The sequence below is a fragment of the Trichococcus sp. genome (assembly GCF_055118575.1).
On sequence record NZ_JBSQPW010000007.1, the window covers coordinates 1 to 57,217 of the forward strand.

Consider the following 57,217-nt stretch of genomic DNA (forward strand, 5'->3'; position numbering starts at 1 on the left):
CGCATTTTTTTGACTTTCATCCAATGGATGAGCTCCCCTAGAATTGAACCTCTAATGAAGCCGTAAGCTAAAAATAGGGATTTATTCAGCAGGCATTATGTACCTATATGGACCGTCGAATGAGGAATTTGGTTGGCGTGGATATGCGCTCGATAAACTGTTGGTAAAGTATGGTTTTCTGAAAGGCTCACTGGTCCTCGGTTTTATATGGGGGATTTGGCACGTCCCGTGGCTCTTTTATTCTACCCAGTGGCAGAGCCAAGCTTTTGCGGTATCGCCGCTTTGGTTTGTTGCATTCATCCTGCAATGTATGGTGTCGAGCTTGGTTATTTCAATCGGACATATCCTTTCCGGACGCAATTATTTCACTGCGGCAACCTTGCATGGTATCGGCAATGCCTCGCTGGGATTGGTATACACCGTAGTCTCGTTATCCGGAAGCAACCTTGCTCAGCTGGTCATCATTTTGCTAGGCTCGCTGATCGTTATAGTGATACTCGGCGTTTTCGGTAAGCGATTTAATGCGAGGGTAAATCAAGAAATCCAGAAAATAATTTTAAACAAAGAAAAATTTGGCATGACCGAAGTGTACAGAGATCAGTAGAGTATTTTTGGAAATGACGCATGCAAGGGAACTTTTCTTCCATAATGAAGGTATCAAGCTCTGTGAACCAAAGTAAGAGTGTCATCAGTTGATAAATAAGTGAGGTGTGGGAATGGTCGGAAAAGCCAAATATATAGTCAGGATTCTCCTTATCGGAGTGAGCGCAACCTTTTCAAGGATTGTTGGACAGCTTTTGATTCCGCCGGGAGAACAATCTGTTTTGTCCCCAAGTATATTTGTTATGAATGGGACATTGCCTTTAGTTTTTTCAGTATATGGTGTATTGGCTTATTCAGTTATAACAGCATTGTTTTTGCTGGTATATAATCGGCTGACGGGGAATAAGTTAGTGCAAGGTCTCGAATACGGGATTGCCTGTAGTCTGATTTGGGTCGCATATCTGCTCGAGCCTTTGCCGCATGGCGTGCCTCTGGACAGAATCACCTACCCCCTTGCGGATGCTTTTTCGCTATTGGTTATGGGTGCTTTGGCAGGAATCATGCTTGGGAGAAAAGAAGCAAAAAATGACAGCAAAGAAGCGGTAAAGAGCAGCCTTCCGGCGATTGCTGCCATTACCGTGTTGTTCATTATCGGGCGGCTGATCCAGTATTACGTAGTGGGTATTTATTCGTCATTTGCAGAAAAACCAGTCGAAACTATCGCTTGGTGCGTGGTGGCGGGACTTGCCATTGCCTGTGTATTGGATTGGTTCAACAAACAGGTTCAGCAGAGCAGCAGGACCGCAAATGCGTTGATGGTCGGAGGGGTGTTGTTTGGCCTGAATCTTGTTCTGTTCAACTTCTTCGTGCCCCTCGTGCTTGATGTTGGCTTGCCTGATTTGTTGATAAGGACAGGTGTGGACATTGCTGCCGTTACGATTGGCTGCTTGTTTTTTGAGAAAAATTTGAGGTTGAGGACAAGTTAAGTTGGAAATAAGCGGGGGGCATTGACAAGCAGTCTCCGAAAAATTATAATCAAGTGATATTAACCAAATAGATAATCCTCTTTTTGCCACCGGGCAGAGAGTTCAAGGTGTTCAGAAACATTCCGTAGGTCTTTGAAGGAATGTTATCGGGGCACCTTTTTTATTGTGGAAGGAGACTGCAACATGGAAAAAACATTACTGAGGGACTTTTCAAAGTACGTCAGCCTGAATATCTTGGGGATGATTGGCGTGTCCTTCTATATTTTGGCTGACACGTTCTACATAGCGAAAGCATTGGGGGCCAATGGGATTGCCGCACTGAATTTTGCCATTCCGGCATTCAGTATCGTCCACGGCATCGGCTTGATGATCGGCATCGGCGGAGCGACCCGCTATAGCATATTGAACTCCCAGAATAAAAATGAAGAGGCGGAAGGCGTGTTTTCCGGATCGCTTAAGTTAGGCAGCATGATAGGACTGGTGTTTATCTTATTCGGTCTGTTTGGATCACGAACGCTGTCTTCGGCCTTGGGAGCTGATGCGGACACGTTGCCTTTGACACAAGCATACATGGCCACGATTTTGACTTTTGCGCCGTTTTTCATCCTGAATAACACGGTGCTTGCTTTCGTCCGCAACGACAACAATCCCCGACTTGCCATGACGGCGATGATGGTCGGCAGTTTTTCGAATGTGATCCTGGATTATATTTTTCTGTTCCCGCTTGGGATGGGTATGTTCGGAGCCGCCTTTGCGACAAGCCTTTCGCCGATCATCAGTTTGGGCATCCTCGCCACGCACTTCGTATCGAAAAGGCGGAGCCCGGTGTTCCTGAAGCACAAAATGACCCGTCCGGCGATTAGGGATATTTTCACTCTGGGATCTGCAACGTTCATCATGGAAGTGTCATCAGCGGTCGTGTTGACGACATTTAATCTGTTGATTGTTGGGCTCGAGGGGAACAGAGGCGTTGCCGCTTATGGCATTGTCGCGAACCTTGCCTTTGTGGCTGTTGCGATTTTTACCGGCCTGGGGCAAGGCGTACAACCGCTCATCAGCAAATACTACGGGATGAAGAAGTGGAAATTGGTAAAAAAAGTGAAAAGCTATGCTTTGATGACGGCTGTCCTGATAGCCGCACTGATTTATGTGGGCACCTTTGCGTATTCGGACATACTGATCAGCCTCTTCAACAATGAGAATGATCCTGCAATCGCGCAATTGGCGGGTGAAGGCATGAAAATCTATTTCCTGGGCTTTTTCTTTGTCGGCATAAACATCGTGACGGCAATGTTCCTGAGCGCTACCGAAAAGGCACGCGCTGCCTTCGTTATCTCGATCTTGAGGGGGCTGGCTGTCATCGTTCCGCTTGCAATCTTGTTCAGCAAGCTCTGGCAGATGACCGGCATCTGGTCGGCGTTTGTGCTTTCCGAGCTGATTGTCGCCGGATTTGCACTCTATTTAGCGACTGCAACCGAAAAGAGCACTCTTGCTTATGAGAAACGTGACTGATGGATGAAAGCACTTTTACAGAGATTATTCGAGAAAAAACTCCTTGAACAGTTTAGTTCGAGGAGTTTTTAGGTATTCAGAATAATTCGCAAAAGTAAGGGAATCAATAAGCTGGATGCAAGTCCGGAAGAAACGTTTGGTAGGCACTCGATGGAAAAGACGGAAATGTGCATTTGTTCTCGTTTGCATCAGGGAAATCCTGACAAAATAAATAGGTGTCAGGTGAAAACGCCGCCAGTTATATAACAAGTGATACAGAATGGGGGTGTAACTGAAACAGATAAAACCTGTTATGACGGCTTTTGCATCTTTTTTTCGAAAAAATTAGTATAACTGTTACAAATGCATTCGTGATAGTGTATAATGTGAATATAAAAACAAACTTCTATATTGGAGGAATTAACTTATGAGTAATGCATGGCGTGGCTTTAAAGGTTCTAAATGGCAAGAAGGTATTGATGTTCAAGAATTCATCAAAGATAACTACACAGAATATGTTGGCGATGACAGTTTCCTGGAAGGACCTACAGAAGCGACAAATGAGTTATGGCAAGAGATCATAGAACTTAAAAAACAAGAAATCGCTAATGGCGGGGTTTTGGATGCAGACACTTCTGTTGTCAGTACAATAACTTCTCATCCGGCTGGATATATCAACAAAGATCTGGAAAAAATCGTTGGTTTGCAAACAGAAAAACCATTGAAACGCGGCTTGAACGTTTACGGTGGTATCCGTATGGCAGAAACAGCATTAAAATCTTACGGTTACGAGCTTGATCCAGAATTGGATGAGTTTTATACAGAACACCGTAAAACACATAACCAAGGCGTTTTTGATGCTTACGATGACGACATTCGTATGGCCAGACGCAACAAGATCGTTACAGGATTGCCTGATGCTTACGGTCGCGGCCGTATCATTCCAGACTTCAGACGTATCGCATTGTACGGTGTTGATTACTTGAAGAAACAGAAACTGAACGACTGGAACGCATTGCAAGCAAAAACGTATACTGAAGAAGACATTCGTTTGCGTGAAGAAGTTTCAACGCAATATCGTGCATTAGGCAAACTGATTGAATTAGGCAAAATTTATGGCTTCGATATCAGCAGACCGGCAGAAACTGCACAAGAAGCAGTGCAATGGGTTTACCTGGGATTCTTGGCTATGGTTAAAGAAGACAATGGTGCTGCACAAGGTTTAGGACGTATTGCAGAATTCCTGGATATCTATATCGAGCGTGATCTCCAAGAAGGTACTTTGACTGAAAAAGAAGCGCAAGAATTGATTGACCACTTGGTAATGAAAGTGCGTATCGTTCGTCAACTAAGAACACCGGAATACGAAGCTTTATTTGCAGGAGATCCAACATGGGCAACATTGACATTTGCAGGTATGCTTGATGACAACAATTCATTAGTGACAAAAAATACATTCAGATTCTTGCAAACACTCTATAATATGGGTAACGCACCAGAACCTAACATGACTTTGATGTGGAATGAAAAACTTCCTAAAGGATTCAAGGATTTCTGTGCAAAAGTAAGTATTGATACAAGTGCTATCCAATATGAAAATGACGATGTTATGCGTCACTATTATGGAAGCAATGACGTTTCAATCGCTTGCTGCGTAAGTCCGACAGCAGGAGATACAGGTAGTTCTATCCAATTCTTCGGTGCCAGAGCATCCCTTCCTAAAATCCTGACTTATGCCGTTACAGGTGGTTACGATGAGAAAAACAGAAGTAAAGTTATCGATGGCCTAGAACCGATTACAGATGAATACTTGGACTATGACACACTGATGGAAAAAATCGATGCTGTTATGGATTGGGTAGCGACAACTTATGTTAGAGCATTGAATATCATCCACTACATGCACGATAAATATGCATACGAAGCTGTTCAATTTGGATTGCTGGATACAAAACTGCACAGAATGATGGCTACAGGTATTGCAGGTATCGGATTGGCAACTGACTCAATGAGTGCTGTTAAATATTCTAAAGTCCGTGTCGTTCGTGACGAAGAGGGCTTCCCGATCGACTATGTCGTTGAAGGAGAACAATTCCCAACATTCGGTAACAATGAAAAAGAAGCTGATGAAATTGCTGACATGCTGATCAAGAAATTTGTCGGCAAGTTGAAAGCTCAACCTACTTACCGTAATGCTGAAATTACAACTTCTATTTTGACGATTACTTCAAATATCGTTTACGGAAAAGCGACAGGCGCTCTATTCAGTGGACAAGATGCGAAGTACAAAGGCTATAGAGAAGCATTCACTCCATTGTCTCCAGGAGCTAACCCAAGTTACAGCAGCCCTTACAAAGGTGCCCTTGCTGCATTGAAATCAGTTAGTACGATTGATTTCGAAGACGTTAAAGATGGTTCTTCCTATACATGGGCAGTTCATCCTAAAGCATTAGGAAAAGAGCGTGACGTTCAAATAGAGAACTTATCGATGCTATTGGACGGATACTTTGGAAAAGATGGCGGACACCACTTGAACGTTAACGTATTCTCCAAAGAAGGACTGGAAGAAATGTTGCGAAATCCGGAGAACTATCCACAAGCTACCATCCGTGTATCTGGTTATGCGTTGGAGTTAGCAAAAGCAACGAAAGAACAAATTTCCGACTTGCTGGAACGCGTTATCCACGGTTCATTCTAAATTAAATAATAAACAGAGACTGTCTTTGCGGTAAGGTAATTAACTTTAGCAACCTGACATCTGTAAAAAAGCGAGGATGCATTCAATTATGCATTCTTGTTTTTTTTTGACTACAGGCTGGGCTAAATTGTTGAACATCTATCAGATATTAGACAATTGCGGTCCGACAAGATGTCAAATTCTAGAATGTTTTTCGACATTCGATAAACTCGCTTCAATCTGGTGTAAAATGATCGGATCTACTTCACTTATTCGACAATTATGGCCACCACACTCATCAGTTCTTCTGAATTTTGATCGCCACTTCCTCTGTGGACTGTCAAATCCAGAAAACCTTCACCACTAGGGATGCCGGCAACAATATGCTAAAATAATAGCAAATAAGTAAATTCATAATATGCAGAAAGAGACGATGTATATGAAAGAATTTAAAATAGAAAAAGAGTTCAAACTCACACTGGAACTTGTAAAAGAACTTTGGTCAAAAACCTATAATACCGATGGAAAGCCTGATTGGTCACACATCTTACCTTATTATGACGAAAACATTTATTTTAAAGATACAATACAGGAGATCAGAGGTATTGTTGAATTCAAGGAAATGACGGATAGACTGACAGAACGCTCAAAAGATTTGAATATGAAATTGGTTAAAGTTGTGCAACAGGGGAATGATATATTCATCGAATGGGAGATGACAATCAGCTACAAGAAATATCCTAGTTCCATCCTATATGGACTTTCAAGATTAACCATAAATGAACATGGTAAAATTATTGAGCAACGAGATTATTATGATCTGTGGGGAGATATATTTGATAACATTCCGTCATTTGGTAAAAGATACAGAAAATTCATGAAGAAAAAATTTGGGTGACAACATGGAAAATAAGGGGATAAAGTTCGGGAAATATTTTAAAGAGTATCGTTTGTCCAATGTGCTCGCAATGATAAAAAATAACTCTAAGAGCCCGTTGATCTGTTCGGATGATTGCAAGGGCAAGCTGGTTGTCATAACGGGCGCTACTTCTGGAATTGGCTATGCCGCTGCCAGAAAGTTTGCCTCAAAGGGTGCTGATTTGATTTGCATCAACAGAAACAAAGAGCGATCAGAAGCTTTGAAACATGAAATTGAGAGCGTGTACAAAGTAAGGTGTGATTATATTCTGGCTGATTTCAGCAGCATGGAGGATACACACCAAGCTGCTCATAGTTTGCTGGAAATTGAAAGACCCATTGATATCATCATTCATAATGCTGGCATTTATCTTACAAAGCGACAAATCACTTCAACTGGAATCGAGAAAGTCTTTATGGTCAACTACCTTTCATCTTTTATCATGAACTATATCTTAAAAGATAAACTGAAATCCCAGGGGAAATGTCGGATTATATTGGTAAACTCAGAAGGGCACCGCTTTGCGGCTTGGGGGATGCGCTTTGATGATCTGGATTGGTCAAAAAGACGTTATTCCGGTTTGAAAAGTTACGGTACGGCCAAACTCGCAGAACTCTTAGCGATGTTGAATTTTGACGAGTATTTCCGAGGATCGGGCGTAACCATTAACGCCATGCATCCTGGAGCTGTAAAAACAGCTACGGGGCAGGACAATGGTCCATTATACAAGTGGTTCAAAAAGAATGTATTGGACAAAACGTTAAACCCTGTTTCGGTTGCTACAGAAGCCATCTACTATTTAGGGGTTTCTGGAAATCTGGTAACATGCAGTGGTAAATTTTTCAATCTGACAACTCTTGAAGAACCTGCTCCACCAGCTCTGGATGTTGAAAATGCAAGGGTTCTTTGGGAAATAAGTTCGAAAATGGGGAATTTGAATGAATGATGCGGAAAAAAAAAGATATGATGCCATCATTGTAGGTGGAGGACTTGCCGGGCTTACATCTGCGGTATTTCTTTCTCAAGCAGGCAAGAAAATTTTGCTTATCGAAAAAAACGCCGAATTCGGTGGACTGGTAAATTCATTTGAAAGGGACGGTTTCGTTTTTGATGCTGGAGCCAGAGCCATATTAGGAGTCGTTTTAGCTATGCTGAAAGACCTGAATCTTGATATTGAGGTCGTCTCAAGCAAGGTTTCTCTTGGCGTAGAGGATAAAATCATCGGCATTGAAGGCTCGAATTCTGTTGGCGAATACAGAGATTTGTTGGTGAGCCTCTATCCTGATAGCGTAGGGGATATCGACAAATTCATAGAAGTCATGATCAGAATAATGAAACAGATCGATATCATCTATGGCATTGATAATCCATTATTTAAAGATATCAAGAGAGATAAGGAGTACGTAATAAAAGAACTTTTGCCATGGTTACCGAAGTTTATGTTTGCGATGAGCAGGATTGAAAGGCTTTCCAAACCTAGTGATGAATATCTCAAAGAACTTATTAAAGATCCGTCACTTATAGATATCATTTCACAACATTTTTTTAAAGGCACACCGACATTTTTTGCATTGAGCTATTTCACCTTGTACAGTAGCTATGTGTATCCGAAAGGTGGGACAGGCAAGCTTGCCGAAGCATTGGTGGAAAAAATCCAAGCATTGAATGGTGACATACTCCCGAATACGTTTGTAAAAAAAATCCATGCCGACCAACAGGTGATTGTCGATGAAAACAACAACGAATACTATTATGAAGACCTTGTTTGGGCTGCAGACCTAAAAACTTTTTACACTATCACTGATTTGGGTAACCAGGCTCCGAAAATAAGGGAAAAGTTTGAAACAACAAAAGCATTGATGGCAAAAGGCAGGCCCAGTGAATCTGTCTTCTCGCTCTATTTGGAAGTTGATTTGCCGGTGTCTTATTTTAAGGACTCCTTCAATGGGCATCTGTTTTACACACCATCCAGAAAAGGGTTGGGCAACATCAATAAGAGTGAGCTTAAGGGAATGCTGGGAAAATGGGGAGAGACGGATAAAGGAGAAGTTCTTTCCTGGCTGGATCGTTTCCTGGAATACAACACTTATGAAATAGCGATCCCGGCTATGAGAGATTCTGATTTGGCCCCGGAAGGCAAAACGGGTTTAATAATCAGCCTGCTTATGGAGGCGGAATTGTTCGATAAAGTCGAAGAATCGGGCTGGTATGAGGAGTTCAGAAGGGAAATTGAAAATAAAATAATCAGCGTGCTTTCTGAAAGTTTATGTCCCGAGTTAAAAGATAAAGTGGAGAAGCAATTTTCCTTTACACCTTTAAGTGTTGAAAAACGAGTCGGGAGTGCTGGTGGGGCAATCGTGGGCTGGTCTTTTGAAGCCCCGATCCCGGTTGTCTATAAAATGCAGCAAGTGAACAAATCAGTGCTTACGCCGATTCCGAATATTTATCAAGTAGGGCAATGGGCTTATAATCCAGCCGGAACACCTACATGCATTATCACAGGTAAATTAGCCGCAGACAGGATAATAAAAAAACACAAGTAATATACTGAGGGTCAGTCCCTGTATTCATTGTTGAAGGTGGAATGGATGATATGTCTTCAAAGGGTGTACACTAGTATCAAAGATTAAATCAAGTAGATTAAATTTACTGAATATGAGGTAAAGGGATCATGACTGATAAATTAACAAATTTAGGCTTCACGGACAGGTTCGCGCAGGAGGCGACCCTTTATCCGGACCTGCATCCGGCAAGAGTCATCGCGCAGTACAAGGAATTGTACCGTGTTGCGACTGCAGAATTGGAGCTGCTGGCCGAAATATCCGGAAAAATGCGCCATGCGGCAGTCGAAATGTCGGACTACCCGGCAGTCGGCGATTTTGTGATGATCGACCGGAATGAGGGCAGCCAGGACCATGCCATTATCCACCACACGTTGACCAGGAAAAGCGTCTTTATCCGAAAAGCAGCCGGAAAAGCGCATGACGTCCAGGTTATTGCGGCGAACATCGATATTGTCTTCATTTGCATGTCGCTCAACAATGATTTCAATCTGAGAAGGCTGGAACGCTACCTTGCAATCGCATGGGACAGCGGGGCGACGCCGGTGATTGTGCTGACGAAAGCCGATCTGTGCGGAGATATCCCGGAAAAACTGCGTGAAATCGAGACGATCGCCTTCGGGGTCGATGTGCTGGTCACGTCGAGCCTGAGCGAGGACGGATATATGGCCGTCCAGAAATACTTGACTCCGGGCCAGACCGTTGTTTTCATCGGCTCATCCGGTGTCGGCAAATCGACCTTGATCAACCGGATCCTTGGTGAGGATTTGAATGAGACGCGGGAAATCAGAAGGGACGATAAGGGACGGCATGCGACCACAAACCGGGAACTGTTCCTCATTCCGACTGGCGGGTGCATCATCGATACGCCGGGCATGCGCGAACTCGGTTTGGAGAGCGCGAACCTGGCGAAGACGTTTGCCGACATCGATGAATTGGCGTCACAGTGCAAATTCAAGGATTGCAAACACCAAAACGAGCCGGGCTGCATGGTCAGAAAGGCGATCGAGGAGGGCGCTCTGACCGAAGAGCGGTTGCAGAGCTACCTGAAACTCAAGAAGGAAGCCAAGTACGAGGGCCTGAATTCCAGACAAATCGAAAAAGAGAAGATCAACACGATGTTTTCCGATTTCGGCGGCATCAAGAATGCCCGAAATTATGCCAAATCAAAGAACAAAGACAAATAAGAAAATTGGAGGAATAACAATGAAATTAGGGATCATCATCGAAACAAAGGAATACGAAAAATCGTGGAACGCCATGCGGTTCGCAGTGACAGCGAAGAAGACCGGCCATGAAGTGAAAGTCTTCCTGATGGGCGAAGCCGTCGAAATCGAAAACATGACCCATGAAAAATATGACGTAGCCGCACAAGTGCAGGCTTTTGCCGAACTGGACGGCGAAATACTGGCTTGCGGCACGTGCCTGAAATCACGCAACATGGAAGGTTCGGACGTCTGCCCGATCAGCACCATGATAGATTGCGTCCAGATGGTCGAGTGGGCGGATAAAGTTGTTACTTTCTGAACAATCACTGAAATTAAAGAGCTTCTGCATATTTTGTAACCATAAATATGTAGAAGCTCTTTGCCTTCAATACAAATTCAACTTTATATTCTACCTGTTTCACTTCACTTCTACATAATTTCTACGTATAATTATGTAGAAGCATAAGCTTTTACGTAGAAAGGAAACCAATCATGCGAAAATTTGACTATTCAATAATCCCGGAAGAATTGATGAATCATGAAATTATGAATCTGATTTCTGCGCTTCACGAGTATAAAGGAAAACAAGAGTTATTTATCGAGGCAAAGTCGGATGTTTTAGTGTCTATGCTAGAAATAGCAAAAATCCAAAGCACCGGAGCATCCAATAGAATCGAGGGTATCTATACATCCGATGAGCGTTTGGATGCCTTGGTAAAGGAAAAAGTAGAGCCGCGTAACCGATCAGAGAGAGAAATTGCTGGTTATCGTGAAGTACTGGGGCTGATTCATGAAAGCTACGATTATATAGTTCCACGTTCTAACGTTATCCTACAGATGCACAGAGACCTTTACCATTATAGTCCAATGTCTCACGGTGGTAATTTCAAAGGGTCGGATAATGTTATTACTGAAACAGATGCTAGCGGACAAAAAAAGGTTCGCTTTCAGCCCATGTCAGCATTTGAAACTCCAGCTGGAATAGACCGACTCACGGATACGTTCATTAAAGCAATCAACACTGAAAAATATGATCCCTTGCTGCTGATTCCAATGTTCATCTTGGATTTTCTTTGCATTCACCCATTCAGCGATGGCAACGGCCGAATGAGCCGTCTATTGACATTGTTGCTCTTATACAGATCCGGATATATTGTGGGGAAGTATATCAGTATTGAGATGATAATCGAAAAAACAAAGGAAACGTACTATGAGGTTTTACAAGACAGCTCGACTGATTGGTATGAAGAAAAGAACAATTACTTCCCGTTCGTTAAGTATTACCTCGAGGTTACTTTAAGTGCGTCAAAAGAATTTTCGGCTCGTGTGGAGTTGATGCAAAATCGTAGCCTATCCAAACCGGAACGTATCCGTTCGTTGTTTGATAATACGCTGCAGAAGCTTTCAAAGCGTATGATTTTAGAAAAATGTCCCGATATCAGCAAATCGACTGTAGAAATAACCTTGGCTTCACTGCTGAAGGAAGGGTATATCATCAAGACGGGCGCTGGTAAAAACACTGCTTATATTCGTAATATAGAATATCAAAATAATGAAAAAGGATAGCAGCGTTTGAAGTGTTGGTCAAATCGATAAAATGAAAGGAAAAATAGGAATGGCGAACATTCGTGAATTTGATTATGACAGTGATGATGAGTTTTACTATATCGCAGGCTATACTCCCGGCGGAGCTCCTTACGGCATCACATGGGAACAAGCAGCGGAAGATGGACTTTTGGATTCTGAGGAAACGATTGAACCTGATCAGGACTTTCCTTTCTAAGACAGGGGTGAAAAACAACGGTGAATATCAACAATTTTCAAAATCTCATCAACCGAACCATTTTGGATAGAGGGTACAATTACTATATGGGCGGCAATGTGGATGAGGATTATGTTCGAAGGGGCAACACCTACCTTTTTCAGGTTGAAGGACGCGACAATTATGAGGTGACAGTAGAGATTGATGATATGGGAGAAATCATCTATTCAGAATGTGATTGTCCTTATGATTTTGGCCCTGTATGCAAGCACGAAGTGGCAGTATTTTTTCAGCTCGCCGAAATTATCAACACCGGAAGCGTCAAATGGGACACAAAGGAGGTCCCAACTAAGCAACCCGGAATCGAAGAGGTATTGAGCAGTCTTCCTAAAGAAGAGTTGATAAAAATAATAATGGCTATATCCTTTAAAGATGCAACATTAGAAAAAAGTTTGCTCATGACGTATTCGAAAGGGGATAGGGAAGAGGAACTAGCGAAATGTGCCAAGTTTATGCAAGCCGTCGTCAGAAAATACACCGGCAGAGGCGGATTTATTGAATACCCAAAAGTGGGTGCTTTTGCGGATGAGATAGGGAGTCTCCTGGAAAAGGCGAAAAAGACAGAAGACAGCCTATTAGCTTTGGATATCATTATCTTACTCCTTCATGAAGCAGTAGAAGCCTATCAATACGCAGATGATTCTTATGGCGATATAGGAGGGCTTGTCTCGGACTGCTTTGAGGTGATGGAAGATCTTGTCCTAGGCGAAAAACTTGCCGAAAGCTCCTCAAAGCAAAAATTATTCAACAGACTGTTGAAAGACAGTGATGATGCCGTCTATGATGATTGGCAGGAATACAAAATCGATATTCTCCGATTGTGCGCAGAAGTCGCGGAGACAGAAGAGTTGAGAATCCTGCTAAAGAACAGAATAATGGCATATTTCAACAACAGTACTACTGATGACTATCGAACCTATTATGCTGAAACGTTGCTGCACATCTTGCACAGAATGCTTGTTGTCTATGGGACAGATACCGAAGCGCTGCAATTCGAAGAGGATAACAGTGCATACGCATCCTTCCGGAAATTGCTGATCGAGAGGGCCCTCAAGGAAAATAATTTCGAAAAAGTCATCGTGTTGGCAATGGATGGGGAAAAGCAAGACAAGGAATATGCCGGCAGAACGTCAAAATGGAAGCGAATTCGCTATGATGCCTACAAAAAATTATCCCTAAAAGCTGAACAGGCGCGTTTAGCGAAGGAGCTGCTCTTTGATGGCAATTTTGAATATTATCAAGAACTCAAAGCTTTGAATATTGAAGATGAAACAACGTTTTACAGCAAGTTGAAAACGTCTTTGAAAAACGACCAGCGTTGGCAAGTAAAAAACATGTATGTAAAGCTCATTGAACAGGAACAAGATTCAGAAGAAATTATGGCATACGTCAAAGAGAACCCGGCGTACATCGTAAAGTACGCAGAGCTTTTGAAGGGAAATTATCCGGATGAAGTGGTGGTACTCTATAGAAATCACATCAGGGCCGTGGCTAAGGACTCTTCAAAAAGAAGTGCCTACCAGGACGTCTGTGCACTCATCAGACGATACAAAAAGATCGCCGGTAAGGACGACGCAACAGAATTGGTCAACGAACTGCTTATCTTGTACAAAAGAAGGCCAGCTTTTGTGGATGAATTGAGGAAGATAGAATAGAAAATCTCTGCTTCCCGAATGATTTTGTATAAATTAAATTTGAATATTGCAACCAAGTGAATTCGAGTATTTAATCGCACAACCGATTGCCAGAACAGTTTTGCTGAAGTTGCATCAGATCAAGGATGCGAAGATCAGCGACGAAATTTTGGCAGATTAAATTACGAAGCGCAATAGATCTCAACGATACTTTTTCGGCGTGTATTTTTTTTAATGGGTGTAAAATGGAATTAGGGTAAGACAAACACAGATTTTGATGTCACATGATACTTTGGCTTGAGCTAATCAATGTACGAACAGAACAGGAGGGATGCATGATGAAACCCAGTATTTTTTCCAGCAATAAACTGTTCAAGTGGGGTACAATCATCGGTTTGGCGATTCTTTCAGTGGTCGCTGTCATGTTTCTGTTGTCAGCGCTTGGGTTTAATCAAGACTTTAAGGTGAAGGAGACACTGGCGGAGGAGGAAGCAGGGACCCTTGAGAATGGGCAGCTTAACAACGGCTGGATTGCGGAAACGGAAGCATATGTGTTCTACATTGATCCCGGTGAAATGTCGCCGGGCACGCCCGAAGGCAATCTGATCAGAAGGAACCGCGACTGGACCGGACGGATGGAGCTGACCGAAAATCCGATCAGCTATTTCACTGTGTCTGAGGATTGGATTTATTATACGGACGCATCGGATAAGGATCAGCTTTACCGGATGAAGGATGATGGCTCCGAAAAGAGTCAGGTAATCGCCGAAACAGTGTATGCTTTCACGATTGCGGATAATGCGGTTTACTACACCACTCTGGACGGTCTGTTCCGAAGTGAGTTGGATGGTACAGCGCAAACGCAACTCCAGTCAAAAGGCGGGACACCTACTGTTACCGGTGACTGGGTCTATTATGCTGAGGACAAGCAGTCCTTATCCCGCATCAAGACGGACGGCAGCGAGAATCAGCAGCTGCTTTCGGATTACGAGGATTACTATTTGGCCGAAAGCGATGTCTATTACATCCAGTTGACCGAAACCGAAGATGAAAGCTTATTCACTTTGACGCTCTATCAAACGGAAAATGCTGATACAGGAGCAACAGAAATTGTGGTTGTGCAAAAGGTGGTGACAGCGCAGTTGGATGGCGGGTATCTGTATTATCAGCTGGGCAAAGGTGAAGGCAGACTTGAAAAAGGCCTTTACCGCGTCAATCTGGATGGATCCGGAACCGAAAGGGTGAATGACATCACGATTTGGCAGTTGGATTATGTCCTGGGCGATTGGATGTACATCCTCCAGTACAGCGGTGAGCGTTACCGCATCAAGCTTGATGGTTCTGCGGCTGTAGTGTTTGAATGAAAGAATGAATCCACACGTATCGAAAGGACACAAGGACAGCCAGAAATTCTTGGTTCTTGCGTCCTTTTTCCATACTTACCTTTTAGTGCGTAATTTACAGATTCTAGAATTATGCTAGACTGAGGATAAGAACAGCACAATTTATTCATATAAAGGGGAAGAAAAGTATGAACATAGCCATGAACGCAGAAAACTTTATCGCAGTTAATTCCTTCATCAGCAACATTGACTTTGAAGGAACTGAAGTGCTCAGGGTCATAAAAGATCCGAAAATCGATGCTTTTGATGAGCCGACATATGCAAGAGTAATCGGCAGCAACTTCAAGAACGGCACGATCGAAGTGAAGGTTTTGAGCCGGCTTTTGCCGGACGCTCCTGAATTTGCCAGAGGCTTCCTAGGGATTGCCTTCCGTATCGATGAGAAAAACGGGCATTTCGAATCGTTGTATGTCCGTCCGACGAACGGCAGGAATGAAAACCAACTGAGAAGGAACCGCTCCACACAATATTTCTCCTATCCTGACTACAAATTTGACCGGCTCAGAGTCGAAAGCCCAGGCGAGTACGAATCCTATGCCGATATGGGACTGGACGAATGGATCGATCTGAAGGTCAAGGTGGATGGTGAACATGCGGAACTGTATGTGGACAACTCCAAGCATCCCGTATTGATAGTCAATGATCTGAAACACGGTCCGGATGCGGAGGGGGCTATTGCGCTTTGGGTCGAAGAAGGAACGGAAGGATTTTTCAAGGACTTGAAAATCAATCTGAGCTAGAACAGTACGAATGAAGATTCTGCGGAAAGTTCATAAAAAGGAGAGATTTTTATGTTGGGCGCAATCATCGGGGACATCGTCGGTTCCCGTTTCGAGTGGCATAATCACAAAGACAAGCATTTTGAATTATTTACAAATGATTGCCGGATGACGGACGACAGCATCATGACGTTTGCGGTCGCCAAGTCACTGCTGGAAACGGGGAAAGTGAGTGATCGTGGCAACAACGATTATTATCCCTTGCTTGCAAGGAGAAGTGTCACCTACATGCAAGCATTTGGGCGCCGATATCCTGATTGCGGCTTCAGCGGGGCATTCTTTCAATGGATCGTCAGTGACAATCCTCAGCCATACAACAGTTTCGGAAACGGTGCGGCTATGCGGATCAGCCCAGTTGCATATGCCGCCGAGTCAGAAGACGAGGTTCGCCTACTCTCCGCAGCAGTCACCGGGGTATCGCACAACCATGAAGAAGGTCTGAAGGGTGCGGAAGCGACAGCCATTGCAACCTATTTGGCAAGTTGCGGCTCGTCAAAAATCGAAATCCGGACTAAAATGGAGGACGAGTATTACCCGCTGGATTTCAATCTTGATGAAATCAGGGACTTCTACGGATTCACTACGGCTTGCCAAGCAACGGTTCCTCAAGCAATCGTTGCCTTTCTGGAATCGACTTCATTCGAGGATGCCATCCGAAACGCGATTTCGATTGGCGGGGACAGTGATACATTGGCCGCCATTGCCGGGGCTATCGCGGAAGCCTATTATGGCATTCCGGAACGAATCAAACAACAGGCGTTACCCTATTTCGATGCGGAACAGCTTACGGTTTACCAAGAGTGGGTTCGCTTCACAAGAAACTAAAAGTCTAGAGAACAGGCTGGGACAAACCCCAGCCTTTTTCGACGTTGTACGGTAACTTTCTTTTCTGCCTTTCTCCAAAATCGATAACTGTAATTTACTTTCCGGCGAACGAAGGCCTCGTCGGCGTTTAGGATGCATTCCGCTTGCGACCTCCGATAAGCGTTGCCACATCGGAGGTAAGGACGAAAGTTGCTAGCAAACTCCGGAGAGGGAGTCTTTCTCCGGAGCTGCGCATAACTTCAGCGAAAATGTCTCAATCTGGAGGCCTTTTTTTGGGGGATCAAGGTAAAGAGACTGTGCTGCGCATCAAGTGTAGTAAGGTGTTTGAAGTATAAATGAACACTTGAAGTGGTATAATCATATTGTAAAGAACAACCCATTTTTTAGGCCACACACTACCTATGAAAAGAAGTACCTTCCCTGCTGAAACGAATAAAGGAGAATCTTGGTTATGCAATTCCACGAGGTCGGGAGCAAAAAAAAACGACGGTCATGCTTATCCATGGTCTGGGGACTACATGGGATAAGAGTTTCGAAAAAGTGATTCCCGTGTTGACGCCTCATTATTATGTCGTTGCTGTCGGATTCGATGGGCATAACCCAGAAGAGGAATCCAATTATATCAGTGGGGAAAAAGAAGCGGAGCAGGTCGAAAAATATATTCAAAATAACCTGGATGGGAAAGTAGATGTGATTTACGCGTCCTCTCTCGGCTGTATCACTGCGCTTTTTACGGCCTACCGTCGGAACCTGACAGTCAGGAATATCATTCTGGACGGTACAGCCGATATGTCACTAGGCCTATTCAACAAGCCAGCGTCAAGAGCCGCGGGATGGTTTGGCAAAAAAATTCTGACAGACAAGATGAATGGATTTCTGAAACTGGGGGGGATCACACCCGAAATGCTTCAAACATTTTTGTATCCGGGCATATCCAGAATATCCATGAAAAATGCTTTTTATGACGCGGCCTCCATGTTCAACCAGATTGATAAAATGGAGCCTTATCAAGCGGTCAGGGTAGCCTGTTGGTATGGCAGCAAGGAAAAGTTGGCTGCGAGAGGTGCCAAAAAAATCAGAAGAGCATTACCGAACGGCAAGGACACCCTATTTGAAGGCTTTGGGCATGGTGAAATCCTGCTTCATTCCGAATTATTCTTCGAGGAAATGCAAAATTTTTTGAAAGCAAGCGTTTAATAAATAGTGGCAGTAAGTATCGGTTTCAGAAAGGTTGGAATGGCAATGAAACAGAGACTGATCATTGGGTTATTGTTTACGGTCTTATTGTTGGGTGGATGCAATGCATGGGATAAAGCATACGAACAGGCAGGCTCAGCTAGTTTAACAGTTGCGTCGATTACTGGTCCTGCAGCGTTGGGATTCGTCAAGGCGATGGAGCCAAGCATCGATCCCCAAGTGAGGTTGGGGGACACGGTGAACTACTCTTTTGAAGCGGATGAGGAAACGATTACAATTGTAGGACAGGGATCGGCTGCTGACATTGTTATTAGACAGTTGTTGATTCAAGCTGGCATCGATCCGGATAATGATTTGACGCTGACATATGTTACTAGTGCAGAAACAGCGATGGAAAACGTCGCAGCTAATGATAGTCTAGTTTTATCTGAGCCTTGGGTTACCGATTTGTTGAATGAAAACAGTGGCTTCAGTATTGCCTTGGATATTCAGGAGGAATGGATGGAAATTAACGAGGATGGGATGCCATTGCCCCTGACTTGCTTGATTGTTAAAAAGGAAATCCCTCTAGATCGAGCAGAAGAATGGAACCTGTTTGTCGAGGATTATCAGGATTCCATTGAGTGGATCAACAGCAATCCAGCTGAAACGGCAGAACTGCTCGATAATCATGAAGTAGGGATCACGAAAGAACAGGCAACAGGAGTGATTTCCCGCAGCAATTTGGGCTATTTGGATGCAACAAGCGCAAAACCGGCAGTAGAAAAATATCTGAGCCTGTTTCTGGAAGCAACCCCTGATGCAATTAACGGCAGTTTACCTGATGCAGCATTTTATCTTGAACAAGAATAAGGAGGAAACGATCATGAAAATGCAGTTTTGGTCCAAAACAACAACCGGGAAATGGGCGGCTGGCTTGACTCTGGCTTTCATCGTGTTGATGGCCATCAAAATGCTCGGATTAGGTGCAGCCATCAGATTACCATTTCCGACACCCGTCCTTGCACTGATTGGAGTGATTGGTTTCATCATGGGATTGATAGCCGTCATCAAATACAAGGACAGAGCCTTGTTGACGTTGCTGTCCATTCCGGTAGGACTTATCATCATTGCATGGACACTCGCTGAGATTGCCTTCCCGCATTGAGGCATCGTTGCCCGAAAATCATGTCGAGTAAATGGACAGGAGCTGAAGGGGGTATGAACAAAAGATCTGAAATCATCAAGGAAGGCATGCTTGTGACAATAGCGAGCTTTATTGCTGTGGCTGTTGCTTTTATGCTTTATTTCCTGATTTTCACGGTATTTGAAACCATTGCAAATCAGGATGGCTCCTATGGATTTGTATCCTATTTGCGCGTTGGTTATGGGATTGTTTGGCTCGGCCTAGGTTTGATCGTGTACCGTTCGGCGATATACGATTGGCTTAAAGCCAGCCTACTGACTGCCTCACTTACCACGTTTATGGTTGGCATTGGCGTTCAATTGTATGGAAATCCCGTTATAGCGTATTTTGCCGTGTTGTTGGTTGCTGCAATAAGTGCATTTCTGCTTCATAAAACGAAACAGAAATGGTATCACTACTATGCTGTTGTACTTTCCATCATTGCCGCATTATTTTATTTATAATTCATCCGATCAGGAAATTAAAGTGATAACGCGGAAAAGGAACTTTCGAAAATAAAACGCTTCCCTTTGAGTGCACTCCAAGGTGTATACTTCTTTTTGTAATGGGAGTGGCGCTGTTTGGATTCGTTGAAATGGCGCCAGCATCAAAATAAACAGCTTCGGAAGGAGAGGAAACAATATGACAACATGGTTGATTACAGGCTGCTCGAGCGGCATCGGCAGAGGGATCGCAAAGGCAGTTTTAAAACATGGGGATAATGCGGTCGTGACTGCACGGAACATTTCAACGGTGGCGGATATCGTCGAAGCTTATCCCGACACTGCTATCGCCGTACCTTTGGATATCACGAATGAAGAAAGTATCGCCGACGCCGTGAAAGCGGCAGCGGATAATTTCGGCGGGGTTGACATCCTCGTGAACAACGCAGGCTACGGCTATCGTTCTTCCGTTGAAGAAGGCGAAGAAGACAGCGTAAATCTGCTGTTTGACACGAATTTCTTCGGCCCGATCGCATTGATCAAGCAAGTCCTGCCTTACATGCGGGCTCAGAAAAACGGCGCGATCATAAATATTTCCTCGATCGCAGCCGCACGTTCAGGTGTCGGTTCCGGTTATTATGCTGCATCCAAGGCCGCTTTGGAATTGATGACGGACGGTTTGATGAAGGAAGTCACTCCATTGGGAATCAAAGTGATGACCGTGGAACCGGGAACATTCCGCACCAAATTCTACGACACTTCCCTGAAAGGCACCCAGAAGCAGATCGAAGATTATGCCGGAACAGCGTGGAAGACCAGAAAAGAGAACATCGTCGACAACCAGGACCAGCCCGGCGATCCGGACAAGGCGGGAGAAGTCATCTACAAAACCATCCAAAAAGAGACCATTCCGAAACGGTTATTGCTGGGTTCGGATGCCGTCAAAATCGTGTCTGCCGAGATGAGAGAGAGATTGCAGGAGATCGAGGACTGGAGCGACGTCAGCTCACAGACGGACTACTGATCGAAATTCCGGAAAAGGCAATGATGGATACAGACTGCGGAGGCGGGCGTGGTGCCTTCTCCGCAGTTTTTTTGCATGACTGGCAGTCTTTTTCCGAACACTTACTTTCAAAAGCGAGGTTCTTGCAAAAAATAATCACTTGTAATAAAATGTATGCATGCGCATGCAATTTAAAGGCTGAGCTTTTTGTTTGGGAATTTACGATAAGCTCGTTAAAATGAAAAAAAACGACAGTGAAGAGGAGAGAAAAACATGTCAACAATGAACAGTGAACTGACTTTCAAACGCGGTCTTAAGTTAAAGAACCGCATCATGATGGCTCCAATGACGACGAAGATGAGTTTTTATGATGGGGTCGTGACATCCGACGAAATCAATTACTACGGCCTGCGTTCCGGCGAAATCGGCGCGGTCATCACAGGCGCGGCAAATGTTCAAAACGATGGCAAAGGCTGGGAAGGCGAATTGAGCGTCGCTTCCGATGTGTTCATTCCGGGTTTGAGCAAATTGGCTGCAGCCATCAAAAAGAATGGCACAAAAGCCATCCTGCAGATTTTCCACGGCGGACGCATGACGGATTCAAGCGTCCTGCGTGGCGTTCAGCCAGTAGCGCCTAGCGCCATCGCTGCCGAAAGACCGAATGCCGAGACGCCGAGAGCTTTGTCCGGTGACGAAATACTGGATCTGATCGAAAACTTCAAAGCCGCGACCCGTCGTGCGATTGAAGCCGGTTTTGACGGTGTGGAACTGCACGGCGCCAACACTTATTTGCTGCAACAATTCTTCTCGCCGCACTCCAACCGCCGGGACGATGAATGGGGCGGCAGCTTGGAAAAGAGATTCCGTTTCATCGACAAATTGGTTGATGAAGTGACGGCAGTCGTGGATGAAACAGGCGCCAAGAATTTCATCGTCGGTTACCGCTTTTCCCCAGAGGAATATGAAAATCCGGGCATCCGTTTTTCGGATACGCTGTTCTTGGTGGACCAATTGGCCGACAAGGGCTTGGATTATTTGCATATTTCCTTGCGTGACAGCCAACTCGTTTCCGTTTCGGAGGACCATAAAGAGAAAAGCATGATGGCGTACATCCAGGAGCAAATCAACGGACGTGTGCCGTTGGTCGGCGTCGGCGATGTCCGCACGAGCGAAGATGCTGAGCAAGTATTGGAAAATGCGGAACTTGTCGCTGTCGGACGTGCTTTACTAATCGATCCGCATTGGGGAGCGAAAGCCCTCGCTAACAAAGACGAGCTGATCCGCCAAGAAATATCCAAGTACGACCGCGAAGAACTGTTTCTCGCGAACGGCGTCTGGGGATTCATGGAATTCATGATGCCGGACCGTTTAGGGAAATAAACAATTAGTTAGACCATACAGACACCCTTGGAAAGGGACTTCTGTATGGTCTTTTTTCAGTGCATCAGATGCAGCCGCACGCGATTCAGGCGCTCGTGATATGTTATAATGAGAACGAAATAGAGCGGTTACAAAATGCGTTGTATAGTCGGTTGTCTATACGCGCTATGTCCACATAACCATACTGGACAGGGCTACCGGGACCATCATCCATCAGGAAACGCTCATCGGATCAGCGCCTTTCAGTATCAGTGAAGATCAATCCGCGGGATATGGTTATATCCCAGATTACCAAGTTCTGGAGACAATTCTGGCTTACTTTGGTTATTAGGAAGAGTGATTCTTGTATGGAAAGGATGAGGCAGGGAGTGGAATTATGGTTACAGACAGCACATTCTATCTGGTTGCGTTATTTGCCCTGAGTGCCATGATCGTGAATAGCATTGGGATTTGGGTCATCTACAAAAATAAACAGTGGGTCGACCGGAATATCGAGTATTTCATGTGTTTTGCGGCCGGCGTCCTGATCGCCTCCCCGTTGATTATTGCTTTTCCGGAAGCACTCGAGAAAAATGCAGATGCGGGGCTGGCGGCATTGGCGGGGTTCATTTTCATGTTCTTCAGCAACAAACTCATCAAACACAGGACGCAACAAGCCGAGTTGGCTTTCGGTATCGTCGCGCTGGAAGGTATTGGGATCCATTCCTTTGTGGACGGCATCATCTACGCCGTTGCTTTCAGCATTAGTACGGCTACAGGTGTGATGGCGGGGATCGGCTTGGTTGTGCATGAGTTTGCTGAAGGTGCGATTACCTTTTCAGCGTTAGTGAAAGCCGGTGTGAACGGTAAAAGGGCTATCCTCTATGCCTTTCTGGTTGCAGCGCTGACGACCCCAATCGGAGCTTTCATTGCGTATCCATTTGTAGCTGGACTGAACGATACCTTTCTTGGACTTGCCCTTGGTTTTGCGGTCGGGGTGTTGATCTATGTTTCAGCCGCACACCTGTTGCCGGAAGCGGAGGAGCACGACAAGGAGCACTCATATTTAGCCTTCCTATGCGGTGTGGCTTTAGCGCTGTTCATTATGTTCAGCGAGCGATGATCCATGACCGGTATCGTCAGTGTGTTCACATTTTGTACGCAATACTGTTGGATTATGGACAAAATGTAGGCGCTTAAAAGTGCTATAATGAACCGAAAGTATATTTCTAGGAGGTCTGTGTTGATGAAAGATGAAAATTGCGCCTATTGCATGGAAGGCGAAATGGTGTTGGCTTTCGGCTACCCTTGCTTCGAACTGCCATACAGCAAAGTATACGTTTTTAAAGAACAAAGCCACAAAGGCCGTGTGATCGTTGCCTACAAAGACCACGTGAGCGAATTGGTTAACATTACGGATGAGGAACGCAACGGATACTTCGCCGACGTCGCCAAAGTTGCGAACGCGTTGCACAAAGCGTTCAACCCTGAAAAAGTGAACTACGGCGCTTACGGTGATACCGGCAAGCACCTGCACTTCCACTTGGTGCCGAAATACAAAGACGACGCCTTCGAATGGGGCTCGACTTTCGACATGAACCCAGGCCGCGTGACCTTAACGGATGATGCATACGAAGCATTAGCTGAACAAATCCGTAATAATATGTAAGAGCGCGATGATTCCGAACTAAAAAAGCTGATTCCGAAGAACGGAGTCAGCTTTTTTGCGCATCTATTCAGTGAAGGACAAGCAATAAAGCACCTATTCCTTTGATACCCGATTCGCAAAAATAGTCGGAATGGGTGTGATGTTCTATAATATGTGTAAGAATAAACGTGAAGAAATGCGAGGGAAACGAATGATCATGGAAGAAAGAATCAAACAACTGAACGATAAGAACTTAGTGGAGGACCAACCTTATGTAGTCTACTGGATGCAGAGTTCGCAGCGTGCGGAGTACAACCATGCCCTGGAATATGCGATCCGTCAGGCTAACCGGCTCGAGAAGTCATTGATTGTCTATTTCGGAATAACGGACGGTTTTCCGGAAGCCAATGAGCGGCACTACGCTTTCATGCTGGAAGGACTGAAAGAAACGAAGGCGGAATTGGAGCAGCGCGGCATCCAACTGCTGATCCGAAAACTATCGCCGGAACAAGGAGCGTTGGAGCTTTCTGAACTGGCTGCCTTGTTGGTGGTGGACTGCGGCTATCTCCGTATCGAGCGGCAATGGCGCGCTACTTTGGCCGAAGCTGCCGCATGCGCCGTGGTCCAGATTGAAAGCAACATAGTCGTCCCGGTCGAACTGGCTTCACCAAAAGAGGAGTATTCCGCCGCGACCTTGCGTTCCAAACTGAAAAAAATTCTGCCGCAGTGTTTGGCGCCATTGGAAGAGACCATCTGCAACCATCCCTCTGTTGCGATAGAGCTTCCGTTCGAAGCCTACGATATTTCGGATACCAGAGTGGCTTTGGACGGATTAAACATTGACCGCAGTGTCCCGCGCGTTGCGGATTATATCGGTGGAACCGGCGAAGCCAAGCATTGGCTGGAGGATTTCATCGAAAATAAACTGGCAGGATACAGCGAACGGAAGAATCGACCGGGGGAGTCTTTCACATCCAATCTGAGTCCCTACCTCCATTTTGGACAGATTTCCCCGCTCTACATATACCGCAGGCTGATGGGGATGGACAGCGAAAGCCAACAGAGTTTCCTCGAGGAACTTGTCGTCAGAAGGGAATTGGCCATCAATTTCGTTTACTATAATGATCAGTACGATTCCTTCGCTGCCGTGCCGGATTGGGCCAAAAAGACGCTGGACAAGCATCTGGCCGATGAACGCGAATATCTGTATTCACTGGAGGAATTGGAGTCTGCCAAGACGCACGACGACTACTGGAACGCCGCGCAGCTTGAGATGAATCTGACCGGGAAAATGCACGGGTACATGCGGATGTACTGGGCAAAAAAAATCCTGGAGTGGAGCAGCACACCTGAGGAAGCCTATCGCAAAGCCATTTATCTGAACAACAAGTATCTGTTGGACGGCCGCGATCCGAACGGTTTCGCCGGGGTGAGCTGGTGCTTCGGCAAGCACGATCGGCCTTGGGGAGAGCGGGCCATCTTCGGGAACGTCCGCTACATGAACGACAAAGGCCTGAAGCGCAAGTTCGACATGCAGTTGTATCTGGATCAGGTTGCAGAACGATCACGGAGATAAAAGGAGGCGGAACGGATGGCGAGTAATCACAAAAAGGCTGAACCCTTGCATAAGCTCCTTTTGGTGCTTTTCGTCATCGCGTACATTTTTTCGGCTATCAGTCCATTGGATCGGTTGGCTTGGATAGGTCAGATGACGCCCGCGTTCCTGCTAGTCTTCCTGTTGGTTATGAGTTATCGGAAGTTCCGTTTCAGCACCTTCGTCTATGTGATGGCTTTTCTGCATGCGTTGCTGTTGGTGTACGGCGCGCACTTCACCTATTCCCACAATCCTTTGTTCAATCAATGGAAAGAACAGTTCGCCTGGGAGCGCAATTACTTTGACCGGGTGGGGCATTTCGCGCAAGGCTTTGTGCCTGCATTTTTGGCCAAGGAATTCCTGCTGCGGGGAGGCTACGTCAGGAAGGGCAAGCTGTTGACGCTTATCGTCATTTTAGGCTGTCGCGGCTTCAGTGCAGCCTATGAGCTGAGCGAATTTGCGCTCGTCAAGATTATGGGTGTGCCCGCCGAAGCCGTGATGGGTATGCAGGGCGATGCTTTCGACAGCCTTTGGGATATGATTTGGGCCTTGATCGGTGCTATTCTGGCAGTGTTTGGGTTCGGCTCGTTTCATGACAGCCAAATGAAAAAGATGGGAGATGGTCACGGGCTGTCTGATTGAGGAAGAGTTTTATGCAGTGAATGGAACGGTTTATTGTCATTATTTTTTTGGTCATTATAGAAAGGAAGGCGTATCATCATGAAAGAGATTACGACAGAAAAACTTCGACGCTTCAATCTGATCATGGGCGGACTACACCTGATCCAAGGCATTGCGATGCTCTTTTTGGCGACGAACGTCATCCAGAAAATCGGTGAATTCAGTCCTGAAATCAGCCAGTTCTATCTGGCTTTCAATCCCGAAACGCGCTCATTGGAAACTGCCTCGCGTATCCTTTTCGAATTACCGTTCGGAGTTATGGTCGCTTCGTTCCTGTTCATTTCCGCCATCGCACATGCTTTGATTTCCATTCCGAAAAAGCTGAATGCGGTCTATAATGCCGATTTGGTCAAGGGCATCAATAAATTTCGCTGGTTCGAGTATGCACTCAGTTCGTCGATCATGATTGTTTTGATTGCGACCTTGTTCGGCATTTACGATATCGCTTCACTCATTCTGATATTTATCGTGAACGCCACCATGAATCTCTTCGGGCTCGTGATGGAGCAGCTGAATGTGGGCCATTCAAAAGATAACATCCAATGGGGGCCGTTCATATGGGGATCGATTGCCGGAGTGGCACCCTGGATCGCCATCCTGCTCTACATGTTCGGGACCGGCAATTTCGCTGAAGTACCTTGGTTTGTCTGGGCAATCGTTGGCACTTATTTCGTTGCCTTCAACACTTTCCCGATCAATATGGTTTTGCAGTACAAGAAAGTCGGGAAATGGGCGGATTATCTCTACGGGGAGCGGGTCTATATCGTGCTTAGTCTGGTTGCGAAATCGATCCTTGCCTGGCTTGTGCTTTTCGGGGCGATGCAACCATAAGGCAGCTTGCCATCGGACGGCAGCCTTTACAAAAAGATGACAGTATTTTTCGCTTCAATTTACAAAGAAATTGTATATTGAAGGTGTAGATGAAATGCACCTTGTTTCTGATTTGCTTATACTCAAATGATTATGCTTCAGCCGGACAGGTTGGGCGTCCACCAGAAAGTATCTGATGGATGCCCAACCTGTCCGTTTTTTATTGCATTTTTTTACCCGGAATGCCATTATTGGCATTCGCGGGGGACAAGGGCTACAATGGTTTTAAAGAAGAATGAAGAAGAGCGAGGGGGAATTCAGATGAAAGAATTGCAGCAAATTCCCGGAATCGGGCCGAAGATGGCGGCAACGCTTGTCTCATTAGGGATAAATACCATCGCCGACCTGCGCGGCAATGATCCTCAGGAACTATATGAGCAATTAAATAGGATAACCGGTCAGCGCCAGGATCCCTGTGTTTTGTACACTTTCCGCTGTGCCGTCTATTATGCGACCGAAGCGCATCCGGATCCCGAAAAGCTGAAGTGGTGGAACTGGAAAAACGGATAACCTATCCAAACTAGGTCCTTTACTCGTGATACCTATAGGGGTATAATGGTCTTTAACAAGACTGGCGGAGACGTACAGAGTAAAGGAGAAAATGATGGCGCAGGAATTTTACAAGAAAATATATTCGGTGCGGGAATTTTATACGATATTGTATGAAGGAATCCGCACGATGAAGTACATGGTAAAAGCAAAAAAGAAAAAAGAGCTGAGTCCGGAATTCATCGAGAGGATCATGTTGGGCGTGACGGAAGTAAACGGCTGCGAAGTTTGCTCCTATGCCCACACGAAAATGGCGCTCGAACAGGGGATGGCTGCGGAAGAAATCCAGAAACTGTTGGCGGGATCCGCTGACGAGATTCCTGTCGAGGAAATGCCAGCGTACCTTTTTGCCCAACATTATGCCGACAGGAGAGGGAATCCGACTGAAGAATCTTGGGATCGCATCGTTTCGCTCTATGGGGAGGACAAGGCGAAAGGGATTTTGGGTGCCGTTCGTGCGATAATGGTCGGCAATGCGCATGGGATCGCCTTCAGCGCTTTCGCGAGCCGGTTGAAAGGCAAACCCGTCAAAAAAAGCAGCGTGCTGTATGAAATCACGATGATGCTCAGCATCGTCGTCTATCTGCCGCTGACTCTGCTCCATGCTGTAATTGATGGCATGTTCAAGAAACCAATCATTAGTTTCTAAGGACGTATATGAAAGAAAAACCTTTCGTTTGTGGGTAATTCAAAAAAATAAGCTGTGGAAAGCCATTGTGAATGGCTTTTCCACAGCTTATTTGCTCTTTAATGGTAATAACTTTGCGTCATATCCGTTTCAGGTTCTTCAGCGATAAATCAAGAATAGCCGAAGAATGGGTCAGTGCGCCTGAAGAAAGGTAATCCACGCCGGTGTCGCGCAAGGCAGCGATGCTTTCAACGGTAAGGTTTCCGGAGCATTCCACCAGGGCGCGCCCATCTATCAAACGAACGGCTTCCGTCATCTCCGCCGGGGTCATATTGTCCAGCATGATGATGTCGGCCTTCGCTGCGATCGCCTCTTTGACCATTTCCAGGTTTTCCACTTCGACTTCGATCTTATGAACAAAGGAGGCGTAGGCCCGCGCCGCCGCGACCGCCTGCTTGATACCCCCAGCCGCGGCGATATGGTTGTCCTTCAGCATGACTCCGTCGGACAGACTGAAGCGGTGGTTGCTTCCGCCGCCGACCTTCACGGCATATTTTTCGAAAATCCGGTTATTCGGTGTTGTCTTGCGGGTGTCGAGCAGCGTGATGCCGCTGCCTTCAAGCAAGTCGACGATTTTGCGCGTATGCGTAGCGATACCGCTCATGCGTTGGAGATAATTCAAGGCGGTGCGTTCGCCGGTCAGTATGATTCGGATGTCACCGAGCACTTCAGCCAAAAGTTCTCCCGATTGGACAGTATCTCCCTCCTGGCAATGGAAAATCACTTCGATTGAGTCGTCGAGGAGGGTAAAGGTCCTGGCGAAGACGTCCAGCCCCGCAATGATGCCATCTTGTTTGCACAGCAGTTCTGCCCGGCCTTTTGTGCAGTCCGTGATGATGGCATTGGTCGAGAGATCCTCGGTTGGGATATCCTCGTCGAGCGCCGCCAAAATCAGGCGATCCCTATTACTTTGCATGAACTTCCTCCTCGATTCCGATTTTTTCCAATAGTATTTTACGTGCTTCATTCAAGCTGTCCGCGATTGAACGGACATCCGGTTCGGGAAATGGATAAGGAAGCGCGCGCTCGAATTCTGCATTGATGGCTTGGGCAGCACGTTTGCTGAACACCAGGCTTTCCAACAGCGAATTGCTCGCCAAGCGGTTTTTCCCGTGGACACCGTTGCAGCTCGTTTCCCCTGCGGCATACAGGTTTGTCAGCGAAGTTTTGCTCCGCATGTCCACTTCGATGCCGCCCATGAAGTAATGCTGGGCGGGGACGACCGGGATATAATCCTCGGTCAAATCATAACCTTCCTGCAGGCAGTGGGCATGGATGCCCGGGAACCTTTCAGCAATCGATCCCTCCACGTGGCCTTTTAGGAGCATCCGGACATAAGGCAAGCGGTCCTTCTCCATCTGGGCGTAGATCGCTTTGGTAAGCAAGTCGCGCGGCAAAAGTTCATCAGCGAAACGGTTTCCGTCCTTGTCGACAAGGATGGCGCCTTCCCCTCGCAATGATTCCGACATTAGAAAAGCTCTGCCAGGCCGCCCGGTATACAACGAAGTCGGGTGAATCTGGACATAATTCATGTCCTTGACGCGGATGCCGTGCTTCAGCGCAACCACGATAGCGTCGCCTGTCAAATGCGCAAAGTTGGTCGATTTGCTGAACAGACCGCCGATTCCACCGGTGGCAAGCAGCGTATTCTGTGCATAAACATTGGACAACGCTCCGGAGTGGTCACGGAGCACTGCGCCGTGGCAGCGGTCGCCGGCAACCAAAAGATCGACAAGTGTGTTGTTCTCAAGGATGCTCACGTTTTTCCGCTCCTTGATACGGGCAATCAGTTTGCTGTTGATCTCCTTGCCGGTCATGTCTTTGCAGTGCAGGATCCGGGCTCTGGAATGGGCGCCTTCTTTGGTGTAGGAGAAGCCGTCTCCCTTTTTGTCGAAGGTGACGCCCAAACCGATCAGATCATCGATGATCTTTTGTGAAGAGTTGATCATGATTGCGACTGCTGCTTCGTTGTTTTCATAGTGGCCGGCACGCAGCGTGTCCTCCATGAACGGCTCGAAATCCGTTTCGTCGCGTTGGACGCAGATGCCGCCTTGGGCAAGGAAGGAGTCGTTATCCTCCAAAGTACCCTTGGTGACGATCAGAATCTGTTTGTCGTTGCTGAGGCTAAGGGCTGCGAAAAGTCCGGCCACACCCGTTCCGATGATGATGACGTCATAGTTGCGCATGGGTCTTCACCTCTGTCTCGGCCAATTCCAGCATCCGTTCCAGTGGCTGCAAGCCTTTTGTGCGTAGCGATTCGTTCATTTCCACAGCAGGTTCGAAAGTTTCCAGAGCATAGATGATTTTCTCCACTGTATTAAGCTTCATGTCGGGACAGACCTGACCGACGGAAGGGGCATGGAACTTTTTGACCGGCGAACGTTTCTCCATTTCATGGATGACGCCGATTTCCGTGCAGATGATGAAATCCTGGGTTGGGCTCTTTTCGGTATATGCGACGAGCTCCGACGTGCTGCCGACAAAGTCCGCCAAATCGAGGATCTCCTTCTTGCACTCCGGATGCGCCAGGATATCGGCTTGCGGAAGGTCACGCTTCATCTTCAGTACATCTGAAACGCGGATGCTGGTATGGACAGGGCAGTAGCCCTCATTGAAGAGGAAGGTTTTCTCAGGAAGCTGACGGGAAATGTATCTGCCCAAGTGCTCGTCGGGAATGAAGTAAATGTAGCGGTTGGGAAGTGCGGCGATGACATTTTTCGCGTTGGATGATGTGACGATGACATCGGCATAGCCCTTGATTTCAGCAGTGGAATTGATGTAGCAGACGACGGCCACATCCTCGTATTTCTCGCGGATTTTCTGGATGTCGCGGATTTTGACCATGTGGGCCATCGGACAGTCCGCCTGCAGGTCGGGCATCAGGACGACTTTATCCGGATTCAGCATCTTCGCGCTTTCACCCATGAAGGCCACGCCGCAGAAAACGATCACTTTCTCCGTGACCTGCGCTGCAATTTTGCTCAAGTAGTACGAATCCCCGATAAAATCTGAGATATCTTGAACGGCTCCAGGAACGTAGTAGTGTGCGAGAATGACGGCATCTTTTTCTGCTTTCAGCTGCAATATTCTTTCCGTAAGTTCATCCATTGTTGCGACCCCTTTTTTGTGATAGTTTAATGAAAATGACTATATCACGTAACTTTACAGGTGTCAAGACAGCTTTTTTTGGGTGGAGAGGTACCTAACTCCGATGAACGAGGCTACACCGGAGTTAAGCCAACAATTCCGCTGATGTACTCCGATGAGTGCAACGTCGTCGAAGTTGGTGCCGAATATCGATGATTTCCTCCGGTAAGTGCTCGCTTCACCGGAACTGAATTTTGATTATCGCGCTTTCATCAGTCCAATGAGTATCGCAGTCGTACACAGCAAAAGAGGGTGCCCCGAAATGACAATGTCATTAACTATTAAATGTATTGGCAAATAAGAGGTGAGGGGAAATGGGATGCGATAAGCGATCAGAATTCAGAAAAAATGCTCAGTCTGGTGGCCAAATCTGTCGAATAGGTGAGGTAGATCCGACAATTTGATTCCCGATTAAGCCGAGATTATTGAATGTCGAGAAACATTCAACAATTTGGCCTCGCAATCAAAAAAAGCGAGAATGCATCCTCGCTTTTTTTACAGCTGTAATATTACTTGAGTTAATGACATTGCCGGAATGGGACGCCATCTAAGTGTGCGATTGCCCTATCAATATTTCTCGAGGCTCTTCTGGAATGACTGCAAATGTCCTTCCGAAGCATTGCGCAAAGCCGTAAAGGTTGCGCGCACATCATCCGGGAGTTCCTGTTCCAGGAACTTATTGTACATCGCGATGTTGTCCACTTCCCCAGTAGCGCAGTTCTCCAAAGCTTCCTTGATATCTGCTGGCCGTTGGAGATGATCGGCAGATTCATCAGCCGGAACCGGCAAGCCATACTTTTCGAACAGGATCGTCATTTCGTCAATGTGCTGGGCTTCCGAGGAGACGATGTTGTTGAACGGGACTTGGTCTCCGAAAGTCTCCAACGTGTAGGCATATTCTCCATGGGCCAAGTGTTCATCCTGGATGGCGTACGTGAACATCTCTTCCATCGTCAAATCATTGTCCGCCAAGGCGCCGACCGCACCATACCCGTTTGTCGCTTCAATCGATTCGTCTTCTTCCATTTCATTTTCTTCGCTGTCTTCCATCATGGATTCATCTTGCTCGGAACTGCTGTCCAGCACTTCGGATGAGATGGCTTCGGAAGAGCCGCTTGAAGCGGCATCTTCATCCGCTGCACAACCGACCAACAGCAACAGGCTCAACAATGTGGCTGATCCATAGAATATTTTCTTATTGTTCATTTTTTTCGTCCTTTCATTCAAAGAGGTAGGAGCGAGTGAGATTGGGAAATTTGGGAAAGGTCAAACATTTTCAGATGATGAACAGCAAGTTTGAACGAAGAATTTGTCACCTTTAAAGTACGCTTAAGTTGGATAAATGTCAAAAAATTGGGGCTATAAGTAAGAAAATAAATTCAGCTTCCGAACTGTCCCAATATTTGCATAGGCACGCGGTTTTGGGTACTATTGACTTAGGGAAATACCCTTTTTATTTTGTAAAACACTTTTCGTCAGGCTATCAATAAGCAATCATTTTTATTATCGGGAACAAGGTAAAAGGAGGAAATAACAATGGAAACAAAAATGGATACAAAAGCAGAAACGAAACAACTGGATAAACCGCTCAAAATCACAGTTGCCGTGACGTACCTGATCATGATCGCCGTCAATGCGATGGCAAATATCCTGCCGATCAACGGCACCGACACAGGGGCGGTATCGGATGCCTATCCGAACTTGTTTGCGCCCGCCGGCTTGACTTTTTCGATCTGGGGGGTCATCTATTTGCTGTTGTTGGGATATACGCTCTACCAATTCGGACTGTTCCAAGGCGACAAGAGCAAGGTAAAGACAGAGCTGTTGAGGAAAATCGGTATCGTCTTTTCGGCCAGTTCAGTAGTCAACGCCGCTTGGATCTTCAGTTGGCATTACCGCATGATCGGTTTGTCGGTGATCCTGATGCTGGTGCTTCTGCTGAGCCTGATCTACATCAACCAGTTGATTCTGAAGGAAAAACTCGATCAGAAAGAAAAACTGTTCATCCGTCTTCCATTCAGCGTCTATTTCGGCTGGATCACGGTGGCAACGATTGCGAACATCACGACGCTGCTGGTCGACATCGGCTGGAATGGATTCGGGATCTCCGAATCGATCTGGACAATCCTGATTATCGTAATCGGGCTTGCGATCGGAGCCTTCACGATGATCCGCAACCGTGATATCGCCTACGGACTCGTGATTATTTGGGCTTATGCGGGCATTTTGATCAAGCATATGTCCGAGGCTGGATTCAACGGCCAATACACGGGCATCATTACGACCGTCATCGCCTGCATTGTGCTGATGGGGGTGGCGATCGGTTATGTGCTCTTCGCGAAGAAACAAGTGCCGCTCAGTTTGAAATGATTATAATTTTGATAAATTTATAGTTTGATTGACTTGAAACAGGTCTCGGTAACGATTCGATTGAATTGGCGCCGGGACTTGTTTTTGTGCCATTTCAGACCCTTAATGCGGCCATCGTATTGATGGTTCTGCGGATGCGGAAGTGATAAAATAAGCATGAGACAATGGGCTTCAAAAAAGGAGACGTGGATAAAATGAGCTTTGTGATTGAAATGGTGGAAACGCAGGAACAACCGACTTTGGTTTTGAAAGCGGTTACTCCGGTAAGTGAGCTTCCGAAAATATTGGGGAAGGCCTTCATGGACATCATCGCGCACATCATGGAATTTGGTGAACAACCGGTTGGACCAGCTTTCGTCGGCTATTTCAACATGGATATGGAAAGGCTTGAACTGGAAATAGGTTTTCCTGTATCCAAACCACTGCCTGGCAAAAACGATATCCTTGCCGGAAACATCCCGGCCGGCAAACAAGTCAGCTGCATGTACAAAGGTCCGTATATGGAGATGCCGCCCGCTTATGAGGAAATTGAGAAATGGATCAAAGATAATGGCTACAAGCCGCTTGGTCCCGTCTATGAACACTATTACAATTCGCCTGAGGAAGTACCCGAAAGCGAACTGCTGACGAAAATCGTATTCCTGGTGGAGTGAGCATACGCCAAGCCCTATTTCAAAAAATGAGGCGATACCTATGACAGATGTAATGATCAACAAAGAAGTGGAAGCATTTTTTGACGGAAAACCTGAAGTGAGAGCATTGTTCAGGGCTGTGGAAAGGAAAATCCGGGCAATCAGACCCGCCATCATTACTGTAAGTAAGACTCAGATTTCCTTCGCTACAAGAACGCAATTCGCCTGGATCTGGATGCCGCAGCCCACAGACAGAAAGCGGCCGCTGCACAGCCTTGTTCTGAGCTTCGGCTGCGGGCGCCGGATTGTGCATGATCAAATTGTCGAAGCGGTCGAACCATATCCTGGCAGATGGACGCACCATATCATCATTGCGGAGCAAGCGGATCTGACGGCTGCCGTTGATACCTGGTTGCGGGAAGCATACCGGTTCTCGGAAACACGGGGGAGATAGCAATCTTCAAAGATATAGGCAACTGAAAAGCAACCGCTGTGGATCAGTTCTGTCGACAAAGTAAGTTAAGTTGATCGAACGGAAACTGCGGGAGTAGGTTGAAAAAGGAAGGGCCGATGGAAATGGACAGGGAGGAGATCATCGTGTGGCTTCTGGAAGGCGATCCAGCGATCCAATATCAGACAAGGCGCGATCTGTTGCATGAGGACCCGGCTGCGTTGGCTGACCTGAGGAACAGGATAACCGAGGAAGGCTGGGGCCGCGCTTTTTTGGAACGGCAACTGCCGGATGGACACTGGGGGCGTTGGTTTTATCAGCCAAAATGGACGAGCAGCCACTATACCCTCTTGGACCTTAGAAACCTCTGTATCACGTCAACACCCGAAATAATGAAGGCGCTGGATCTCATCCTTGAGACTGCGCTGTCGTCCGATGGCGGTGTCAATCCAGCAAAAGGCATCGAGCAAAGCGATGTCTGCGTCAACGGTATGTTCCTTAATTACGCTTGTTATTTTGGGATAGGGGAGGGTAAGCTGAAAACGATAATCGATTTCGTACTCAGCCAACAGTTGCCTGACGGCGGCTTCAATTGCCGTTTGAATCGCTCTGGCGCCAAGCACAGTTCCATGCACTCCACGCTCAGCGTCCTCGAGGGCATACACGAATATATTGCAGCCGGCTATGCCTACCGGGCGGATGAGTTGAAAAAATTGGAAAGCGAAGGACAGCAATTCCTTCTGCGGCACCGGTTGTACAAATCCGATCATACCGGTGCAATCATTCATCCGAGCTTTTTGAAACTCGTCTATCCGCCGCGTTGGCACTATAATATTTTGCGTGCACTGGATTATTTCCAAAACGCAGGTTATCCGTATGACGAAAGGCTGCAGGATGCCCTGGATATCATGAAGGAGAAACGCTTGCTGGACGGACGCTGGAAAACGCAGGCGCATCATACCGGGGAGGTGCATTTCATGATGGAAGAGGCCGGAAAACCGAGCCGCTGGAATACGCTCAAATGCTTGCGCGTGTTGGAATATTATGACAGAGTTTGATCGTACCCTGAATAAATAGAAGCATCCCCGATATGAAAGGAGAACTGGGTATGACGGAATCAGGATTTCCCAAGGAGTGGCTCAGTTTATGCAATCCTCAAGAATGGCATGACTGGCTGGCGCAAAACTATAACCAAAAAGAACAGGTTTGGCTGAAGATCAAAAAAGCCCATGCTGCAGGCGACGGCATTTTGCTCGCGGAAGCGGTCGAGGAGGCGCTCTGTTTCGGCTGGATCGACGGTAAGATGTACAGTCTGGGTGAAGAAAGCTTCATCATTCGCATCACGCCTCGTAGGTCCGGAAGCGTCTGGTCGCTGGTCAACCGCAAGCGTGCCGAAGCTTTGATGGAGGCAGGGAGGATGACAGAAGCCGGTTTGGCTTCGATTCAGGTGGCGAAGGCCAGCGGGAAATGGCAAGCAGCGTATTCTTCGAAGGAAGTCCCGGAGCTGCCAGCTGAATTGAAGCAGGCCTTCCTAACAGACCCATCTGCCCGCGAGCATTTCGAAGCTTGGCCGACTGGCGAAAAGGCCCACTATCTTTTCTGGATAGCCCAAGCAAAACGCCCGGAAACCCGCAAAAAAAGGGTAGCCGAAACATTGGAACGGGCGAAATCCAAAAAAGACCATCCTCATAAAGAGGATGGCCGAGCTTGATGCCGCAGACAGTCTAAAGCAACTCCTGCGCCAATAGGGAATAGGTTTTGAGCCGCGCCTGTTGGGAATGCGGCATGCTGATGATCATTGCTTCATCAAAACCGTATTGTTCCTGCAGATTCAGCAATATTTCACCGGATTCTTTTGCGGTTCCAAGAATATGTGTTTTGCGGATGTCGTTGATGAGCTGTTTCTCGATTTCCGTCAACGGATAAGCGGCAGCCTGTTCAGGTGTCATCAGATTGTTGCGCATCATTCCGCGGAAGAGCTGCATCTTGAAGATCGCATACGGCAACTCTTGGTAGAGCGCTTCTTCGCGTGTGTCCGCGACGATGGCATGGAAAGCGACGCTGATCTGCTTTTCGGGCATAACAGCGGATGGAACAAAATTGTTCTTATAAAGATCGAAAATGTTCTTATCGAGTGTCCCGGTGAAGAACTGCGCGAAGGAATACCCAACGCCCATTCTGCCGGCCTGAACGGCGCTGTTGCCGCTCGATCCCAGTAGCCAAGCCTGCGGAATCGACACGTCGACAGGAGCCGCCGGGATGTCACGGTAAAGTGGATCCTGTGGTGCCCGGTCTTCCAACAAATCCAAAATCGTCTGCAGTTTTTCGTAATGATTATCCAATTGCGGCGGATTTCCCTGTGCCAATGCGTGCATGGACTGGCGGTCGCCTCCTGGTGCCCGTCCCACACCCATATCGATCCGGCCGGGCGCAAAGCCGGAAAGTGTTTTGAAGACTTCCGCGATTTTCAAAGGGGAATAATGCATCATCATGACGCCGCCGGTCCCGACGCGGATCCGCTCGGTCGCGGCAGCGATGAAGGCAGCGATGATTTCGGGTGCTGCGCTCGCCATCAAGTTGCTGCCGTGATGCTCGGCGAACCAGATGCGCTCGTAACCGAGGCTGTCCCCTAAACGGGCGAGTTCTTTGGCGTTCTGCAGGGACTGTTCGGCAGTGCCCCCTGCTGTGATGTGGACCTGGTCCAAGATGCTAAGTTTCATAATGTCCTCCGATTTTTCGTTCTGAATAAATTTCTGCAAGTGTTGTGCGAAATGCTTATAGCTTGACTATAACAAACCCAATTACATAGGACAAAGAATTAGCTTTCGAATTGTAAGCGGGATAGGGTGATCCTAAAAGAAAAGAAAGTGGGAAATAATATGGAAATCGGAATCATCATCCATTCGTTGACCGGTAATACCTTGTCTGTGGCGGAGCGTCTGCAGGAAAGGCTGGCGGCTGGCGGACACGATGTGGAAATCGAACAGCTCAAGACTGTCGGAGAAGAAAGCACCAACGAAATCAACATCGGGAACATCAAACTGAAGTCCTACCCGGATCCGCAAGCGCATGATCTGCTGATCATCGCCGGTCCGGTGAGAGGAGCTTCCGCTTCCCCTGTCCTGAAGCATTATTTTTCGCGGGTCGGCCAATTTGAGAACAAGCCTACGCTCCTGTTTGTGACTGAGTTCTTCCCTTTCCCGTGGATGGGCGGGAAAAATGCCTTGAAGCAGATGACGGCACTTTGCGATGAACACGGCGCCGACGTCATCGGCAGCGGCGTCATTAATTGGAAAAATCCTCACCGCGAAAGGCAGATCACGGATTTGCTGCAGCAGTTCAGCGATTTGGCAACGCGGATGGACCAAAAAGTAAAATAGTGCATGCGGTAAGCCATCCAGAAAGGGGCATCAATCAGATGATAACCATCTTCAATCCCGAAGAACAGAAGTGGCCAATCAAGGTGTGGCTGGAGAATGAGGAACAAATAGGCGAGGATTGTCTGCAGCAAGCGAAGAATTTGGCGAATTTGCCGTTTCTGTATCAATGGGTTGTATTGATGCCGGATACGCATTCCGGCTATGGCATGCCAATCGGGGGCGTCATCGCTGCCGAAAAGGTCATCATTCCGAATGCGGTCGGGGTGGATATCGGCTGCGGGATGAGCTTTGTCCAGACGAACGTTCCGGTAGAACGGCTGATCGAAATCGAGACGCCGAACGGGAAACTGGCCCAGGCAATCGCGGGCGACATCCTGCGGAATATTCCGACCGGCTTCGAACACCATAAGAAAAAACAGCAATGCGAATCGGTCGCCCGCTTCCTTGAGGGCATGACAACCGTGGAAAAGGAAACAATGCCGCAGGAATTGATGAAGGAACTGGACGATGCCGCCTATCAAGTCGGCACGCTCGGCAGCGGCAACCATTTCATCGAACTGCAGACGGACGATCAGGGAAAGCTTGGCATCATGCTGCATTCCGGGTCGCGCAATCTCGGCTTCAAAATCTGCCATTATTTCAACAATCTGGCCAAAGAAATCAACAGGCAGGAAGAATCGCCGATTCCCCCCGAGTGGGATTTGGCCTATTTTTCAACAGAAAGCGAACTCGGGAAACTGTATCTGCGTTGGATGAAATTGGCGATGGACTTTGCCGAAGAAAACCGCAACCAGATGATGGAGAGAGTGCTCGATATCGTCCGACTCTGGGTGAAAAAGTATGCCGGCATCAACCATGTCAACTTGTCGGATGCCGTCCATTGCCACCACAATTATGCCGCACTGGAAGAACACTATGGCAAAGAGGTTTGGGTCCACCGCAAAGGCGCCATCCGCGCCGGGACGGGCGAAATGGGCATCATTCCGGGCGCGATGGGGACCTATTCCTATCTGGTGAAAGGCAAGGGCAATCCGGAAAGCTTCCTGTCCTGTTCGCACGGAGCAGGCAGGCGCATGAGCCGTTTGGATGCTCGAGAACAGTTCAGCGTGCAGGACACTATCCTTGATTTGAGGGAATTGGGCGTCTTCCTGGCGAAAGCCAAACGGACCGACGTCGGCACTGAATCGCGCTTTGCCTACAAAGCCATCGATTTTGTGCTCTCGCAGGAACTGGATCTCGTCGAACCGGTCCGCCGCCTCAAGACCGTCGCTGTAGTCAAGGGATGAAAAGAAAAGAGGGACAAAAATGGACTTGCAGGAAAGGTACATCGCGGTCGGCCTGAAACATATCCCGCCCAACGAAAAAAATGAGGTGGAAAGTGCCATGCGCCGCATTATCGCGGATCGGCTGCAGGAACGCGGCGATCCTTCCGAAGAAACGGAACGCGAAGTGTTGAGGGGGCTGGGGAATCCAAGGCTTTTGGCGGAAAGACAGCTGAAGGACGCGCCCCATCTGATCGGACCGGAACTGTACGGCACCTACATTTTGATCGTGAAGATCGTCATGATGGTGGCAGTCATCGGCACGCTGATCGGGAATACTGTCGATTTCATCGTGAATGGCGGGGGACTGCTGGGGTATTTGGGGCAGAGTTTCGCGACCGCGCTCAGTGCGGCTATCGGTGCCTTCGGTTGGGTGACGCTCGTGTTCGCCATCATGGAAAAGACGGCGAAACAGAAAATCCTGACGGAAATCCAGGAGGACTGGAGTCTGGCTGATCTGCCCGAACAGGAAGCGCCACAGAAACCGTTCAGCAGAGTCGGGGTCATCATCGGCATCATCTTCACGGTGCTTTTCCTCGTCCTCGTCAACCAATACAGCCATCTATTGGGAGTCTACTATACGCTGGAGGGCAGCATCCAGGAAATGATTCCGATCTTGAATCAGGAAGTGTTCCGCAGTTATCTGCCTTACATCAACGGCATGTTGGTACTGCAATTGCTGTTTTCCGCCAGCAAGCTCGTTTTCAGGAAGTGGACGTATCCGGTCGCGACAGCCAATCTGATGTTGAATATCCTTTCGTTTCTGTTGTTATGGTTCATCCTTCAGGATACGGCGATTCTGAATCCAGAGCTTGTCACGGAAATAGCCAAAGCCACGGACGGGCAAAGGGTACTCAATACCGCCTTCAATTCGATCAAAGCGGTCTTCCTGTTCATCTTCCTGCTGGACTCGCTCGAAGGCTTCCACGATGCCTACAAAAACAGCAAAAAACCGGTCTGAACCGGCAAACCCTTGCTGCGGGTATGTGAAAAGCGGAGTGGATGGTCTATAATGGGAATGCAAACAAAACGGTATTCCGGGAGCGGTGACCGGTATTTTTGGAGGGAAAACTTAACAATGGAACAGACAAAAGCAAAAGAATACATCCTTTACAACGAAGGCACGAATGAATATCTGACGCGTGTCACCTTCATGGGCAGCACCGTCTACAAGACGACGACACTCGATTTGGCGATGCGTTTCTCCGAGCAGAACAAAGAAAACCTGGAGGCGATAGGAGCCGGCAACCCGGATAAGGTGCTGAATAACATTGAAGCGACGGCCTTCGGAAACGACAGCGATGTGAAGGAAACATACAGATTGTCCAATCTGAGTTTCTTGTCAATCAACGACTTGACGCCGGAAGAAAGGGCGGCCTTCGATCAGGAAATTGAAGAGGGCAAGAAGAAAGCCGCCAGGATCCATTGCTGCCGGATCGTCAACAGATAGTACAACTGGACGCAGCAAACAACAATCAAATCAGACATTATTCAGGACAAATCAGTAGGCGCATTCTTAGGTCAGGTTGCACAAGCCAGCCCCGTAAAAAGATTGCTGCTGACTTCGAATGACACTCCTCGGCGGATATTCGAGGGACGCCACCGATAAGGCAAAAAACGGGCGCTGTGCAATCCTATTGCATAGCGCCCGTTTTTTCATATTTTCTTATTTGCTTGTTGCTACTTCGACTTTTGCTGTTTTTTTGACAGTCGTTACATTGCCCATTGGCAGGACTTCTTCACCATATACTTCGTTCAGGACTTGAGCCAAAGCGCCGTAGATTGCTGAGAATCCACAGAAAATACCTTCGAAACCAGCGATTCTTGAAATCATTTCATTGCCTGTGAAATCTCCCAAAGCCAGCAGGAAGAAAAGCAAAGTCAAAGAGCCGAAGACGATCTGCAGGTTTTTGCTGATGCGCAACGTCCCGACGAACATACCCAATGTGAACAGTCCCCACATGAACAGATAAGCAGCCATCGCTTGAGCTGATGCCGCTTCACCCATGCCAAGGCCAGGCATAACGATTGTTCCGACAAGGGAAAGCCAGAAGAAGCCGTAAGAAGTGAAGGCAGTTGCGCCGAAAGTGTTGTTCTTCTTGAATTCCATGATGCCGGCAATGACTTGCGCCATACCGCCGAAGAAAATACCCATAGCTAAAATCATTGTGTTCATCGGGAAGAAACCTGCATTGTGAATATTCAACAATACAGTAGTCATACCGAATCCCAACAGGCCAAGCGGCGCTGGATTAGCGGTGAATTCTTTCAAGCTGACGATCGTGTTGTTCTGTGTGTTTGTTGCGTTTTTCATTAGTAGTTCGTTCTCCTTTGATTTCAAATCAGAAAATAATGTCAGGGTGATTATATCCATATTGCTTGCTGCCGTCAATCTGTTTCGTTGGAAGTACACCAAAAGTTCATTTTTGATGCGACGTCAAGTACTTCTGGATATAAGCGTTATTTCTATATAAGAGCTGTGAAGAAGTGATTCTGCAGAGAAAATAATAAAACAATTTTGAGAGATTTTGAAAGGATGGAATAGAAAATGATGGAGATAAAAAAAATCATTGCAGTAGCTGGGGTCTTGCTCGGGACTGCCGGAGTTGTGCATGCCTATCTGCGAAAGGCGCCTTCCAAAGCCACCAGGGAATTCACCGATTTGGCGGAGGATTTGTTGAAGGAGACGGAGCTGGCAAAGGGGAGCTTCACGGAAGCGGATATTGCGACGCTGCCGGGCCCTGTCCGACGCCACCTGCGCCGTTGTGGTTATCTCGGAAAACCCAAAATGGCCTGCATGAAGGGAGTTTTTCCGGATGTAGACTTTTCACTCGGAAAGGGGAAAAAGACCATCAAGATTGCTTATACGCAATATAATTTTGTGGACGGTCCCGACCGCATCGCCTACATCGACAGTTCCATATACGGCGTACCCTTCGAAGGTGTGGATGCCTATATCGACGGAAAAGGCTCCATGAAAGGAATCATCGGAAAAAAAATCACCCTCTTCGATATTGACGGAGAAGCGATGGATAAGGCCAGCTTGGTGACGTTCCTGTCCGAATGCCTCTTCGTCCCGAATGCGGCCCTTCAGGACTACATCCGTTGGGAAGCAATCGATGCACATCATGCCAAAGCGGTGATCACGGCGCACGGAATCAGTGCGGAAGGTGTCTTCACGTTCAATGAAGATGATGAGATGATTGCCTTCACGACCGATGACCGGGAAGCCACGACGATGGATGGGAAAAGCGAAAAAATAAGATGGTCAGCCCTCTGCGGGGGGTACAAGGAAATCAACGGCATCCGCCAACCGACGGAGCTGAAGGCGGTCTGGCACTATGACGATGGGGACTTCACTTATTTTGATACGAAAGCTGCAATGATGAGCTATGACAAAATAAATAATCGGCAGGAAAGGAATCAATGATGCAACGGCCCTGAAGGTTGCACATGTCTCGATGGTCCTGTATCTGCTTTTCTGGGCTGTCGTCACCGTCTTTGCGCGGAGAGGGTGAATCATGGAACTGGGGGATCTGCTCAGGACCTATCTGAAAGATATTTAGGAGGTGAAGTTATGCGTTGGACGTCCTTGTTGCGGGTGTACCTGACCCGCTCATTCAAACCTTTCGTATTTGAAGGAACCCATGAGAATACGTTGGATTTTGAAAAATTGGATGACTTGGGGCTGTATGTGCATATCCCGTTTTGCCGTTCGTTGTGCAGTTTCTGCCCTTATTGCAAGGTGGTCCACAATAAACCGCAGGCGGATGCCTATAAGATTGCGCTGCTGAAGGAAATCGATCTTGTCTGCAAGGGAATGTCCGGGGAAAAACAGGCGACCAGTCTTTATTTCGGCGGAGGGACACCGGCCATGATGTTGGATGATCTGAAGGACATCATCGCGAAGCTGAAAGAGTATTTTATAATAACAGGCGGAATCGGCGTGGAACTGCACCCCAGCGACATCACCGAAAGGAATCTGCAGAAACTTAGGGAGGCTGGGGTGACGATGTTGAGCATCGGCATCCAATCCTTCCAGGAAGAATGCTTACGGAAAATCGGGAGAAGAAACGATTCTTTCGTCGAAAAGATCCGTTTGGTGAGAAGCAGTGGCTTCGATGTGGTCGATGTGGACCTGATATTTGCCATCCCGGGTCAGACCGACGCGATTCTCGCGAATGACATCCATACGGCCTTCGCCAGTGGAGCGACGCAAGTTTCGACTTATCCCTTCATCGACTTCACTTTCGCCGACAATGCCTACAAGCCTATGAGCGAAGAAGTGAAACGCGAGATGTTGGAGCATATGACGGATTACTGCCACGCAAACGGCATCGAACGGACATCGGTCTGGACATTCGCGCAGCGGCAAACCGAAAAATATTCTTCCGTCACGCGGGATGCCTTTCTCGGATTCGGTGTTTCCGCAACCACGCTACTGAAGGACATCTTCAAGATCAATACGTTTTCGATTCCCGAATACATCAAGCGGGTCGAGGGCGATGCTTTGCCGACGTCCTTGACGCTTCATTTCACCAAGAGGCAACGGGCGGTCTATTACTTGTTCTGGAGCGCCTATGCGATGCGGATTGATGCGGACAGGTTCGAGGAACTCATCGGTACCCCCTTGAACCGGATGTTCGGACTGGAACTGTTCTTGGCTACGAAATTGGGCTACCTCAGGAAGAATGGACACATCTACGAACTGACCGATAAGGCCGCTTACCTCTATCATGATGTCGAACAGGCCTATACGACAGCCTACATCGATAAGATGTGGCACATTTCAAGACTACAGCCTTTCCCTGAAAAGATCATCCTGAAATAGAAAATAGAAAAGCGGAACGGGTTCGTTCAGCCCTGAAAGAAATTTAGGAAATTTGGCCTCGCAACGTTCCCTGTGGTCACCTTATACTGGGGCTCTAAGGGATGAATCCCTAAGAGTCCCATGCAAATGAGCATCGTAGAGCGCAATGGGTCAGATTTATCTAATTTCCGAAGGGCTAACCCGTGAAGCTAGCCATCATTTTTGGATGTACTTTCGGATTCAAAATATCTTACACATTCCTTCAACGTCAAAAGGCTGATTCCGATCGGGAATCAGCCTTTTGGGCATAAATCAATTTTCCTCAGTACGCATCATCAGCACGCCTCCGATGATGAAGAGGAGGGAAATGCTAGCAAGCCCATTGCGCGAGTCGCCGGTCAATTGGCTTGTGAGCGCATAGAGCACCGGGCCCATGATGGCAGCGAATTTGCCGAGGATATTGTAGAAACCGAAATATTCGTTGGCGTTCTCCTTCGGCACGAGTTTGGCGAAATAGGAACGTGAGAGTGCCTGGATACCGCCTTGAGAAGTGGCGACCAGCGTAGCAAGAATCCAAAATTCAATGGCGGTAGTCATGCGGAAAGCCAACAGACAAACAAACAGATAAATGCAAATACCTACCAGAATCATCTTCTTGCTGCCGAAACGCTGGGCCAATTTCCCGTAAAGGATCGTAAAAGGGAAGGACAGGATCGGGATGACCAGCACGGCGACCATCAGCATATCGGACACAATCCCGATACTGTCACCGAAGACAGCGGCCATGTGGATGATCGTGTTCAACCCATCGATGTAAAAGAAATAGGCAATCAGGAACAGGAACATCTTTTTGTGACTGCGGATCTGGTGCAGCGTTTTCGAAAGTCTGGCGAAACTGTCATGGATGATGTGCTCGCTGGCCGGGACAAAATAGCGCTGTTTCACATTGCGCAGCATCGGAATCGTGAAGGCAATCCACCAAAAAGCGGTAAACAGGAAGGATGCTTTGATGGCAGTCGTCCTAGGAATGCCGATCCCCTCTCCGAACATGATCAGCAGTATCGAAAGCACAAACGGTATCGTGCTGCCTCCGATGTAACCCATCGCGAATCCGTAAGTGGAGACGCGGTCCATCCGTTCCTCGGTCGCGACATCCACCAAAAAAGCATCGTAGAAAATGTTCGCCCCCGAAAAACCGATTGTCGTGAGCATGTAGAAAGCGAGCAGCAGGCGCCAATCATCCGTGAAGCTGAGCGCGGCGGTTGCGGCAACGCCAATCAGGAAGAAACTTTTGAACAGCCGCATTTTCCATTTCGGATAATCACCGATCGTCCCGAGGATCGGGGCGAATAATGCGATAGCCAAAGTCGCGGCAGAGGTCGCATAGCCCCAATAAGAATCCGCCAAGTTTGGGGCAATCCCTTCCCCGGTCGTAATCGATTTATAGAAAAGCGGCAGAATGACCGAGGAGATTATGACAGAATAGGCGGAATTGGCCCAATCGTACATGATCCAACTTTTTTCCTGCAACGAAAAACTTTTCAGCATGGCTTCCGCCTCCATTCTTAAATGTGATAACGTTCTCATTTGTCTTTAATATATTTATATCAGTTGTCGAGAGATAGCACAAGCCTCAAAGCATTCGAGCATCCTATCTTTTCTCGAAAAAAGAAAATCATGGTAAAATTCAGCTATAGAGAACAGAATGGGGGAAGGGGAATCATGGGCAAATATGAGCGTCCGGAATATACAGTACTGCTATCCGAGGAGCCATTCGAGTTGCGGGAATATCTGGATTTCTACATCGTAGAATACGACAATGCCGCTGATCCGGATGTGGATAGCGGGTTCGGCACCTTGTTCCGCTATATTTCAAAAGACAATCAGGCGAACCGAAAAATCAGCATGACCGTGCCGGTAATCCAGGAGCTTTCGGATGACCGCACGAAGATGGCGTTTGTTGTACCGAAAGCGGAATGGGAGGATATTCCGCAGCCCAACAGTCCTGCGTTGACCGTCAAAAAATTCGCCAGCGGTCTTTTTGCGGTTATCCAGTACGGCGGGTATTCGAATGACCGCAAAGAAATGGAGATGCTCGAGAAGTTGACGCAATGGCTCCAACAGAAAAAATACCAGCCTGCTTCGAATTATATGTTGGCGTCATTCAACGCGCCGTTCGTGCCGTCGATTTTCCGGCATAATGAAATCATGGTGCGGATAGTGCCGGATCAACAAAACTATGAGTAAATACTGGACATTTCGGCGTTCCTTTTGTATCGTATCGGGGAACACACTCAGCAAAAAGGAGCTTAATGAATGAAAAATTTAAAAAGCGGCTTGAAGGGCTTGTTCGCTTTGTTGGCGATCATTCTGGCGGTATCGGTCAATGGGATTGATTCGCTTTTCGAGGATCAGACACCTGATTCTTCGATCAGCATCGCCGCCAACAGCTCGCAAGCAATTGAAGAAGGTACCCAAGATGCTATCCCGAAAAGTGAGCCGCAGGAATCGGCCGAAATAATAACCAGCAGCGGTGTCACGGAAGGGCAGTCCTATTCCACGAAAGACGAAGTGGCGGCCTACATCCACCAGTTCAATGAGTTGCCGCCCAACTATCTGACGAAGGACGAAGCCGAGAATTTGGGTTGGGACAACGCCGAAGGCAACTTGTGGGAAGTCACGGATGGGATGTCCATCGGCGGTGATTTCTTCGGCAATCGCGAGGGCTTGCTTCCGAAGAAATCGGGCAGGACCTATTACGAGGCCGACATCGATTATGAAGGTGGCTACCGGGGAGCGGAGCGCATCGTGTACTCGAATGATGGACTGATTTTTTACACGGATGATCATTACGAATCGTTCGAACAGTTGTACGGGGAGGGGGATTGATTGAAGATGGAAATCATCCGTTTGGAAGCCGGGAAAATGACCGACCGGAAAGCAACGCATGCTTATCTGAAAAAGAAATTGCACCTCCCCGAATATTACGGCAACAATCTCGATGCTTTGTGGGATTGTCTGAGGACCGATTTTTCCGGGAAAATGATCATCCTGGAAGATCCACAAACCGTTCAAAACCAACTCGGCGACTATGGAAACTCTTTGGTCCGCCTGTTCAAGGAAGTAGCAACGGCGAACTCCGACATCCGTTTTATTCTGGCTTATCCGCTCCAAAGTTGAACGTTGTAATAAGCTAGACAATGTCCGATTGTCAACCAAAAAATGAGACTGCAAGCAAAAAAGACGATTCGTCCAGAATCGTCTTTTTTGCGTTTTCCTCCCATTTCCGAACGAAAACATCTTTATTTGATTGTCAACCAAGCGTATAGTTGACTGTATAGGGTAGACAAGTAAATGAGGTGATCAGATGCAAAAAAGGGAAGTCAAAGTGTATATCGCTGTCAGTTTGGATGGCTACATCGCGCATTCGGACGGGAATATCGAGTGGCTAGACAGCGTCGCCAGACCGGATGAAGATTATGGTTATGCTGCTTTTATCGAAACGATCGATACAGTCATCATGGGACGGAAGACCTACGAAAAGGTGTTGTCCTTCGGTGGGGATTTCCCCCATGCAGGCAGGGATTGTTATGTCCTTTCCCGGACCGAGCGCGCTCCTGATGGTCAGGTCCGTTTTTTCAGCGGCCCGGTAGAGGAACTGTTGAACCAGTTCCGGAGCAGACCCGGCAAGGACATCTTTATCGATGGCGGTTCTGAAGCGATCGACCAGTTCCGTGAAAAAGGACTGATCGACAGTTATACCGTATCCATCCTCCCGATTCTGCTCGGCGAAGGGATTCCGCTGTTCAAAGAAAGCAAGAAGGAGCTGCCTTTGAAACTGGTGAAAGCAATCCCGTTCGATTCCGGTTTGGTGCAGCTCACCTACGAACCGATCGACGAATAAGAACTCAAACGCTCAAACATACTTGCTGCCTTCACGGATGCTCAGGTTGGACAGGCCGTCCTCATGGGCGGAAAGGAAGGCGCGCACCCAATCGGGATTCGTTTTGCTGAAGTCGCGCAGGCTCCAACCGATGGCTTTATTGATGAAGAATTCCTTTTGATTCAGGTTATTCTTGATGATTTCAGCCAGCAGGGAGGTATCAGTCTTTTCCTTGAAACCGAGCTGGTGATCGATGGCGACGCGCCGCAGCCAGATGTTGTCTTCAACGCTCCATTCCAGCAAAATCGGCTTGCATTCCGGATAACGTTGGACAATCGATCCAACAACTCCATCTAAACCATCTACGGTATCCCACCAAGATTTTGTCTGGATATATTGCTTCAGTTTCGGTAAGTCTTCCGGACTGAGGAGATTTTGGATCGCCAAAAGATAATCGACGCCTGCATACTGGAATTCACGTTCATCTCGCTCGAAGCACAAATCGACGAAATCGAAGTCGACGTTTTTATCTTTTTTTGCAGTCGTAAGAAATTTTTTATAGGCTGCTTTCCGCGGACCCGTTGAAATACCCAGGAACGGGAATTGATTCCGCATATAGGCCGACATCTGGGGGGCGCGTGCTTCATCGCGCAAGGCCAGCAAAGATTCAAAAATGCCATCATACCACATGGTGTTAACCTGCCTTTCTTAGGGGGATGCAATTCATAAGTCATTCATCATGATTACTTTAGAATAGTTTCCGGGAAAGTGCAATCATGACCCAAAGGAGGATACTATGGAAAAAAACAGAAAGTTCAACTGGACACGTAACGTGCTGATCGGAGTCGCTTTGCTGATAGCAATTGTGGCAGGTACTTTCTTTTGGTACGTAAACGATTACTATGAAGCGACAGCGATTGCGATTGAAGCGCTGCAGTCGGATGGAACGGTCACCGTTAGCGAAACCGATGACACGATTACCTTTGCGCCGAGTGGAGTAAATCCGGAGGAAGGCATCATCTTTTATCCGGGCGGAAAAGTAGAAGCAGAAGCCTATGCGCCTTTGTTGCGCAGCTTGGCCGATGTGGACTTGTTGGTGGTTATTGCCAAAATGCCTTTCCATTTGGCGGTCTTTGATGCGGACGCGGCGGAAGCGATCATGGCACAGGACGAAAAAGTTGAAGATTGGTATCTCGCCGGTCATTCCCTTGGCGGGGTCATGGCTGCCGGTTTTGCGGCTGACCAAGCTGATGCAGTCGCCGGCCTGATTCTCTTGGCAGCCTATCCGGCAAGTGACTTGAACGATGCGCCGTTTCCGGTCCTTTCCATCTATGGTTCGGAAGATGGAGTTCTGAACCGGGAAAGCTACAAAGAAGCGCAAGGGAAGCTGCCGGTTGACTATACGGAAATCGTGCTGGATGGGGGAAATCACGGCCAATTCGGCGATTATGGCTTGCAGAAGGGCGATGGGACGGCATCCATCAGCGCCGAACAGCAGCACCAACAGACGGTTGAAGCCATCACAGCATTCATCGAAAACAACCGCCAGTACTAGTGCAGCGGATCCAAAAATAAGTCTGATTACATGAAGGGAAGAAGAACATGACAGAAATAACGATGGCGAAAATGAGCCAATTATCAGAAACACAAAAAGAAGAGGTCAAAAAAATTTTCGTTTCCAGCTACTATAAGGATATGAAGGTGCTGCATCGCGATACTGAGCGCTTACTTGGCGGATTCCGCAGACTGCTGCAGGAGGACCTGATCCGGGTCGCGATGGACGGCGAGCGACCAGTCGCGATGGTGGGTTGTTCGACCAACCAGCGCCGTGCCATGGAAGTGAATAAAGAGGATTTTTTGGCTAATTTCGGGTTCATCTGGGGACACGTCGGTTATTTCAGTTTTCGCAAAGAATACGGCGAGCCACTGGCCATCGACGATGACACGCTCTATTTTGAATGCGTGGCGACGAATGAGGCAGACCGGCGTCAAGGAGTTGCCGGACAGATGCTGCTCAATCTGATCGAAACGGAACCTTACGAAACCTTCGCCTTGGATGTCGTCGACAGTAACGGACGGGCTCAAAGTGTTTACGAAAGGATTGGCTTCCGCGAAGTGCATCGCAAAAAATCCTGGATCGGAAAAATTTTCATGGATTACTCGGAAAGCATCTGGATGAGCCGTCCGAAGCATTTGCCGAATCCATCGGAATGATGAGGAAGTCAAAAATTCAATTAGACAAACAGGGCCGGCTTTGATATAGTAATACAGATAGTAATCACATTCATTGATGAAGAAAGTACTTCGAGCAATGTTCACAGCGAGCGGGGAAGGTGGAAGCCCGCAACGGAGTGAAGAAGGAAACGCACTTCAGAGAAAATGACTTGAAAACAGGCGCGGTCCTCTGTTCAACGGACGGATCGGGAAAGAGTCTGCGAGTAGCGTCGTTCGGTTTAGCCCCGTTAACGGTTCAAAAGGATAAACTAATCAGAGCCCATCTGTGTTGCTTTATCGAATTAGAGTGGTACCACGGATGTTCGTCTCTATTTTGCCAGGGCAGAATAGGGGCTTTTTTTATCGTTATCGCAGATTTGCAGTACCTACTGGAAGATAAGTGATCCATTCACCTTGTGGATAGGCAGAGGCATATAATAAAGGAGCAGAAAAATATGGACTATAAAAAGATTGTTGCTGAAGAGATTCAAAAGCTGGTATCGGAGCATTTAACTTACGACCAAGTGTACCAATTGCTGGAAGTACCTAAATATACAGAACACGGGGACGTTGCATTTCCGGCATTCGCACTGGCGAAAGCACTGCGCAAAGCACCGCAAGCAATCGCGGGAGATTTGGCGGCACAACTGAACCATCCTTACATTGCGAAGGTAGAAGCAGTAGGCCCGTACGTCAACCTTTTCCTTGAAAAAGCAGCCGTTACAAATGCAGTCCTGCATGAAATTGCTGCCGAGAAGCATGCATTCGGAACAGCCGATATCGGCAAAGGCGGCAATGTTCCGATCGATATGTCCTCGCCGAATATCGCGAAACCGATCTCGATGGGCCATTTGCGTTCAACAGTAATCGGAAATTCTTTGGCCAATATCATGAAGAAAGTCGGCTTCAACCCAATCAAAATTAACCACTTGGGCGACTGGGGAACCCAATTCGGCAAGCTGATCGTGGCCTACAAATTGTGGGGCAACGAAGAGAAAGTCAAAGCTGAACCGATCAATGAATTGCTGACTCTTTACGTGCGTTTCCATTCAGAAGCAGAAACAGACGATACTTTGAACGACGAAGCCCGCGCTTGGTTCAAGAAATTGGAAGACGGCGATGCAGAAGCTATGCATCTTTGGGAGTGGTTCCGCTCCGAATCGCTGCAGGAATTCATGAAAATCTATGATATGTTGGGAATCACGTTCGATTCCTTCAACGGCGAAGCTTTCTACAACGACAAGATGGATGAAGTCGTTGAGCTGCTGGACAAAGCCGGCATCCTGACCCAGGACCGCGGTGCAACCATCGTCGATCTGGAAAAATACAATCTGAATCCGGCTTTGATCAAGAAATCGGACGGCGCAACGCTGTACATCACCCGCGACTTGGCTGCGGCGATCTACCGCAAACGCAACTATGATTTTGCGATGTCCTTGTACGCAGTCGGCAATGAGCAAAGCAACCATTTCAAACAACTGAAAGCCGTTCTGAAAGAACTCGGCTATGATTGGGCAGAAAACATGCACCACATCCCATTCGGTCTGATCACACAAGGCGGCAAAAAATTGTCGACGCGCCAAGGGAAAGTCATCCTACTTGAGGAAGTCCTGAATGAAGCGACCGAGCTTTCCTTGAAACAGATCAACGAGAAGAATCCGACATTGGAAAATAAAGAAGAAGTCGCCAAAGCAGTCGGCATCGGTGCCGTCGTTTTCCACGACCTGAAAAATGACCGTCTGAACAATTTCGACTTCGATTTGGAAGAAGTCGTGCAATTCGAAGGCGAAACAGGCCCATACGTACAATATACAAACGCACGTGGCTTGAGCATCCTGCGCAAAGCGGCAGTTGAACTGGACACGACCGAAGCTGCTGATCTTGGTTTGGATGATGCGTACGCATGGGAAGTCGTGAAACTGTTGAATAGTTTCCCTGAAATCATCCAACAAGCCTACGAAAAATTCGAGCCATCCGTGATCGCGAAATACACGCTCCACTTGTCCCAAGCATTCAATAAATACTACGGCAACACAAAAGTGCTGGTAGAAGACGACCAACGCAATGCCCGCTTGGCATTAGTCCAATCCGTAGCCACAATCCTGCAAGAAGGCCTAAGACTCCTAGGAGTCCAATCCCCAGAAAAAATGTAGGATACGATGAATTGCGGTAGGGGGTGAGCACTAAGGGGACAAACACAAAGCGGACGTTTTTTGTCCGCGTGGGGTTGTCAACTTAGGCGGAACCCCCTGCAATTCAGAGTTCGACTAAGTAGAGCGAGATGAATCCCGCTCTAGGAATCGAGCACTAACGAAATTTAGGAACAGCCAGCCCGGTTTTGGCTGGATGGGCCTAAATAGCGTTAGGCGGAGATTACTGGGATTCAGAACGCGTTTGCGTAGGATACGATGAATTGCGGTAGGGGGTGAGCACTAAGAGGACATTACGAGAACGGCCGCTTTTTGGCCGTGACGTAATGTCAACTTAGGCGGAACCCCCTGCAATTCAGAGTTCGACTATGTAGAGCGAGATGAAAACCAAAACCGCCTAAAATTATGCACATAGTTTTAGGTTTTTTGAATTTTTCGAAACAAAAACAACAGAAGGAAGGGATAACCTGTGGATATCTACAGGAAGCTCATGGCTGATGAACGCGTAGTCTACCTAATGAAAGGAACACTTGTAGGTTTATCAGCCGGCTTTATTGTCAGCCTTTTCAGGTTAGGAATAGAATTTATTTTAGAAAGCGTAGTCGAAAGCTATCATTATATGCAGGAACAACCAATCTGGCTTATTCCTTGGGTGTTTTTTTCATTGGCAGCCGCGCTAATCGTAGGAAAACTTGTCAAAAGCGAACCCAACATCAAGGGCAGCGGCATTCCGCAAGTGGAGGGGCAAGTACAAGGAATTATTAGCCTTAACTGGTGGCCGGTGCTCTGGAAAAAATTTATCGGGGGTCTGCTGGCGATCGGCTCCGGCCTTTTCTTGGGCAGAGAGGGCCCTTCCATCCAATTGGGATCCGCAGTGGGACAAGGTGTCAGCAGTCTCACAAAAGGGGATGATGTCGAGGAGAAAATTTTGCTTTCGAGCGGTGCCGGCGCTGGTTTGGCTGCAGCTTTCAATGCTCCTTTGGCTGGCTTGATGTTTGTCCTCGAGGAAGTCCACCATAATTTTTCCCCTTTGCTTGCCATCACTACTTTCTCCTCCGCGCTTGTGGCAAATTTCGTGTCCTTGAACATCTTCGGTTTGACCCCAGCGCTGAACATCGGCATGATGAACACAATCCCGATCGCCTACTATGGCTTGGTCATTGGGTTGGGTATCTTTTTGGGATTGAATGGCTGGCTCTACACAAAAGTGGTCTTGTTATTGCCGAAACTGTACAGCAAGCTTCCATTCATCTCGGATAGTTATAACGCAATCTTGCCATTCGTTCTGGTCATCCCGATCGGCTATTTTCTTCCCCAAGTCATCGGAGGAGGCAGCGAGCTGATTCTGCATTTGAGCAATTGGCAACTCTCCTTGGGGATGTTGATTGGTTTATGGGTTTTGCGTTTTGTATTTTCGATGGCCTCCTACGGTGCGAACGTTCCTGGAGGCATCTTTCTGCCGATCTTATCGTTGGGGGCAATCTTAGGCGCCATCTACGGAAAAGCGGCTTTGGCTCTGATTTCGTTCGATCCGCAATATTTGCCGCATTTCATCATTTTTGCGATGGCGGGTTATTTCACAGCAATCGGAAAAGCACCTTTGACTGCCATCATTTTGGTGACGGAGATGGTCGGCGGGATGAATCAGTTGATGCCTCTAGCCATTTGTTCATTCAGCGCCTTTGTCACCGCCGATTTGTTGGGGGTGGACCCCATCTACGAAAGCCTTTTGGAAAGGCTAATCGCTTCGCATGATAGCAGGCGCAACGGCAAAAAATATCTGTTTGATCTACCGGTCAGAGCCGAAAGTCATTTTTCAGGAAAAAAAATCCGTGAGGTACGGTGGCCTGAGGATGTATTGGTGACATCGATCCGCAGAGGCCAACAGAATGTGGTGGCAACCGGGAAAACCGTTATGCATACGGGAGATGTGCTGCATGTCTTAACGGATCAGGGACTGGCCAAGACTGTTCAAGAAGAACTGAGGCAATTGGAAAAGAGGCAACTTTTCAACACTTGATGCATCAAGACGTTTTTTTTCTGAAAAGTGTGCTATCCTTATATTGAAGTTTTCTAAAGTCGGTGTAGCATAAGCTTTGATAGAGGGGGTTCTGTAAATGGGAAGAATTTCAGAAATCACATTGACCAATCAGCCGGAGCAGCGCATCATTTCCATCAAAACGGAAACGACGCTGAAAAATATGCAAATGAAGATAGAAGACTGCCGGGAAAAAATCCTGACCTATCTGAATTTGTTGGAAGAACTGCCTTCAGGTCCCTGTTTCACGATTTATTACTCATTCACGAAACAAAATGTTGAAATCGAGGTAGGTTATCCAATCGCAAAAATGCTGCCCTCGCAGGATGATATCCGCATGTCCGTCATTCCGGCAGGGAAACGCGTATCCTGCCTGCATATCGGTCCCTATAATGAAATTCCGAAAATTTACCAGGAAATGGATCAGTGGCTGGAGTTCCATGATTTCGAAACGAATGGCATCTCTTATGAGACCTACTACAATGGCGAAGGTTACACTCCACAGGAGTACTTGACCAAAATCGAATTGCCCATCCAAGAGGCAGATGAAAAATTAAAAATTATAGCTACAAAAAGGCGAGCCGTCGAATAGACGGCTCCACTTTTTTGGAAAGGAAACAATATGCAACAAAATAAACAGCCAGCAATGGCAGAAAACAAGATGGGTGTCATGCCCGTAAACAAATTATTGATCTCCATGTCCGTTCCGATGATGATCTCCATGTTGGTGCAAGCTTTATACAATGTCGTCGACAGCATCTTTGTGGCCCAGATCAGCGAAAAAGCCCTGACTGCCGTATCATTGGCCTTCCCGGTGCAGAACTTGATGATCGCTTTGGCGGTCGGGACCGGAGTCGGGATCAATGCGTTGGTTTCCAGACGCCTCGGCGAAAAAAATTACGAGGCCGCAAACAGCACGGCCGATAACGGTATTTTCCTGAATGCTGTGCATTTCCTGCTGTTTTTGGCGTTGGGCCTATTCTTCATTCCGCTCTATTTCTCCTTTCAGACGAAGGATGCAGAAATCATCGCCTACGGAATCGACTACCTGCAAGTAATCAGCGTCTTCTCATTCGGGATTTTTATGCAGGTCAGCATGGAACGCTTGCTTCAATCGACCGGCAGAACGTTGTACACGATGACGACCCAAGCAACCGGAGCGATTTTGAACATCATTTTGGATCCGATCTTCATCTTTGGTTGGTTAGGGGTTCCGGCGATGGGGACAAGGGGCGCTGCGATCGCAACGGTTATCGGACAGATAGCCGCGGCTTCACTGGCATTTTTTTTCAACGTTCGCTTCAATAAGGAAATCACTTTATCGTTCAAAGGGTTCCGCCCGGATATGCAAACGATCAAGAAAATCTATTCCATCGGGGGGCCTTCGATTTTGATGCAAGCTGTAGGTTCCTTCCTGAATTTGAGCCTGAACAACATCCTGATCCGTTTCACCCCTACTGCGACCGCTGTCTTCGGTGTCTACTTCAAGCTGCAGAGTTTCATCTTCATGCCGGTTTTCGGTCTGAACAATGGGATGGTTCCGATCATCGCCTACAACTTTGGTGCCAATCAAAAAGAACGGATCAAGCAGACCATCAGCTTGTCTAAAAGATATGCGACGGCGATCATGTTCATCGGCGCTGCCCTTTTCTTGGTTATGCCCGGCACACTTCTGCAATTGTTCAATGCATCTGCTGAAATGCTGGAAATCGGCATCCCGGCTTTGCGGATCATCAGCCTCTGCTACGTTGCTGCAGGCTACAACATCGTTTCCGGTTCAGTGTACCAAGCCTTCGGGAGAGGCGGCCTGAGTCTATGGGTCTCGCTTATCCGTCAGGTCGTGGTGCTGCTGCCGGCAGCCTATCTGCTTTCTTTGATGGGGAACGTTGCGCTGGTCTGGTGGGCGTTTCCGATTGCGGAAGTCTTTGCTTTTGTCATGAGCATTTATTTCAACAAAAAAATCGATAAAGAAGTCATTGCCAACATCTACCCGCACACAATTGCAGATGTTGCGACAGAAAAATAAAAAAAGTGAAAGCCTTGCAGAGCCGTGTCGTGGTGCTGCAGGGCTTTTTAATGGATTTTCGGGATCTGGTGTTTTCGTTTCCGGATAAGTGTCCGGCTTTACTTTTATTCTCCGGAATCCTAAAATGAAAGGGACAGAAAGATGGTTGGTACCAGAACGGAGGGTTTTCAGTGAAAATCGGAATCATCGGAGCGACAGGCAGACAAGGCAGGTTGATATTGGAGGAAGCGCATGCCCGTGGACATGAGGTGACCGCCATCATCCGGAACCCCGCCAAGCTCGAAGACACAGCGATAGCCATATTGGAGCGGGATATTTTCGATGTGCAGGTGGAAGATCTGAGAGGGTTCGATGTGATTGTGGACGCATTCAATGCGCCGGCGGGGATGGAAGAGGAGCATGTCACCTCGCTACAGTCCTTAATCGATGAACTGGAGCACCTGCCGGAAACGCGTTTGATTGTCGTAGGTGGTGCCGGCAGCCTTTACGCGGATCCCGGGAAAACGATCCGGGTAATGGAAACGGCCAATTTTCCCGAGGCTTTCAAACCAACTGCAACGAATATGGCCAAAGCACTCAACATTCTGAAGGAAAGCAAGGTCAATTGGTCTTATCTATCGCCATCCGCTTATTTTGACCCGAACGGCAACCGGACCGGGAAATACGCAGAAGGGGCTGAAACGCTGCTGCTGAACAGCGAAGACGAGAGTTACATCAGTTACGCGGATTATGCGATTGCGCTTGTGGAT

General features: G+C 47.4%; 58 protein-coding genes and 1 other annotated feature (1 of these 59 cut by a window edge). Of the genes, 50 read left to right on the forward strand and 8 right to left on the reverse strand.

Annotated elements, in window-relative coordinates; translation table 11 throughout:
* The first annotated feature begins 97 nt into the window (after positions 1-97).
* From ACTCCX_RS02900 to ACTCCX_RS03035, 28 genes are all read left to right on the forward strand, one after another.
* Positions 98-604, forward strand: a complete 507-nt coding sequence (locus ACTCCX_RS02900; RefSeq protein WP_463274649.1) for a CPBP family intramembrane glutamic endopeptidase — start codon at positions 98-100, stop codon at positions 602-604.
* 112 nt (positions 605-716) lie between these two features.
* Entirely contained in the window at positions 717-1,529 is an 813-nt protein-coding gene (locus ACTCCX_RS02905) for a hypothetical protein (protein ID WP_463274650.1), read from the forward strand.
* A gap of 183 nt (positions 1,530-1,712) precedes the next feature.
* On the forward strand, positions 1,713-3,041 hold the full coding sequence (locus tag ACTCCX_RS02910) for an MATE family efflux transporter (protein WP_463274651.1): 1,329 nt from the start codon (positions 1,713-1,715) through the stop codon (positions 3,039-3,041).
* Between the two features lie 406 nt (positions 3,042-3,447).
* Positions 3,448-5,718 carry a formate C-acetyltransferase gene (gene pflB, locus ACTCCX_RS02915; RefSeq protein WP_463274652.1) on the forward strand — a complete coding sequence of 757 codons (2,271 nt, stop codon included), beginning with the start codon at positions 3,448-3,450 and terminating at the stop codon, positions 5,716-5,718.
* A 418-nt stretch (positions 5,719-6,136) separates the two neighbouring features.
* The gene (locus tag ACTCCX_RS02920; RefSeq protein ID WP_463274653.1) at positions 6,137-6,595 is read left to right on the forward strand and encodes a nuclear transport factor 2 family protein; all 459 of its coding nucleotides are present in this window, start codon (positions 6,137-6,139) and stop codon (positions 6,593-6,595) included.
* Between the two features lie 4 nt (positions 6,596-6,599).
* The gene (locus ACTCCX_RS02925; RefSeq protein WP_463274654.1) at positions 6,600-7,562 is read left to right on the forward strand and encodes an SDR family NAD(P)-dependent oxidoreductase; all 963 of its coding nucleotides are present in this window, start codon (positions 6,600-6,602) and stop codon (positions 7,560-7,562) included.
* On the forward strand, positions 7,555-9,159 hold the full coding sequence (locus ACTCCX_RS02930) for a phytoene desaturase family protein (RefSeq protein ID WP_463274655.1): 1,605 nt from the start codon (positions 7,555-7,557) through the stop codon (positions 9,157-9,159). The genes ACTCCX_RS02925 and ACTCCX_RS02930 overlap by 8 nt, the downstream gene beginning before the upstream one ends.
* A gap of 128 nt (positions 9,160-9,287) precedes the next feature.
* Positions 9,288-10,364, forward strand: a complete 1,077-nt coding sequence (rsgA, locus tag ACTCCX_RS02935) for a ribosome small subunit-dependent GTPase A (protein WP_463274656.1) — start codon at positions 9,288-9,290, stop codon at positions 10,362-10,364.
* A gap of 19 nt (positions 10,365-10,383) precedes the next feature.
* Positions 10,384-10,704 (forward strand): DsrE/DsrF/TusD sulfur relay family protein, encoded by a 321-nt coding sequence (locus ACTCCX_RS02940; protein ID WP_068621030.1) that lies wholly within the window; start codon positions 10,384-10,386, stop codon positions 10,702-10,704.
* A 173-nt stretch (positions 10,705-10,877) separates the two neighbouring features.
* Positions 10,878-11,951, forward strand: coding sequence for a Fic family protein (locus tag ACTCCX_RS02945; protein WP_463274657.1), 1,074 nt, complete (start codon positions 10,878-10,880; stop codon positions 11,949-11,951).
* 49 nt (positions 11,952-12,000) lie between these two features.
* On the forward strand, positions 12,001-12,168 hold the full coding sequence (locus ACTCCX_RS02950; RefSeq protein ID WP_463274658.1) for a hypothetical protein: 168 nt from the start codon (positions 12,001-12,003) through the stop codon (positions 12,166-12,168).
* Positions 12,169-12,188: 20 nt separating this feature from the next.
* Complete coding sequence (locus ACTCCX_RS02955; RefSeq protein WP_463274659.1) at positions 12,189-13,862, forward strand: SWIM zinc finger family protein; 1,674 nt, start codon at positions 12,189-12,191, stop codon at positions 13,860-13,862.
* Positions 13,863-14,176: 314 nt separating this feature from the next.
* Entirely contained in the window at positions 14,177-15,205 is a 1,029-nt protein-coding gene (locus tag ACTCCX_RS02960; protein ID WP_463274660.1) for a DUF5050 domain-containing protein, read from the forward strand.
* A 167-nt stretch (positions 15,206-15,372) separates the two neighbouring features.
* Positions 15,373-15,984, forward strand: a complete 612-nt coding sequence (locus tag ACTCCX_RS02965) for a hypothetical protein (protein ID WP_463274661.1) — start codon at positions 15,373-15,375, stop codon at positions 15,982-15,984.
* A gap of 51 nt (positions 15,985-16,035) precedes the next feature.
* The gene (locus ACTCCX_RS02970; protein WP_463274662.1) at positions 16,036-16,848 is read left to right on the forward strand and encodes an ADP-ribosylglycohydrolase family protein; all 813 of its coding nucleotides are present in this window, start codon (positions 16,036-16,038) and stop codon (positions 16,846-16,848) included.
* A 492-nt stretch (positions 16,849-17,340) separates the two neighbouring features.
* A complete protein-coding gene (locus ACTCCX_RS02975) occupies positions 17,341-18,045 on the forward strand; it encodes an alpha/beta fold hydrolase (RefSeq protein WP_463274663.1) in 705 nt (234 codons plus the stop codon).
* A gap of 6 nt (positions 18,046-18,051) precedes the next feature.
* Positions 18,052-18,897 (forward strand): ABC transporter substrate-binding protein, encoded by an 846-nt coding sequence (locus ACTCCX_RS02980; protein WP_463274664.1) that lies wholly within the window; start codon positions 18,052-18,054, stop codon positions 18,895-18,897.
* Between the two features lie 13 nt (positions 18,898-18,910).
* Complete coding sequence (locus tag ACTCCX_RS02985; protein WP_463274665.1) at positions 18,911-19,192, forward strand: hypothetical protein; 282 nt, start codon at positions 18,911-18,913, stop codon at positions 19,190-19,192.
* A gap of 53 nt (positions 19,193-19,245) precedes the next feature.
* The gene (locus tag ACTCCX_RS02990) at positions 19,246-19,674 is read left to right on the forward strand and encodes a hypothetical protein (protein WP_463274666.1); all 429 of its coding nucleotides are present in this window, start codon (positions 19,246-19,248) and stop codon (positions 19,672-19,674) included.
* 178 nt (positions 19,675-19,852) lie between these two features.
* Positions 19,853-20,677 carry an oxidoreductase gene (locus tag ACTCCX_RS02995; protein ID WP_463274667.1) on the forward strand — a complete coding sequence of 275 codons (825 nt, stop codon included), beginning with the start codon at positions 19,853-19,855 and terminating at the stop codon, positions 20,675-20,677.
* Positions 20,678-20,929: 252 nt separating this feature from the next.
* Positions 20,930-22,036, forward strand: a complete 1,107-nt coding sequence (locus tag ACTCCX_RS03000; protein WP_463274668.1) for an NADH-dependent flavin oxidoreductase — start codon at positions 20,930-20,932, stop codon at positions 22,034-22,036.
* Between the two features lie 376 nt (positions 22,037-22,412).
* Positions 22,413-23,138 carry a ZIP family metal transporter gene (locus ACTCCX_RS03005; protein WP_463274669.1) on the forward strand — a complete coding sequence of 242 codons (726 nt, stop codon included), beginning with the start codon at positions 22,413-22,415 and terminating at the stop codon, positions 23,136-23,138.
* A gap of 123 nt (positions 23,139-23,261) precedes the next feature.
* Positions 23,262-23,684 (forward strand): HIT family protein, encoded by a 423-nt coding sequence (locus ACTCCX_RS03010; protein WP_463274670.1) that lies wholly within the window; start codon positions 23,262-23,264, stop codon positions 23,682-23,684.
* Positions 23,685-23,874: 190 nt separating this feature from the next.
* Positions 23,875-25,239 (forward strand): deoxyribodipyrimidine photo-lyase, encoded by a 1,365-nt coding sequence (locus ACTCCX_RS03015; protein ID WP_463274671.1) that lies wholly within the window; start codon positions 23,875-23,877, stop codon positions 25,237-25,239.
* A 15-nt stretch (positions 25,240-25,254) separates the two neighbouring features.
* Positions 25,255-25,899, forward strand: a complete 645-nt coding sequence (locus ACTCCX_RS03020; RefSeq protein WP_463274672.1) for a DUF2238 domain-containing protein — start codon at positions 25,255-25,257, stop codon at positions 25,897-25,899.
* A 78-nt stretch (positions 25,900-25,977) separates the two neighbouring features.
* The gene (gene heR, locus ACTCCX_RS03025; RefSeq protein ID WP_463274673.1) at positions 25,978-26,769 is read left to right on the forward strand and encodes a heliorhodopsin HeR; all 792 of its coding nucleotides are present in this window, start codon (positions 25,978-25,980) and stop codon (positions 26,767-26,769) included.
* 300 nt (positions 26,770-27,069) lie between these two features.
* The gene (locus ACTCCX_RS03030) at positions 27,070-27,318 is read left to right on the forward strand and encodes a helix-hairpin-helix domain-containing protein (protein WP_463274674.1); all 249 of its coding nucleotides are present in this window, start codon (positions 27,070-27,072) and stop codon (positions 27,316-27,318) included.
* A gap of 169 nt (positions 27,319-27,487) precedes the next feature.
* A complete protein-coding gene (locus ACTCCX_RS03035; protein ID WP_463274675.1) occupies positions 27,488-28,006 on the forward strand; it encodes a carboxymuconolactone decarboxylase family protein in 519 nt (172 codons plus the stop codon).
* 118 nt (positions 28,007-28,124) lie between these two features.
* Here ACTCCX_RS03035 and nadC read toward each other — a convergent pair whose 3' ends face one another.
* The 4 genes from nadC to ACTCCX_RS03055 all read right to left on the reverse strand — a co-directional run bounded on the left by nadC (position 28,125) and on the right by ACTCCX_RS03055 (position 32,398).
* Positions 28,125-28,961: a carboxylating nicotinate-nucleotide diphosphorylase gene (gene nadC, locus ACTCCX_RS03040; RefSeq protein ID WP_463274676.1), complete on the reverse strand. Its 837-nt coding sequence runs from the start codon at positions 28,959-28,961 to the stop codon at positions 28,125-28,127.
* On the reverse strand, positions 28,951-30,231 hold the full coding sequence (locus ACTCCX_RS03045) for an L-aspartate oxidase (protein ID WP_463274677.1): 1,281 nt from the start codon (positions 30,229-30,231) through the stop codon (positions 28,951-28,953). The genes nadC and ACTCCX_RS03045 overlap by 11 nt, the downstream gene beginning before the upstream one ends.
* A complete protein-coding gene (nadA, locus tag ACTCCX_RS03050) occupies positions 30,218-31,153 on the reverse strand; it encodes a quinolinate synthase NadA (RefSeq protein WP_463274678.1) in 936 nt (311 codons plus the stop codon). The genes ACTCCX_RS03045 and nadA overlap by 14 nt, the downstream gene beginning before the upstream one ends.
* A 606-nt stretch (positions 31,154-31,759) precedes the next feature.
* Complete coding sequence (locus tag ACTCCX_RS03055; RefSeq protein ID WP_463274679.1) at positions 31,760-32,398, reverse strand: DUF2202 domain-containing protein; 639 nt, start codon at positions 32,396-32,398, stop codon at positions 31,760-31,762.
* A gap of 330 nt (positions 32,399-32,728) precedes the next feature.
* On the opposite strand from ACTCCX_RS03055, the gene ACTCCX_RS03060 reads away from it, so the two are divergent.
* From ACTCCX_RS03060 to ACTCCX_RS03080, 5 genes are all read left to right on the forward strand, one after another.
* Complete coding sequence (locus ACTCCX_RS03060) at positions 32,729-33,562, forward strand: tryptophan-rich sensory protein (protein WP_463274680.1); 834 nt, start codon at positions 32,729-32,731, stop codon at positions 33,560-33,562.
* Between the two features lie 194 nt (positions 33,563-33,756).
* Positions 33,757-34,215, forward strand: a complete 459-nt coding sequence (locus ACTCCX_RS03065) for a GyrI-like domain-containing protein (RefSeq protein ID WP_463274681.1) — start codon at positions 33,757-33,759, stop codon at positions 34,213-34,215.
* A 40-nt stretch (positions 34,216-34,255) separates the two neighbouring features.
* On the forward strand, positions 34,256-34,648 hold the full coding sequence (locus ACTCCX_RS03070) for a DUF5655 domain-containing protein (protein WP_463274682.1): 393 nt from the start codon (positions 34,256-34,258) through the stop codon (positions 34,646-34,648).
* A gap of 116 nt (positions 34,649-34,764) precedes the next feature.
* A complete protein-coding gene (locus tag ACTCCX_RS03075; RefSeq protein ID WP_463274683.1) occupies positions 34,765-35,703 on the forward strand; it encodes a hypothetical protein in 939 nt (312 codons plus the stop codon).
* Positions 35,704-35,735: 32 nt separating this feature from the next.
* Positions 35,736-36,356, forward strand: a complete 621-nt coding sequence (locus ACTCCX_RS03080; protein ID WP_463274684.1) for a YdeI/OmpD-associated family protein — start codon at positions 35,736-35,738, stop codon at positions 36,354-36,356.
* Positions 36,357-36,369: 13 nt separating this feature from the next.
* Here ACTCCX_RS03080 and ACTCCX_RS03085 read toward each other — a convergent pair whose 3' ends face one another.
* A complete protein-coding gene (locus tag ACTCCX_RS03085) occupies positions 36,370-37,365 on the reverse strand; it encodes an MsnO8 family LLM class oxidoreductase (protein WP_463274685.1) in 996 nt (331 codons plus the stop codon).
* 159 nt (positions 37,366-37,524) lie between these two features.
* Between ACTCCX_RS03085 and ACTCCX_RS03090 the strand changes: the two genes are divergently transcribed.
* The 4 genes from ACTCCX_RS03090 to ACTCCX_RS03105 all read left to right on the forward strand — a co-directional run bounded on the left by ACTCCX_RS03090 (position 37,525) and on the right by ACTCCX_RS03105 (position 40,797).
* The gene (locus tag ACTCCX_RS03090) at positions 37,525-38,025 is read left to right on the forward strand and encodes a flavodoxin family protein (RefSeq protein ID WP_463274686.1); all 501 of its coding nucleotides are present in this window, start codon (positions 37,525-37,527) and stop codon (positions 38,023-38,025) included.
* A gap of 38 nt (positions 38,026-38,063) precedes the next feature.
* Complete coding sequence (locus tag ACTCCX_RS03095; protein ID WP_463274687.1) at positions 38,064-39,311, forward strand: RtcB family protein; 1,248 nt, start codon at positions 38,064-38,066, stop codon at positions 39,309-39,311.
* Between the two features lie 19 nt (positions 39,312-39,330).
* Entirely contained in the window at positions 39,331-40,308 is a 978-nt protein-coding gene (locus tag ACTCCX_RS03100) for a hypothetical protein (RefSeq protein ID WP_463274688.1), read from the forward strand.
* 117 nt (positions 40,309-40,425) lie between these two features.
* Positions 40,426-40,797, forward strand: coding sequence for a hypothetical protein (locus ACTCCX_RS03105; RefSeq protein WP_463274689.1), 372 nt, complete (start codon positions 40,426-40,428; stop codon positions 40,795-40,797).
* 216 nt (positions 40,798-41,013) lie between these two features.
* Here the strand turns inward: ACTCCX_RS03105 and ACTCCX_RS03110 are convergent, their stop codons facing one another.
* Complete coding sequence (locus tag ACTCCX_RS03110) at positions 41,014-41,661, reverse strand: acetate uptake transporter (protein WP_463274690.1); 648 nt, start codon at positions 41,659-41,661, stop codon at positions 41,014-41,016.
* Positions 41,662-41,895: 234 nt separating this feature from the next.
* Here ACTCCX_RS03110 and ACTCCX_RS03115 point away from each other — a divergent pair, with 234 nt between their 5' ends.
* Both ACTCCX_RS03115 and ACTCCX_RS03120 read left to right on the forward strand, forming a co-directional pair.
* On the forward strand, positions 41,896-42,777 hold the full coding sequence (locus ACTCCX_RS03115) for a DUF6544 family protein (RefSeq protein ID WP_463274691.1): 882 nt from the start codon (positions 41,896-41,898) through the stop codon (positions 42,775-42,777).
* A gap of 147 nt (positions 42,778-42,924) precedes the next feature.
* Entirely contained in the window at positions 42,925-44,178 is a 1,254-nt protein-coding gene (locus ACTCCX_RS03120) for a coproporphyrinogen-III oxidase family protein (protein WP_463274692.1), read from the forward strand.
* Positions 44,179-44,469: 291 nt separating this feature from the next.
* Here ACTCCX_RS03120 and ACTCCX_RS03125 read toward each other — a convergent pair whose 3' ends face one another.
* The gene (locus ACTCCX_RS03125) at positions 44,470-45,705 is read right to left on the reverse strand and encodes an MFS transporter (protein ID WP_463274693.1); all 1,236 of its coding nucleotides are present in this window, start codon (positions 45,703-45,705) and stop codon (positions 44,470-44,472) included.
* 174 nt (positions 45,706-45,879) lie between these two features.
* On the opposite strand from ACTCCX_RS03125, the gene ACTCCX_RS03130 reads away from it, so the two are divergent.
* From ACTCCX_RS03130 to ACTCCX_RS03145, 4 genes are all read left to right on the forward strand, one after another.
* Positions 45,880-46,404: an SOUL family heme-binding protein gene (locus ACTCCX_RS03130; protein ID WP_463274694.1), complete on the forward strand. Its 525-nt coding sequence runs from the start codon at positions 45,880-45,882 to the stop codon at positions 46,402-46,404.
* Between the two features lie 69 nt (positions 46,405-46,473).
* The gene (locus ACTCCX_RS03135; RefSeq protein ID WP_463274695.1) at positions 46,474-47,046 is read left to right on the forward strand and encodes a ribonuclease domain-containing protein; all 573 of its coding nucleotides are present in this window, start codon (positions 46,474-46,476) and stop codon (positions 47,044-47,046) included.
* A gap of 6 nt (positions 47,047-47,052) precedes the next feature.
* Positions 47,053-47,337 carry a barstar family protein gene (locus ACTCCX_RS03140; RefSeq protein ID WP_463274723.1) on the forward strand — a complete coding sequence of 95 codons (285 nt, stop codon included), beginning with the start codon at positions 47,053-47,055 and terminating at the stop codon, positions 47,335-47,337.
* A 187-nt stretch (positions 47,338-47,524) separates the two neighbouring features.
* Entirely contained in the window at positions 47,525-48,061 is a 537-nt protein-coding gene (locus ACTCCX_RS03145) for a dihydrofolate reductase family protein (protein WP_463274696.1), read from the forward strand.
* A 12-nt stretch (positions 48,062-48,073) separates the two neighbouring features.
* Here the strand turns inward: ACTCCX_RS03145 and ACTCCX_RS03150 are convergent, their stop codons facing one another.
* On the reverse strand, positions 48,074-48,730 hold the full coding sequence (locus ACTCCX_RS03150) for a DNA alkylation repair protein (RefSeq protein ID WP_463274697.1): 657 nt from the start codon (positions 48,728-48,730) through the stop codon (positions 48,074-48,076).
* A gap of 106 nt (positions 48,731-48,836) precedes the next feature.
* On the opposite strand from ACTCCX_RS03150, the gene ACTCCX_RS03155 reads away from it, so the two are divergent.
* The 7 genes from ACTCCX_RS03155 to ACTCCX_RS03185 form a co-directional block, all read left to right on the forward strand.
* Positions 48,837-49,595 carry an alpha/beta hydrolase gene (locus tag ACTCCX_RS03155; protein WP_463274698.1) on the forward strand — a complete coding sequence of 253 codons (759 nt, stop codon included), beginning with the start codon at positions 48,837-48,839 and terminating at the stop codon, positions 49,593-49,595.
* A gap of 47 nt (positions 49,596-49,642) precedes the next feature.
* Complete coding sequence (locus ACTCCX_RS03160) at positions 49,643-50,254, forward strand: GNAT family N-acetyltransferase (protein ID WP_463274699.1); 612 nt, start codon at positions 49,643-49,645, stop codon at positions 50,252-50,254.
* A gap of 64 nt (positions 50,255-50,318) precedes the next feature.
* Positions 50,319-50,588: a binding site (T-box leader), on the forward strand.
* Between the two features lie 121 nt (positions 50,589-50,709).
* On the forward strand, positions 50,710-52,407 hold the full coding sequence (gene argS / locus ACTCCX_RS03165; protein WP_463274700.1) for an arginine--tRNA ligase: 1,698 nt from the start codon (positions 50,710-50,712) through the stop codon (positions 52,405-52,407).
* 487 nt (positions 52,408-52,894) lie between these two features.
* A complete protein-coding gene (locus tag ACTCCX_RS03170; protein ID WP_463274724.1) occupies positions 52,895-54,424 on the forward strand; it encodes a ClC family H(+)/Cl(-) exchange transporter in 1,530 nt (509 codons plus the stop codon).
* A gap of 97 nt (positions 54,425-54,521) precedes the next feature.
* A complete protein-coding gene (locus ACTCCX_RS03175) occupies positions 54,522-55,034 on the forward strand; it encodes a GyrI-like domain-containing protein (protein ID WP_463274701.1) in 513 nt (170 codons plus the stop codon).
* A 30-nt stretch (positions 55,035-55,064) separates the two neighbouring features.
* Complete coding sequence (locus ACTCCX_RS03180) at positions 55,065-56,468, forward strand: MATE family efflux transporter (protein ID WP_463274702.1); 1,404 nt, start codon at positions 55,065-55,067, stop codon at positions 56,466-56,468.
* Between the two features lie 170 nt (positions 56,469-56,638).
* Positions 56,639-57,217, forward strand: partial view of an NAD(P)-dependent oxidoreductase gene (locus ACTCCX_RS03185; protein ID WP_463274703.1) — the 5' portion only. It continues 60 nt past the right edge of the window; only the first 579 of its 639 coding nucleotides appear in the window; its start codon is at positions 56,639-56,641; its stop codon lies off the right edge, out of view.

What these genes read in the sequence shown, in the direction of transcription:
- ACTCCX_RS02900 (WP_463274649.1), top strand. Translation starts at nt 98, where the DNA reads ATGTACCTATATGGACCGTCGAATGAGGAATTTGGTTGGCGTGGATAT.
- ACTCCX_RS02905 (WP_463274650.1), top strand. Translation starts at nt 717, where the DNA reads ATGGTCGGAAAAGCCAAATATATAGTCAGGATTCTCCTTATCGGAGTG.
- ACTCCX_RS02910 (WP_463274651.1), top strand. Translation starts at nt 1,713, where the DNA reads ATGGAAAAAACATTACTGAGGGACTTTTCAAAGTACGTCAGCCTGAAT.
- pflB (WP_463274652.1), top strand. Translation starts at nt 3,448, where the DNA reads ATGAGTAATGCATGGCGTGGCTTTAAAGGTTCTAAATGGCAAGAAGGT.
- ACTCCX_RS02920 (WP_463274653.1), top strand. Translation starts at nt 6,137, where the DNA reads ATGAAAGAATTTAAAATAGAAAAAGAGTTCAAACTCACACTGGAACTT.
- ACTCCX_RS02925 (WP_463274654.1), top strand. Translation starts at nt 6,600, where the DNA reads ATGGAAAATAAGGGGATAAAGTTCGGGAAATATTTTAAAGAGTATCGT.
- ACTCCX_RS02930 (WP_463274655.1), top strand. Translation starts at nt 7,555, where the DNA reads ATGAATGATGCGGAAAAAAAAAGATATGATGCCATCATTGTAGGTGGA.
- rsgA (WP_463274656.1), top strand. Translation starts at nt 9,288, where the DNA reads ATGACTGATAAATTAACAAATTTAGGCTTCACGGACAGGTTCGCGCAG.
- ACTCCX_RS02940 (WP_068621030.1), top strand. Translation starts at nt 10,384, where the DNA reads ATGAAATTAGGGATCATCATCGAAACAAAGGAATACGAAAAATCGTGG.
- ACTCCX_RS02945 (WP_463274657.1), top strand. Translation starts at nt 10,878, where the DNA reads ATGCGAAAATTTGACTATTCAATAATCCCGGAAGAATTGATGAATCAT.
- ACTCCX_RS02950 (WP_463274658.1), top strand. Translation starts at nt 12,001, where the DNA reads ATGGCGAACATTCGTGAATTTGATTATGACAGTGATGATGAGTTTTAC.
- ACTCCX_RS02960 (WP_463274660.1), top strand. Translation starts at nt 14,177, where the DNA reads ATGATGAAACCCAGTATTTTTTCCAGCAATAAACTGTTCAAGTGGGGT.
- ACTCCX_RS02965 (WP_463274661.1), top strand. Translation starts at nt 15,373, where the DNA reads ATGAACATAGCCATGAACGCAGAAAACTTTATCGCAGTTAATTCCTTC.
- ACTCCX_RS02970 (WP_463274662.1), top strand. Translation starts at nt 16,036, where the DNA reads ATGTTGGGCGCAATCATCGGGGACATCGTCGGTTCCCGTTTCGAGTGG.
- ACTCCX_RS02975 (WP_463274663.1), top strand. Translation starts at nt 17,341, where the DNA reads ATGCTTATCCATGGTCTGGGGACTACATGGGATAAGAGTTTCGAAAAA.
- ACTCCX_RS02985 (WP_463274665.1), top strand. Translation starts at nt 18,911, where the DNA reads ATGAAAATGCAGTTTTGGTCCAAAACAACAACCGGGAAATGGGCGGCT.
- ACTCCX_RS02990 (WP_463274666.1), top strand. Translation starts at nt 19,246, where the DNA reads ATGAACAAAAGATCTGAAATCATCAAGGAAGGCATGCTTGTGACAATA.
- ACTCCX_RS02995 (WP_463274667.1), top strand. Translation starts at nt 19,853, where the DNA reads ATGACAACATGGTTGATTACAGGCTGCTCGAGCGGCATCGGCAGAGGG.
- ACTCCX_RS03000 (WP_463274668.1), top strand. Translation starts at nt 20,930, where the DNA reads ATGTCAACAATGAACAGTGAACTGACTTTCAAACGCGGTCTTAAGTTA.
- ACTCCX_RS03005 (WP_463274669.1), top strand. Translation starts at nt 22,413, where the DNA reads ATGGTTACAGACAGCACATTCTATCTGGTTGCGTTATTTGCCCTGAGT.
- ACTCCX_RS03010 (WP_463274670.1), top strand. Translation starts at nt 23,262, where the DNA reads ATGAAAGATGAAAATTGCGCCTATTGCATGGAAGGCGAAATGGTGTTG.
- ACTCCX_RS03015 (WP_463274671.1), top strand. Translation starts at nt 23,875, where the DNA reads ATGATCATGGAAGAAAGAATCAAACAACTGAACGATAAGAACTTAGTG.
- ACTCCX_RS03020 (WP_463274672.1), top strand. Translation starts at nt 25,255, where the DNA reads ATGGCGAGTAATCACAAAAAGGCTGAACCCTTGCATAAGCTCCTTTTG.
- heR (WP_463274673.1), top strand. Translation starts at nt 25,978, where the DNA reads ATGAAAGAGATTACGACAGAAAAACTTCGACGCTTCAATCTGATCATG.
- ACTCCX_RS03030 (WP_463274674.1), top strand. Translation starts at nt 27,070, where the DNA reads ATGAAAGAATTGCAGCAAATTCCCGGAATCGGGCCGAAGATGGCGGCA.
- ACTCCX_RS03035 (WP_463274675.1), top strand. Translation starts at nt 27,488, where the DNA reads ATGAAGTACATGGTAAAAGCAAAAAAGAAAAAAGAGCTGAGTCCGGAA.
- nadC (WP_463274676.1), bottom strand. Translation starts at nt 28,961, where the DNA reads ATGCAAAGTAATAGGGATCGCCTGATTTTGGCGGCGCTCGACGAGGAT.
- ACTCCX_RS03045 (WP_463274677.1), bottom strand. Translation starts at nt 30,231, where the DNA reads ATGCGCAACTATGACGTCATCATCATCGGAACGGGTGTGGCCGGACTT.
- nadA (WP_463274678.1), bottom strand. Translation starts at nt 31,153, where the DNA reads ATGGATGAACTTACGGAAAGAATATTGCAGCTGAAAGCAGAAAAAGAT.
- ACTCCX_RS03055 (WP_463274679.1), bottom strand. Translation starts at nt 32,398, where the DNA reads ATGAACAATAAGAAAATATTCTATGGATCAGCCACATTGTTGAGCCTG.
- ACTCCX_RS03060 (WP_463274680.1), top strand. Translation starts at nt 32,729, where the DNA reads ATGGAAACAAAAATGGATACAAAAGCAGAAACGAAACAACTGGATAAA.
- ACTCCX_RS03065 (WP_463274681.1), top strand. Translation starts at nt 33,757, where the DNA reads ATGAGCTTTGTGATTGAAATGGTGGAAACGCAGGAACAACCGACTTTG.
- ACTCCX_RS03070 (WP_463274682.1), top strand. Translation starts at nt 34,256, where the DNA reads ATGACAGATGTAATGATCAACAAAGAAGTGGAAGCATTTTTTGACGGA.
- ACTCCX_RS03075 (WP_463274683.1), top strand. Translation starts at nt 34,765, where the DNA reads ATGGAAATGGACAGGGAGGAGATCATCGTGTGGCTTCTGGAAGGCGAT.
- ACTCCX_RS03080 (WP_463274684.1), top strand. Translation starts at nt 35,736, where the DNA reads ATGAAAGGAGAACTGGGTATGACGGAATCAGGATTTCCCAAGGAGTGG.
- ACTCCX_RS03085 (WP_463274685.1), bottom strand. Translation starts at nt 37,365, where the DNA reads ATGAAACTTAGCATCTTGGACCAGGTCCACATCACAGCAGGGGGCACT.
- ACTCCX_RS03090 (WP_463274686.1), top strand. Translation starts at nt 37,525, where the DNA reads ATGGAAATCGGAATCATCATCCATTCGTTGACCGGTAATACCTTGTCT.
- ACTCCX_RS03095 (WP_463274687.1), top strand. Translation starts at nt 38,064, where the DNA reads ATGATAACCATCTTCAATCCCGAAGAACAGAAGTGGCCAATCAAGGTG.
- ACTCCX_RS03100 (WP_463274688.1), top strand. Translation starts at nt 39,331, where the DNA reads ATGGACTTGCAGGAAAGGTACATCGCGGTCGGCCTGAAACATATCCCG.
- ACTCCX_RS03105 (WP_463274689.1), top strand. Translation starts at nt 40,426, where the DNA reads ATGGAACAGACAAAAGCAAAAGAATACATCCTTTACAACGAAGGCACG.
- ACTCCX_RS03110 (WP_463274690.1), bottom strand. Translation starts at nt 41,661, where the DNA reads ATGAAAAACGCAACAAACACACAGAACAACACGATCGTCAGCTTGAAA.
- ACTCCX_RS03115 (WP_463274691.1), top strand. Translation starts at nt 41,896, where the DNA reads ATGATGGAGATAAAAAAAATCATTGCAGTAGCTGGGGTCTTGCTCGGG.
- ACTCCX_RS03120 (WP_463274692.1), top strand. Translation starts at nt 42,925, where the DNA reads ATGCGTTGGACGTCCTTGTTGCGGGTGTACCTGACCCGCTCATTCAAA.
- ACTCCX_RS03125 (WP_463274693.1), bottom strand. Translation starts at nt 45,705, where the DNA reads ATGCTGAAAAGTTTTTCGTTGCAGGAAAAAAGTTGGATCATGTACGAT.
- ACTCCX_RS03130 (WP_463274694.1), top strand. Translation starts at nt 45,880, where the DNA reads ATGGGCAAATATGAGCGTCCGGAATATACAGTACTGCTATCCGAGGAG.
- ACTCCX_RS03135 (WP_463274695.1), top strand. Translation starts at nt 46,474, where the DNA reads ATGAAAAATTTAAAAAGCGGCTTGAAGGGCTTGTTCGCTTTGTTGGCG.
- ACTCCX_RS03140 (WP_463274723.1), top strand. Translation starts at nt 47,053, where the DNA reads ATGGAAATCATCCGTTTGGAAGCCGGGAAAATGACCGACCGGAAAGCA.
- ACTCCX_RS03145 (WP_463274696.1), top strand. Translation starts at nt 47,525, where the DNA reads ATGCAAAAAAGGGAAGTCAAAGTGTATATCGCTGTCAGTTTGGATGGC.
- ACTCCX_RS03150 (WP_463274697.1), bottom strand. Translation starts at nt 48,730, where the DNA reads ATGTGGTATGATGGCATTTTTGAATCTTTGCTGGCCTTGCGCGATGAA.
- ACTCCX_RS03155 (WP_463274698.1), top strand. Translation starts at nt 48,837, where the DNA reads ATGGAAAAAAACAGAAAGTTCAACTGGACACGTAACGTGCTGATCGGA.
- ACTCCX_RS03160 (WP_463274699.1), top strand. Translation starts at nt 49,643, where the DNA reads ATGACAGAAATAACGATGGCGAAAATGAGCCAATTATCAGAAACACAA.
- argS (WP_463274700.1), top strand. Translation starts at nt 50,710, where the DNA reads ATGGACTATAAAAAGATTGTTGCTGAAGAGATTCAAAAGCTGGTATCG.
- ACTCCX_RS03170 (WP_463274724.1), top strand. Translation starts at nt 52,895, where the DNA reads ATGGCTGATGAACGCGTAGTCTACCTAATGAAAGGAACACTTGTAGGT.
- ACTCCX_RS03175 (WP_463274701.1), top strand. Translation starts at nt 54,522, where the DNA reads ATGGGAAGAATTTCAGAAATCACATTGACCAATCAGCCGGAGCAGCGC.
- ACTCCX_RS03180 (WP_463274702.1), top strand. Translation starts at nt 55,065, where the DNA reads ATGCAACAAAATAAACAGCCAGCAATGGCAGAAAACAAGATGGGTGTC.